This window comes from Rhizobium sp. 11_C7_N12_5 (assembly GCF_051811145.1).
Lineage (GTDB): Bacteria > Pseudomonadota > Alphaproteobacteria > Rhizobiales > Rhizobiaceae > Rhizobium > Rhizobium lusitanum.
On the sequence record NZ_JBPWPY010000001.1, the window covers coordinates 3398201 to 3455871 of the forward strand.

At 60.6% G+C, this 57671-nt stretch carries 52 protein-coding genes and 1 pseudogene (2 of these 53 running past the window's edge); 32 read left to right on the forward strand and 21 right to left on the reverse strand.

Annotated features, from left to right (window positions below):
- The 5 genes from AB8B29_RS16645 to modC form a co-directional block, all read left to right on the forward strand.
- Positions 1–803, forward strand: partial view of a glutamate-5-semialdehyde dehydrogenase gene (locus AB8B29_RS16645; RefSeq protein WP_113118912.1) — the 3' portion only. It extends 481 nt beyond the left edge of the window; 803 of the gene's 1284 nt are visible here — the last part of the coding sequence; its start codon lies off the left edge, out of view; its stop codon occupies positions 801–803.
- A gap of 37 nt (positions 804–840) precedes the next feature.
- Positions 841–1422 (forward strand): nicotinate-nucleotide adenylyltransferase, encoded by a 582-nt coding sequence (locus AB8B29_RS16650; RefSeq protein ID WP_234903911.1) that lies wholly within the window; start codon positions 841–843, stop codon positions 1420–1422.
- A gap of 558 nt (positions 1423–1980) precedes the next feature.
- On the forward strand, positions 1981–2778 hold the full coding sequence (modA, locus tag AB8B29_RS16655; RefSeq protein WP_113118871.1) for a molybdate ABC transporter substrate-binding protein: 798 nt from the start codon (positions 1981–1983) through the stop codon (positions 2776–2778).
- 87 nt (positions 2779–2865) lie between these two features.
- Entirely contained in the window at positions 2866–3567 is a 702-nt protein-coding gene (gene modB, locus AB8B29_RS16660) for a molybdate ABC transporter permease subunit (protein WP_037195715.1), read from the forward strand.
- Complete coding sequence (modC, locus tag AB8B29_RS16665; protein WP_113118870.1) at positions 3564–4637, forward strand: molybdenum ABC transporter ATP-binding protein; 1074 nt, start codon at positions 3564–3566, stop codon at positions 4635–4637. Before modB ends, modC begins: the two co-directional genes overlap by 4 nt.
- Before the next feature lie 7 nt (positions 4638–4644).
- Here modC and AB8B29_RS16670 read toward each other — a convergent pair whose 3' ends face one another.
- Complete coding sequence (locus AB8B29_RS16670; RefSeq protein ID WP_112440774.1) at positions 4645–5028, reverse strand: winged helix-turn-helix domain-containing protein; 384 nt, start codon at positions 5026–5028, stop codon at positions 4645–4647.
- A gap of 174 nt (positions 5029–5202) precedes the next feature.
- On the opposite strand from AB8B29_RS16670, the gene AB8B29_RS16675 reads away from it, so the two are divergent.
- From AB8B29_RS16675 to AB8B29_RS16705, 7 genes and pseudogenes are all read left to right on the forward strand, one after another.
- Positions 5203–5502: a DUF1330 domain-containing protein gene (locus AB8B29_RS16675; RefSeq protein WP_037195709.1), complete on the forward strand. Its 300-nt coding sequence runs from the start codon at positions 5203–5205 to the stop codon at positions 5500–5502.
- Between the two features lie 164 nt (positions 5503–5666).
- Positions 5667–6109: pseudogene (rsfS, locus tag AB8B29_RS16680) on the forward strand (ribosome silencing factor).
- A 116-nt stretch (positions 6110–6225) separates the two neighbouring features.
- Positions 6226–6708, forward strand: a complete 483-nt coding sequence (rlmH, locus tag AB8B29_RS16685) for a 23S rRNA (pseudouridine(1915)-N(3))-methyltransferase RlmH (RefSeq protein ID WP_037195705.1) — start codon at positions 6226–6228, stop codon at positions 6706–6708.
- 200 nt (positions 6709–6908) lie between these two features.
- A complete protein-coding gene (locus AB8B29_RS16690; protein WP_113118868.1) occupies positions 6909–8339 on the forward strand; it encodes a murein hydrolase activator EnvC family protein in 1431 nt (476 codons plus the stop codon).
- Positions 8329–9657, forward strand: coding sequence for a S41 family peptidase (locus AB8B29_RS16695; protein ID WP_037195701.1), 1329 nt, complete (start codon positions 8329–8331; stop codon positions 9655–9657). The genes AB8B29_RS16690 and AB8B29_RS16695 overlap by 11 nt, the downstream gene beginning before the upstream one ends.
- 226 nt (positions 9658–9883) lie before the next feature.
- Positions 9884–11059: a divergent polysaccharide deacetylase family protein gene (locus AB8B29_RS16700; RefSeq protein ID WP_037195699.1), complete on the forward strand. Its 1176-nt coding sequence runs from the start codon at positions 9884–9886 to the stop codon at positions 11057–11059.
- A gap of 15 nt (positions 11060–11074) precedes the next feature.
- Positions 11075–11614, forward strand: coding sequence for an RNA pyrophosphohydrolase (locus AB8B29_RS16705; RefSeq protein ID WP_092573076.1), 540 nt, complete (start codon positions 11075–11077; stop codon positions 11612–11614).
- 47 nt (positions 11615–11661) lie between these two features.
- Here AB8B29_RS16705 and bfr read toward each other — a convergent pair whose 3' ends face one another.
- A complete protein-coding gene (gene bfr / locus AB8B29_RS16710; RefSeq protein WP_037196153.1) occupies positions 11662–12147 on the reverse strand; it encodes a bacterioferritin in 486 nt (161 codons plus the stop codon).
- On the reverse strand, positions 12113–12385 hold the full coding sequence (locus AB8B29_RS16715) for a (2Fe-2S)-binding protein (RefSeq protein ID WP_312865278.1): 273 nt from the start codon (positions 12383–12385) through the stop codon (positions 12113–12115). Before AB8B29_RS16715 ends, bfr begins: the two co-directional genes overlap by 35 nt.
- Here AB8B29_RS16715 and AB8B29_RS16720 point away from each other — a divergent pair.
- The gene (locus AB8B29_RS16720) at positions 12272–12514 is read left to right on the forward strand and encodes a hypothetical protein (RefSeq protein WP_312865279.1); all 243 of its coding nucleotides are present in this window, start codon (positions 12272–12274) and stop codon (positions 12512–12514) included. The genes AB8B29_RS16715 and AB8B29_RS16720 overlap by 114 nt on opposite strands.
- 50 nt (positions 12515–12564) lie before the next feature.
- Here the strand turns inward: AB8B29_RS16720 and AB8B29_RS16725 are convergent, their stop codons facing one another.
- Genes AB8B29_RS16725 through AB8B29_RS16735 form a run of 3 tightly spaced genes read right to left on the reverse strand, consistent with a single transcriptional unit; the run spans position 12565 to position 18447 of the window.
- Complete coding sequence (locus AB8B29_RS16725; protein WP_113118867.1) at positions 12565–16035, reverse strand: error-prone DNA polymerase; 3471 nt, start codon at positions 16033–16035, stop codon at positions 12565–12567.
- Entirely contained in the window at positions 16032–17459 is a 1428-nt protein-coding gene (locus AB8B29_RS16730; protein WP_246704858.1) for a Y-family DNA polymerase, read from the reverse strand. The genes AB8B29_RS16725 and AB8B29_RS16730 overlap by 4 nt, the downstream gene beginning before the upstream one ends.
- A 40-nt stretch (positions 17460–17499) precedes the next feature.
- The gene (locus AB8B29_RS16735; protein WP_439006611.1) at positions 17500–18447 is read right to left on the reverse strand and encodes a hypothetical protein; all 948 of its coding nucleotides are present in this window, start codon (positions 18445–18447) and stop codon (positions 17500–17502) included.
- Positions 18448–18610: 163 nt separating this feature from the next.
- On the opposite strand from AB8B29_RS16735, the gene AB8B29_RS16740 reads away from it, so the two are divergent.
- Positions 18611–19048: a metallopeptidase family protein gene (locus tag AB8B29_RS16740; RefSeq protein ID WP_034510894.1), complete on the forward strand. Its 438-nt coding sequence runs from the start codon at positions 18611–18613 to the stop codon at positions 19046–19048.
- A gap of 53 nt (positions 19049–19101) precedes the next feature.
- On the opposite strand, the gene AB8B29_RS16745 is transcribed toward AB8B29_RS16740, so the two are convergent.
- Positions 19102–19308 (reverse strand): DUF1737 domain-containing protein, encoded by a 207-nt coding sequence (locus AB8B29_RS16745; protein WP_047559437.1) that lies wholly within the window; start codon positions 19306–19308, stop codon positions 19102–19104.
- 28 nt (positions 19309–19336) lie between these two features.
- Positions 19337–20257, reverse strand: coding sequence for an HpcH/HpaI aldolase/citrate lyase family protein (locus AB8B29_RS16750; protein WP_113118865.1), 921 nt, complete (start codon positions 20255–20257; stop codon positions 19337–19339).
- 111 nt (positions 20258–20368) lie between these two features.
- Here AB8B29_RS16750 and AB8B29_RS16755 point away from each other — a divergent pair, with 111 nt between their 5' ends.
- From AB8B29_RS16755 to AB8B29_RS16765, 3 genes are all read left to right on the forward strand, one after another.
- A complete protein-coding gene (locus AB8B29_RS16755; protein ID WP_037195680.1) occupies positions 20369–20599 on the forward strand; it encodes a hypothetical protein in 231 nt (76 codons plus the stop codon).
- 194 nt (positions 20600–20793) lie between these two features.
- Positions 20794–21402 (forward strand): 3-isopropylmalate dehydratase small subunit, encoded by a 609-nt coding sequence (gene leuD / locus AB8B29_RS16760; RefSeq protein ID WP_037195677.1) that lies wholly within the window; start codon positions 20794–20796, stop codon positions 21400–21402.
- 272 nt (positions 21403–21674) lie between these two features.
- Positions 21675–22493, forward strand: coding sequence for a sugar phosphate isomerase/epimerase family protein (locus AB8B29_RS16765; protein ID WP_037195675.1), 819 nt, complete (start codon positions 21675–21677; stop codon positions 22491–22493).
- 83 nt (positions 22494–22576) lie between these two features.
- Here the strand turns inward: AB8B29_RS16765 and AB8B29_RS16770 are convergent, their stop codons facing one another.
- Positions 22577–23179: a DUF4291 domain-containing protein gene (locus AB8B29_RS16770; protein WP_037195673.1), complete on the reverse strand. Its 603-nt coding sequence runs from the start codon at positions 23177–23179 to the stop codon at positions 22577–22579.
- Between the two features lie 169 nt (positions 23180–23348).
- Between AB8B29_RS16770 and leuB the strand changes: the two genes are divergently transcribed.
- From leuB to AB8B29_RS16805, 7 genes are all read left to right on the forward strand, one after another.
- Entirely contained in the window at positions 23349–24461 is a 1113-nt protein-coding gene (gene leuB, locus AB8B29_RS16775) for a 3-isopropylmalate dehydrogenase (RefSeq protein WP_037195672.1), read from the forward strand.
- A 174-nt stretch (positions 24462–24635) separates the two neighbouring features.
- Positions 24636–25391: a lipid A 1-phosphatase LpxE gene (gene lpxE / locus AB8B29_RS16780; RefSeq protein ID WP_037195671.1), complete on the forward strand. Its 756-nt coding sequence runs from the start codon at positions 24636–24638 to the stop codon at positions 25389–25391.
- 222 nt (positions 25392–25613) lie between these two features.
- Positions 25614–25904, forward strand: a complete 291-nt coding sequence (locus AB8B29_RS16785) for an ArsR/SmtB family transcription factor (protein ID WP_051963408.1) — start codon at positions 25614–25616, stop codon at positions 25902–25904.
- A gap of 151 nt (positions 25905–26055) precedes the next feature.
- Positions 26056–26805: an SDR family NAD(P)-dependent oxidoreductase gene (locus tag AB8B29_RS16790; protein ID WP_047559413.1), complete on the forward strand. Its 750-nt coding sequence runs from the start codon at positions 26056–26058 to the stop codon at positions 26803–26805.
- Positions 26806–27099: 294 nt separating this feature from the next.
- The gene (locus AB8B29_RS16795) at positions 27100–27609 is read left to right on the forward strand and encodes a Dps family protein (RefSeq protein ID WP_037196149.1); all 510 of its coding nucleotides are present in this window, start codon (positions 27100–27102) and stop codon (positions 27607–27609) included.
- Positions 27610–27980: 371 nt separating this feature from the next.
- The gene (locus AB8B29_RS16800) at positions 27981–29015 is read left to right on the forward strand and encodes an aspartate-semialdehyde dehydrogenase (protein WP_037195667.1); all 1035 of its coding nucleotides are present in this window, start codon (positions 27981–27983) and stop codon (positions 29013–29015) included.
- A 288-nt stretch (positions 29016–29303) separates the two neighbouring features.
- Entirely contained in the window at positions 29304–30125 is an 822-nt protein-coding gene (locus tag AB8B29_RS16805) for a lytic murein transglycosylase (protein WP_037195665.1), read from the forward strand.
- Positions 30126–30197: 72 nt separating this feature from the next.
- On the opposite strand, the gene AB8B29_RS16810 is transcribed toward AB8B29_RS16805, so the two are convergent.
- A complete protein-coding gene (locus AB8B29_RS16810) occupies positions 30198–30839 on the reverse strand; it encodes a carbonic anhydrase (protein ID WP_037195663.1) in 642 nt (213 codons plus the stop codon).
- A 73-nt stretch (positions 30840–30912) separates the two neighbouring features.
- The gene (pdxY, locus tag AB8B29_RS16815; protein WP_037195661.1) at positions 30913–31788 is read right to left on the reverse strand and encodes a pyridoxal kinase PdxY; all 876 of its coding nucleotides are present in this window, start codon (positions 31786–31788) and stop codon (positions 30913–30915) included.
- 292 nt (positions 31789–32080) lie between these two features.
- On the opposite strand from pdxY, the gene AB8B29_RS16820 reads away from it, so the two are divergent.
- Together AB8B29_RS16820 and AB8B29_RS16825 are read left to right on the forward strand one after the other, a co-directional pair.
- Entirely contained in the window at positions 32081–36871 is a 4791-nt protein-coding gene (locus AB8B29_RS16820; RefSeq protein WP_112440780.1) for an NAD-glutamate dehydrogenase, read from the forward strand.
- A gap of 50 nt (positions 36872–36921) precedes the next feature.
- Complete coding sequence (locus AB8B29_RS16825; RefSeq protein ID WP_051963406.1) at positions 36922–38310, forward strand: MFS transporter; 1389 nt, start codon at positions 36922–36924, stop codon at positions 38308–38310.
- A 197-nt stretch (positions 38311–38507) separates the two neighbouring features.
- Here the strand turns inward: AB8B29_RS16825 and purH are convergent, their stop codons facing one another.
- The 4 genes from purH to htpX all read right to left on the reverse strand — a co-directional run bounded on the left by purH (position 38508) and on the right by htpX (position 44480).
- Entirely contained in the window at positions 38508–40124 is a 1617-nt protein-coding gene (gene purH / locus AB8B29_RS16830; protein ID WP_037195655.1) for a bifunctional phosphoribosylaminoimidazolecarboxamide formyltransferase/IMP cyclohydrolase, read from the reverse strand.
- 167 nt (positions 40125–40291) lie between these two features.
- On the reverse strand, positions 40292–41938 hold the full coding sequence (locus AB8B29_RS16835; RefSeq protein ID WP_037195652.1) for a heparinase II/III family protein: 1647 nt from the start codon (positions 41936–41938) through the stop codon (positions 40292–40294).
- Between the two features lie 149 nt (positions 41939–42087).
- A complete protein-coding gene (locus AB8B29_RS16840) occupies positions 42088–43497 on the reverse strand; it encodes an RsmB/NOP family class I SAM-dependent RNA methyltransferase (protein ID WP_047637635.1) in 1410 nt (469 codons plus the stop codon).
- Positions 43494–44480 carry a zinc metalloprotease HtpX gene (htpX, locus tag AB8B29_RS16845; RefSeq protein ID WP_037195647.1) on the reverse strand — a complete coding sequence of 329 codons (987 nt, stop codon included), beginning with the start codon at positions 44478–44480 and terminating at the stop codon, positions 43494–43496. Before htpX ends, AB8B29_RS16840 begins: the two co-directional genes overlap by 4 nt.
- Positions 44481–44588: 108 nt before the next feature.
- Here htpX and AB8B29_RS16850 point away from each other — a divergent pair, with 108 nt between their 5' ends.
- A complete protein-coding gene (locus AB8B29_RS16850) occupies positions 44589–44816 on the forward strand; it encodes a DUF1674 domain-containing protein (RefSeq protein WP_037196138.1) in 228 nt (75 codons plus the stop codon).
- Between the two features lie 84 nt (positions 44817–44900).
- On the forward strand, positions 44901–45893 hold the full coding sequence (locus AB8B29_RS16855) for an alpha/beta hydrolase family protein (RefSeq protein ID WP_037196135.1): 993 nt from the start codon (positions 44901–44903) through the stop codon (positions 45891–45893).
- 80 nt (positions 45894–45973) lie between these two features.
- Here AB8B29_RS16855 and acs read toward each other — a convergent pair whose 3' ends face one another.
- Positions 45974–47932: an acetate--CoA ligase gene (gene acs / locus AB8B29_RS16860; protein ID WP_037195645.1), complete on the reverse strand. Its 1959-nt coding sequence runs from the start codon at positions 47930–47932 to the stop codon at positions 45974–45976.
- A gap of 223 nt (positions 47933–48155) precedes the next feature.
- Between acs and AB8B29_RS16865 the strand changes: the two genes are divergently transcribed.
- Positions 48156–48860: a DUF1013 domain-containing protein gene (locus AB8B29_RS16865; protein WP_037195643.1), complete on the forward strand. Its 705-nt coding sequence runs from the start codon at positions 48156–48158 to the stop codon at positions 48858–48860.
- 259 nt (positions 48861–49119) lie between these two features.
- On the opposite strand, the gene AB8B29_RS16870 is transcribed toward AB8B29_RS16865, so the two are convergent.
- A complete protein-coding gene (locus tag AB8B29_RS16870) occupies positions 49120–49779 on the reverse strand; it encodes a YggS family pyridoxal phosphate-dependent enzyme (RefSeq protein ID WP_037195641.1) in 660 nt (219 codons plus the stop codon).
- Between the two features lie 200 nt (positions 49780–49979).
- Here AB8B29_RS16870 and leuS point away from each other — a divergent pair, with 200 nt between their 5' ends.
- The 3 genes from leuS to holA are packed head-to-tail and all read left to right on the forward strand — an operon-like array spanning position 49980 to position 54172.
- Positions 49980–52610 carry a leucine--tRNA ligase gene (gene leuS, locus AB8B29_RS16875; protein ID WP_037195639.1) on the forward strand — a complete coding sequence of 877 codons (2631 nt, stop codon included), beginning with the start codon at positions 49980–49982 and terminating at the stop codon, positions 52608–52610.
- Entirely contained in the window at positions 52600–53121 is a 522-nt protein-coding gene (gene lptE, locus AB8B29_RS16880) for an LPS assembly lipoprotein LptE (protein ID WP_047559388.1), read from the forward strand. Before leuS ends, lptE begins: the two co-directional genes overlap by 11 nt.
- 13 nt (positions 53122–53134) lie before the next feature.
- A complete protein-coding gene (holA, locus tag AB8B29_RS16885; RefSeq protein WP_439006612.1) occupies positions 53135–54172 on the forward strand; it encodes a DNA polymerase III subunit delta in 1038 nt (345 codons plus the stop codon).
- A 122-nt stretch (positions 54173–54294) separates the two neighbouring features.
- On the opposite strand, the gene AB8B29_RS16890 is transcribed toward holA, so the two are convergent.
- The 4 genes in view from AB8B29_RS16890 to mnmG are tightly spaced (at most 31 nt apart) and all read right to left on the reverse strand, a layout consistent with a single transcriptional unit that may run on beyond the window.
- Complete coding sequence (locus AB8B29_RS16890; RefSeq protein ID WP_112440782.1) at positions 54295–55179, reverse strand: ParB/RepB/Spo0J family partition protein; 885 nt, start codon at positions 55177–55179, stop codon at positions 54295–54297.
- A 31-nt stretch (positions 55180–55210) separates the two neighbouring features.
- Complete coding sequence (locus AB8B29_RS16895; protein WP_037195627.1) at positions 55211–56008, reverse strand: ParA family protein; 798 nt, start codon at positions 56006–56008, stop codon at positions 55211–55213.
- A 22-nt stretch (positions 56009–56030) separates the two neighbouring features.
- Positions 56031–56648 (reverse strand): 16S rRNA (guanine(527)-N(7))-methyltransferase RsmG, encoded by a 618-nt coding sequence (rsmG, locus tag AB8B29_RS16900; protein ID WP_112440784.1) that lies wholly within the window; start codon positions 56646–56648, stop codon positions 56031–56033.
- Positions 56649–56673: 25 nt separating this feature from the next.
- Positions 56674–57671, reverse strand: partial view of a tRNA uridine-5-carboxymethylaminomethyl(34) synthesis enzyme MnmG gene (gene mnmG / locus AB8B29_RS16905; protein ID WP_112440786.1) — the 3' portion only. 883 nt of this gene lie beyond the right edge of the window; the window shows 998 of its 1881 coding nt (coding positions 884–1881); the start codon falls outside the window, past its right edge — the gene reads right to left on this strand; it ends in the stop codon at positions 56674–56676.

Sequence of the window (57671 nt, forward strand, 5' to 3'; positions counted from 1 at the left end):
CGCGCCGCTCGTCGCAGGCGATCCACGACTGCCTGGTCGAAGGGCTGAAGGTGGCGGGTCTGCCTGAACATGCCATCCAGCTCGTGCCCGTCAGCGACCGCGCCGCCGTTGGCGCCATGCTGCGTGGCCTCGAAGGCAATATCGACGTCATCGTGCCGCGCGGCGGCAAGAGCCTGGTCGCCCGCGTGCAGACCGAAGCGCGCGTGCCGGTCTTTGCCCATCTCGAAGGCCTTTGCCACATCTATATCGATGCTTCGGCAGATCTCGACATGGCGAAAGCGATCGTCGTCAACGCCAAGATGCGCCGCACCGGCATCTGCGGCGCGGCCGAAACGCTGCTGATCGATTCGAAGGTCGCATCCACGCATCTGAAGCCGCTGCTCGACGGGCTTGCCGAAGCAGGCTGCGAAATTCGCGGCTCCGCAGAGGTGCTGCAGCTCGTGCCAGGCCTGAAAGCGGCAACGGAAGAAGACTGGACGACGGAATATCTGGCCGCGATCATATCCGTCGCGCTCGTCGACGGCATTTCCGGCGCGATCGCCCATATCGGCAAATATTCGTCCAACCATACCGAAGCCGTCATTGCCGAGGATCCCGAGGTCGTCGAGCGCTTCTTCACCGAGATCGATTCGGCGATCCTCTTGCACAATGCCTCGACGCAGTTCGCCGATGGCGGCGAATTCGGCATGGGCGCGGAAATCGGCATCGCCACCGGCAAGATGCATGCTCGCGGACCGGTCGGCGTCGAACAGCTGACCTCCTTCAAATATCGCGTGCGCGGCACCGGACAGATACGGCCCTGACGTGCTGAGAGAAGAGATCGATCAACGCTATCTGCGCATGCCCCATGCCGAGCGCGGCATGGTGGTCGGTCTTTTCGGCGGCTCGTTCAACCCGCCGCACCGTGGCCACGCGCTTGTGGCCGAGATCGCCATTCGCCGGCTCGGCCTCGATCAGCTCTGGTGGATGGTGACGCCGGGCAACCCGCTGAAGAACCACAATCATCTTGCGCCGCTTGCCGAGCGGATCGCGCTCAGCGAAATGGTTGCCCGCGATCCGCGCATCAAGGTGACGGCATTCGAGCAGGCGCTCGGCATGAACTACACGGCCGATACCCTGGCTCACGTGAAAGCCCGCAACAGCCGGGTGCATTTCATCTGGATCATGGGCGCCGACAGCCTCAATACGTTCCATCGCTGGCAGAAATGGGAGGAGATCGCCCGCACCTTCCCGATCGCTGTCATCGATCGGCCGGGATCGACGCTGTCCTACCTTTCCGCGAAGATGGCCAAGACATTTCATTATGCCCGCGTCGACGAGGATGATGCCCGGGTGCTTTGGAAGAAGCGTGCACCGGCCTGGACTTTCATCCACGGACCGCGTTCGGCGCTCAGCTCGACAGCCCTGCGCGCGGCACAATAACCGACTGAATTTTCAGGAAAACTCCCAGAAATGAAAAGCCCGACGGGGGAGGAGGATCCGTCGGGCTTTAAACCTGATCAGCAACTGGGAGGAGGAGAGTTGCCGATCCATATCTAGCGGCATTGGGAGGAGGAGATCGCCGCTTCGATGGTTATGTTTTAGCAGATTTCACCGATAGATAAATGGCCGATTGCGCATTGCAGCAATGCATTCCACGCATATCTTTGAAAATTTCCTGCCCAAAAAACGCTTCTTTTGCGAATTGTCTGATTTTTTAACGTCACCCAGACTCCAGAAGCCGGAGCGGAAAAGCGCCAGAACCCACGGTTCGTAACGTTACGTCTTGTTTCGTGAGCGTTCGCCAAACCATTGGGCGAATCCAGTCATGCGTTTTTGACGTAGCATAATCCACTCATATGCGCCTTTGAAAAGAAAACCCATAAAATTCGTAGGGTTACATAGCAACAATGCGATGTATTTTTCGAGATATATCCCTAGCCAAGCTTCGCGCATCGTTATATCTCTCGAAATATGTCGATATCTTTGGGGAGAAATAAGATGGCAACCAGCCGACGCCGATGGATCAAGCTTGCAACCGCCGCACTATCAGCGGCATGGCTTGGCCTCTCGGTCATTCCGATGCCGGCTCTCGCCGCCGACAAGATCGTGGTTTTTGCTGCCGCCAGCATGAAAAACGCGCTCGACAATGCAGATGCCGCTTTCACCAAGGAAACGGGCAAGGAAGTCACCGTGTCCTACGCCGCGAGCGGGCCGCTGGCCAAGCAGCTTGAGAACGGCGCCCCCGCCGATGTCTTCATTTCCGCCGACACCAACTGGATGGACTATGTCGCGGGCAAGAAATTGATCAAGGATGACAGCCGCACCAACCTCCTCGGCAATAAGCTCGTTCTCGTCGCCGCCAAGGACAAGGCCAAGCCGGTCGAGATCAAGCATGGCCTGGATCTGGCCGACCTTCTCGGCGACGGTCGCCTGGCGATCGGCCAGCCGGAATCGGTGCCGGCCGGCAAATACGGCAAGGCAGCGCTTGAAAAGCTCGGCATCTGGGCTTCGGTGGAAAAGAAGGTCGCCGGCGCTGAAAGCGTACGCGCAGCCCTCGCGCTCGTTTCGCGCGGCGAAGCGCCCTACGGCATCGTCTATCAGACCGACGTCTCAGCCGATCCCGGCGTTGCCGTCGTCGGCACTTTTCCGGCAGATAGCCACCCGCCGATTGTCTATCCGATCGCAATCACCAGCAACAGCACCAATCCGGATGTGCAAGCCTATTTCGACTATCTGAAATCGGCTAAGGCTGTTCCATTCTTCGAGCATGAGGGCTTCACGATCCTGAAGCGGTGAGCATTCTCACCGCATATTGGGCATAGAAGTTCAACGATCCAGGCTCGCCGACCCATGGCGGGCCTAAGATGTTTTAAGGGGCGGGATTTGGACGCATTGGGTTTGAGCAGCGATGAATGGACAGCCATCGAGCTGAGCCTGCGCGTTTCCATTGTCGCCATGCTGGTCAGCCTGCCCTTCGGCATCGCCGCCGCGTATCTGCTCGCCCGCGGCAGGTTCTGGGGCAAATCGATCCTGAACGGCATCATCCATATGCCACTGATCCTGCCGCCAGTCGTGACCGGCTTCATCCTTCTCATCCTTTTTGGCCGCAAGGGGCCGATCGGCTCGCTGCTCGAGCAATATCTCGGCATTGTCTTTTCATTTCGCTGGACAGGCGCCGCACTCGCCTGCGGCGTCATGGGCTTTCCGCTGATGGTCAGAAGCATCCGCCTGTCGATCGAAGCCGTCGACCGCAAGCTGGAGGAGGCGGCCGGCACCTTGGGCGCCAACCCCCTATGGACGTTCCTGACAGTGACCCTGCCGCTGATCCTGCCCGGCATCATCGCCGGCATGATCCTGTCCTTCGCCAAGGCCATGGGCGAATTCGGCGCCACCATCACCTTCGTCTCCAATATTCCAGGCGAGACGCAGACCCTGTCTTCGGCCATCTATACCTTCACGCAGGTGCCGGGTGGCGATGCCGGCGCGATAAGGCTGACGATCGTCGCCATCGTCATTTCCATGGCCGCCCTGCTCGCCTCGGAATTCCTCGCCCATCTCGCCGGCAGAAGGGTGGATTTCGAATGACGCTCTCCGTCGACATCCGCCACCGGCTGGGCGCCTTCTCGCTTGAGGCCACGTTCACCTCCGACGGCGGCGTGACAGCCCTTTTTGGCCGTTCCGGCTCCGGCAAGACCTCGATCATCCGTATCATCGCCGGTCTCATCCGGCCCGATCATGGCCGCGTCAGCCTTGACGACAGCGTCCTTGCCGACACCGGCCGGCAGGTCTTCGTTCCGCGCCATCGCCGCCGCTTCGGCTATGTCTTTCAGGAGGCGCGCCTGTTCCCGCACCTGTCGGTGCGGCAGAACCTCAGTTACGGCCGCTGGTTCGCGCCCAGGAACGAGCGCAGCGAAAGCTTTGACGGTGTGGTCGATCTCCTCGGCATCGCCGCACTGCTCGACCGCAGGCCGGCCAAGCTTTCCGGCGGCGAGAAACAGCGCGTCGCCATCGGCCGCGCACTCCTGTCCTCGCCACGGCTGCTGTTGATGGACGAACCGCTGGCGGCACTCGACGAGGCGCGGAAAGCGGAAATCCTTCCCTATCTCGAACGGCTGCGCGACGAGACGAAGATCCCGATCATCTATGTCAGCCACTCCATCGCCGAGGTGGCGCGGCTGGCAAACCGCGTGGTCGTCATGCGTGACGGCAAGGTGGAGGCGATCGGCCCCGCCCTCGATATCTTCAGCCAGCTTTCCGGCCCGCTGGCGATCGACCGGCGTGACGCGGGCGTGCTGCTGGAAGGCCGCGTCGAGCATATGGAGGATCGGCATCAGCTGACCGTCGTCGCCCTGAAGGCGGCGAAACTCTTCGTGCCCGGCCAAGCTGCCGCCCTCGGCAAGACGGTGCGCGTCCATATCCCCGCTCGCGATGTCATGCTGGCAACAGCCAGGCCCGAAGGCCTCAGCGCGCTGAATATTCTCGAAGGCGAAGTGCGCGATATCAGCGCGGCGGCCGATGGAACCGTGGAGGTGAAGGTCGATTGCGGCGGCGATATCGTGCTCGCCCGCATCACGCAGTTCTCGGCCGAACGGCTGGGTCTGCGGGTCGGCCTGCCGGTCCATGCGGTCATCAAGACCGTGGCGCTCGAACAATAGGTCTTGATCAAGACTTTCCGGACGAAGCTTCCGCCGCGCTGCGATTGGCTTCGAGCCATTGCAGATCGGCGGCTATCGCCGCCCGCAAGGTCGTTTCCATGCCGCGAAAGCGCTGCAACAGTTCTTCGCCGAACGGGGTAAGGGCAGCGCCGCCACCCTTCTGGCCACCGCGCTGCGATTCGACGACCGGCTCCCGGAACATATGGTTCAATTCGCTGATGAGCAGCCAGGCACGACGATAGGACATGTCCATGGCGCGGCCGGCGGCCGAGATCGAGCCGGTGTCACGAATATGCTCGAGAAGTTCCATCTTGCCGCGCCCGAGCCGGTCCTGCCCAGAAAAACTGATGCGGAGAATAGGCTTCAACGATGGCTGCGGAGTGTCGGTCATGGCATCTGGGCGTTTTGGTCTGCCTTCGTGTATACGCGGCCTTCGCGCGCCTGTACATGGCGGTTAGAATGGACAAGCGACGGCACAGACCTATCTGATCTTCAGCCTCACGACGCATTGATGCCGACAATATCGGCAACGAGAAACTGCGTTTTGCATAGGGATTGGAAACAGATGTCAGCCTATATCATCTCCGATGTCACCGCCAAGGATGCCGACGCCTTCCAGATCTACCGGACCCGCGCCGCTGCCTCCATAGCCTGCTATGGAGGCCGTTATCTGGTGCGTGGCGGCCCGATCGAACAGTTGGAAGGAAACTGGGCGCCGCGAGCGATCATCGTCGTGGAGTTTCCGGACATCGAACGGGCCAGAACTTGGTATCGTTCTCCCGAATACGCGTTTGCTCTCGAAGTTCGTGATCGGGCTCTGAGCCGAAACCTCATTCTTCTCGACGGAATAAGCCAGGAAAGCTAGCGAGGACGCCGTCAGAGCGATCATTTGCCCATATATGGTGCGAATGCGCGGGATTTTGATACAAATCCTTGTCTTCGCAGCCGATAGATGGCCGCGTGCGTCTTGAAACCTTAATGCTTTGATGCCTATCTTTGTAGCGTGATCGACTCAGATCGCGTATGAGCATGTTCTGTTACTCAAGGAAGGAAGAGCACTGACAACAGTACACGCCAAGGGGAGAACGCTTGTCGTTATCCCGAAGAGCTCGGAACGTGGCGCCGATGCCGCTGCCCGCGCCCTGCAAGCCGTCCTCGCAAGCCTCGAGGACTCCAAGGCCGAAAATATCGTTACCATCGACATTGCTGGCAAATCCGCGCTTGGAGACCATATGGTCGTCGTCTCCGGTCGCTCGAGCCGCCATGTCCTGGCGATTGCCGACCATGTCATGACCGACCTCAAGGACGAGGGCTTCGGCAACGCCCGCGTCGAAGGTCTGGATGGCGGCGACTGGGTGTTGATCGACACCGGCGACATCATCATTCACGTCTTCCGTCCTGAGATTCGCGAGTTCTACAACATCGAGAAGATGTGGGCCGCGCCTGACCTCGACGAAGGCACGCTGCACTAGCCGATCCAAGGGCGCTGTTCCCGGCCCCGGTTGGCAGCTTCATATCGCCGGACATGACTGTCCGGCAAGAGTTTGGTTTCGTGCCGCCATCATGGCGGATAGGCTTGGGAGCGGGAATGCGGATAGGTCTTTTTGCCGTGGGACGGTTGAAAACCGGCCCTGAGAAGGATCTTGCGGCTCGCTATCTCGATCGTTTCGCCAAGGCCGGGCCGGCAATCGGCCTGGAGCTGATGCGCTTGACCGAGGTTGCCGAAAGCCGCGCCTCCAACGGCGAGACCCGCAAGCGCGAGGAGGCGGCTCTGCTGCAAAAGGCGCATCCGGAAGGCGGCGTCCTCATCCTGCTCGACGAACGCGGCAAGGCGCTTGATAGCGAAGCCTTCGCCGCCATGCTCGGAACGTTCCGCGATCAGGGCAAGCGCGACCTGACGATCGCCATTGGCGGCGCCGACGGGCTCGACCCGTCTCTCTACGACAAGGCCGACATGACCATATGCCTCGGCAAATTGACCTGGCCGCACCAACTCGTGCGCATCCTCATTGCCGAACAGCTCTATCGCGCGGTCACCATCCTTTCCGGCCATCCCTATCACCGGGTCTGACCTCCAATCGCGACAACGTGCCTCCTTCGAAAACAGTTTGGCTTTCGGTCATTTTGCGTTAACGAAACGCTCACACAGGCGTGTTTTGATTCCTGCTTCAAAAATGACGATGCTTCCTAGCTGATCGCGGCAAATCGGCTTATTTTCACGCGATCCGAAGGGACCAGGCCCGAACCGACTGGATGAGAAAAGCCCCGCCCATGCTTTCCCGGCTTCTGCTGCCATCTTTGGCCGCATGCCTTGGCGTGGGCGTCTATATGGCAGGCCCGATTTCTCTCATGGACATGGCCCTGGCGCAGGAGGCCGATGCCGGCACGGCACAAGCGCCCGACGAACATCCTTCGACGACAGCGCCGGCGCAACAGGCACCCGACCCGGCCGCTGAACTCGCCCGCAAGCGCGACGAAACCCGCGCCGAGCTGGAGACGCTGTCGAAGACGATCAACCTCTCCTCCGACAAGACGAAAGAGCTGGAAGACAGCATCGCATCCCTCGACAAGAGCACCGCCAGCCTGCGCCAGGCATTGATCGACAGCGCCGCCCGCCGCAAGGAAATGGACCGCAAGATCCAGCAGAGCGAGAAGACGTTGACGGATCTCGCGATCAAGGAGGACAAGATTCGCGGCTCCCTGCATGAGCGCCGCGCCCTGCTGGCTGAGGTTCTGGGGGCCCTGGAGCGCATGGGCCGCAATCCGCCGCCGGCACTCCTGGTCACACCGGATGATGCGCTCGCCTCGGTGCGCAGCGCCATTCTTCTGGGTGCAGTCGTGCCCGGAATGCGCAAGGAGACGGACAAGCTCATCGCCGACCTGACCGATCTCAGCAAATTGCATGCCGCCGCCGCCGCCGAAAAGACGAACCTCACCGCCACCATGACCAACAGTCTGGAGGAGGAGCGGCGCATGGACCTGCTGGTTGCCGAGAACGACAAGCACAGCAAGGAAAATGCCGCCCAGCTCGACGCCGAGCGCAAGCGTGCCGAGGAGCTTGCGGGCCAGGCGACCAGCCTCGAAGGGCTCGTCGCTTCGCTGGAAAGCCAGATCGGCTCGGTCCGGGACGCAGCGGCCGCCGCCCGGGCGGAGGAGGTCCGCAGGGGGCAATTGACCGACCAGCAGCGCGAGCAGGCAAAGGCTTTGGCCGAGAGCGGCGTGCCCGATAAAAACCGCATTGCGCCCGCATATCCCTTCTCCGATCTTAAACAGAAGTTGGAGTTGCCTGTGGCGGGCGATATTCTCCGCCAGTTCGGCGACGACGACGGCACGGGCCACACGGCGATGGGAGCAACCATTGCGACCGGCCCCGATGCGCTTGTCACAGCTCCCGCCGATGGCACGGTCGTTTACGCCGGCGCGTTTCGCAGCTACGGCCAGATGATCATTTTGGATACGGGCGACGGCTACCACATGGTGCTGTCGGGAATGGACGCGATCAAGACGCGTCCGGGCAGATTTGTCTTCGCCGGCGAGCCGCTCGCCGTGATGGGCCAAAAAAGAGTCGCGAGCGCGACTGCATTGGCGCTGGAAACGGATCGGCCAACGCTTTACATTGAATTCAGAAAAGATGGGAAGCCGGTCGATTCTCGACCCTGGTGGACCTCCAAAGACACTGGAAAGGCACGCAATGATACGTAGGGCTTCTCTTGTTCTCGTTGGCGCATTGATGGGTGCGACTGCGATGGGCGTTATCTACACGGCGGTCGTGCCGGCGGAAGCCGCTGGCGCGTCCACCTACAAGGAATTGTCGATTTTCGGCGATGTCTTTGAGCGTGTTCGTGCCCAGTACGTGACGCCGCCGCAGGAAGACAAGCTGATCGAATCCGCGATCAACGGCATGCTGTCCTCACTGGATCCGCATTCGAGCTACATGAATGCCAAGGATGCCGAAGACATGCGCACCCAGACCAAGGGTGAATTCGGCGGTCTCGGCATCGAAGTCACGATGGACAACGATCTCGTCAAGGTCATCACCCCGATCGACGACACGCCCGCCGCCAAGGCCGGCGTCCTCGCTGGCGACTACATCACCGCCATCGACGGCCAGTCCGTGCGCGGCCTGAAGCTGGAAGACGCCGTCGAGAAGATGCGCGGCCCGGTCAAGACGCCGATCAAGTTGACGCTCATGCGCAAGGGTGCCGACAAGCCGATCGAGCTCACTATCGTCCGTGACGTGATCGCTGTTGCCGCGATCAAGTCGCGCGAAGAAGGCGGCGATGTCGGCTATATCCGCATCATTTCCTTCACGGAAAAGACCACGCCCGACCTCGAATCCGCGATCGCCAAGATCAAGAAGGATATCCCCGCCGACAAGCTGAAGGGCTATGTCCTCGACCTGCGCCTCAACCCGGGCGGCCTGCTCGACCAGGCGATCAACGTCGCCGACGATGTGCTCGAGCGTGGCGAAATCGTGTCGACCCGCGGCCGCAATCCGGACGAGACCCGCCGCTTCAACGCCACCCCGGGCGACCTGACCGACGGTAAGCCGATCATCGTGCTCATCAACGGCGGTTCGGCTTCGGCTTCGGAAATCGTCGCCGGCGCCCTGCAGGATCTGCGTCGCGCCACGGTCCTCGGTACCCAGTCCTTCGGCAAGGGCTCCGTCCAGACGATCATCCCGCTGGGAGACGGCAACGGCGCGCTTCGCCTGACGACGGCGCTCTACTATACGCCGTCGGGCCGCTCGATCCAGGGCACCGGCATTACGCCCGACGTCAAGGTCGACCAGCCGCTGCCGGACGATCTGAAGGGTAAGCTGACAACCGAAGGCGAATCGAGCCTGCCGGGCCACATCAAGGGCCAGAGCGAAACCGACAAGGGTTCCGGCTCGTCGGCCTATGTGCCGCCGGATCCGAAGGACGATATCCAGCTGAACTACGCGCTCGACCTGCTGCGTGGCGCCAAGACGGATCCGTCCTTCCCGCCGAACCCGGAAAAGGCAGTTTCCTCCAAGTAAGGAAATGGCGCCGGGCTGGAAACAGACCCGGCGCTTTCATAAGGAGGGAGCGGAACTCGCGTATCGTTCCGCTCTCCCCGATCGAACGAGTATGGGCTCGTTCAAAAGCTGTTTCGTTCATGTTTTGACACTTTGAGCCTGAGGCGCGGTTTTCCGTTGCGTGACAACGCTGGAAAGCGGAATGCTCAGAGCCGGAACAATTTCCCGTTTGGGGCGGATACGGACTTTGGGAACGGATTTGCATGCACCGCTGGGACAGAATCGCGGCCCCGGCCGTCAGCGGAGACTGCCGCCCTTCGGGCGCATTCTTGGCGGCTTCTGTCTGATCGCCATCGCCGGCTTTTCCCTTTATTCGGCGCTGCTGCGCGACGATCTCAAGAAAACCCAGCCGATCGAGACCGCCAAGAAGGAAGAACCCGCGCCTGCTGTCGAAGAAAAGCCGGCGGCAACGGGCCTGACGCAGGTCGATCCGCAATCCGGCGCCAATACCACGCGCATCGTCACCGGCGACGGCTCCGTGGTCACGATGTTCAGCCCCAATAATCGCGATGGCAACGGCCCGGTATTGATCAACGCCAATCAGGTCGGCCAGGACCCCCGCATGGCGGCAACGCCGAACGACAGCCTGCTGGAGGATTCGCCCTTCGGCAAGTTGCCGATCACGGGGCCGAGCGGCTTGAGGCCGATGGATCAATATGCCAGGCCCTGGTCCGGCGCACGCGGCACGCGCGTCGCCATCGTCGTCAGCGGCCTCGGCCTCAGCCAGACCGGCACGCAGCGCGCCATCGAGAAACTGCCGGAAGAGATAACGCTCGCCTTTGCGGCCAGCGGCAACAGCCTGCAGCGCTGGATGCAGGATGCGCGGCGCGGCGGCCACGAGATCCTGATTCAGGTGCCTTTCGAACCCTTCGACTACCCGGGCAACAATCCGGGTCCCGACACCCTCCTGACATCGTTATCCGCCACGAAGAATATCGACAACCTGCACAAGGCGATGGGCGAGATCACCAATTATACCGGTGTGATGAACTATCTCGGCGGCCGGTTCCTTTCCAATACCAGCGCCATGGAGCCGGTACTGCGCGACATCGGCAAACGCGGTCTGCTTTTCCTCGACGACGGCTCTTCGGCGCAATCGAAATCCGGAATGCTCGCCAAGACGCTGGAGGTGCCGCATGCCTTTGCCGACGTACAGCTCGACGGAGAATTGCAGCAGGATGCGGTCATGAAGAAACTCGACGAGCTCGAGCGCATCGCCCGGCGCAACGGCTCGGCGATCGGCGTTGCCTCCGCCTTCGACGAGAGCGTCGACGCCATCAGCAAGTGGAGTGAGGAAGCCGCCATGCGCGGCATCGAAATCGTCGCGGTCTCGGCGCTTGCCGACGACCCCAAGCACCCCTGATCTTTGGAGAGAATGATGAGCAAGCCCCACGCGCCCGTGAAGGCCGAAGACCTGCCCTACCGCCCTTGCGTCGGCATCATGGTGCTCAATCGCGATGGCCTGGTCTGGGCCGGCCGGCGCATTCCGATCGGCAATTCCGAGTATGACGGCTCGCCGCAGCTCTGGCAGATGCCGCAGGGCGGCATCGATGCGGGCGAAGATCCGCTGGAGGCCGCCTATCGCGAGCTCTATGAGGAAACTGGGATGAAAACGGTGAGCCTGCTGGCCGAAGCGAAGGACTGGATCAACTACGATTTGCCTTCGCAGCTGATCGGCATCGGCCTGAAAGGGAAATTCCGCGGCCAGACCCAGCGCTGGTTCGCCTTCCGCTTCGACGGCGACGAAAGCGAAATCGCCATCAACCCACCGCCGGGCGGCCATGAACCGGAATTCGACGCCTGGGGATGGAAGCCCATGGCAACGCTGCCCGAGCTTATCGTCGCCTTCAAGCGATCGGTCTACGAACAGGTGGTCGCCGAATTCGAGCACCTGGCGGGTCTGCAGGCCGAAGACTGAACGGGGGGATCCGGCCGCTCAAAAAGCGGCCGGCTTCGTGATACCAGTTATTCTGCTGAGTCGGCAGAATCGGCGTTCAGCTGGCCGTACTTGGCTTCGCCGATCTTTCCAAGCAGCTCGAGCTGGGTTTCCAGGAAGTCGATATGGCCTTCCTCATCCATCAGCAGCTCTTCGAACAGCTTCATCGAGACGTAGTCGCCGGCGTCATGACAGATGTCGCGCGATTTCTTGTAGGCCGCGCGGGCGTCGTATTCGCCAGCGAGATCGGCCTCCAGCACTTCCTTGACATTCTGGCCGATACGCAGCGGTGCCAGCGTCTGCAGGTTCGGATGTCCCTCGAGGAAGATGATGCGGGCAACGAGGCGATCTGCGTGCTGCATCTCCTCTATGGATTCCGCACGCTCCTTCTTTGCCAGCTTGGTATAGCCCCAATCTTCGAGAAGTCGGTAATGGACCCAATACTGATTAACTGCGCCAAGCTCGAGGAACAGTGCCTCGTTAAGCCGCTCGATGACTTTTTTGTCGCCTTTCAATGTCCGCTCTCCTGCTGTCTTCATGAAATTTTTTCAAGCGGGACATGAAATCAAATATTTCTGCTTCCGTCGAGTGACGACGGGCATGATAGTCCTCGGTTGTCTGTATAATGATATCAACGACATTCGGGAAACATCCGCAGCAGCGACCGCGCTTCGACATGGCGTGATAAACCTTGGCGGGGACGATGAGCTGCCAACAGTCCTCATCCAGGAACTCGTTGATGACGTCCCGGATTTCCTTGTCGGTGATGTAATTACAGCTACAAACCAGCATTCTTCGCTCAGCCCGTCAAACATGACACTTGCTGTCTTGTTATCTGCTAAAGAAGACGCTCTTTGTCAAGAAAGAAACGATTCATTTTGATCGGCAGGCGACACCGGTGGCCTATGGGCCCCGGATGCAAACCCCTGCATTCAATGAAAGTTGCGGCCTCGCGGCATCACCTTCGCCGTTTCGACAATATCGGTGCGGCCTTCCGTCGCTGCCCCGGCCTCGCGCTCCAGCGGGTCGGGCGATACACGTCTTTTCTTTTGTCGGTGGTCCATGGTTGGCCGCAGCGCCTCATCCGCCCGGTCGCTGACGCCGAAGCGCCGTGCCTCGCGCTGCAGAATGCCGAGCGCCGCGGTCATATCCTCGATATAGTCGACCACCACATGGATGACACCGCTCTCGCTCTGCAGGCGGCCGCGAATCTTCACCAGCCGCGCACCCATGACGATGGCGCGGTATTTTTCAAACATTTTCGGCCAGACGATTGCATTGCCGACACCCGTCTCGTCCTCCAGCGTCATGAAGATCACCCCATTCGCCGAGCCCGGCCGCTGGCGTACCAGCACCAGACCCGCGATCGTCACCATCCTCCCATTCGCCACATTGGGCAGATCCCGGTTCTGCACGATGCCCATGTTGGCGAAGTCGGCACGCAGGAACGAAACCGGGTGCGCCTTCAGGGACAGCGACAGGTAGCGATAGTCCTCGATGACCTGCTCGCCGGGCAGCATCTCGGGCAGTGCGACCGCCGGCTCGAGCTGCAGGTCCGTATGGTCGCCAAGATCGAAGAGGGGAAGTGTTTCCGCAGCGCTGCCGGCATCGAGCGCCCGAACCGCCCATAGCGCCTCACGCCGGCTCAAGCCGATGGAACCGAAAGCATCGGCATCCGCCAGGCGCTCGATCTGCGACTTGGCAAGCCCGGAGCGCAGCCAGAGATCGCGCACGGACCGATAGCCATCGCCGCGACGCTCGACGAGCTGTTCCATCTCCTCATCCGACAGGCCCTTGACCTGCCGGAAGCCGAGGCGGACGGCACATTTCGTCTTGATGTGGCCGCGCATCGACGCATGGCGGGGCTCGACCGCGTCTTGATCGAAGCGCGCCTCCTCCAACAGGCAATCCCAACGGGAATGATTGACATCCACCGGCCGCACCTCGACGCCATGTTCGCGCGCATCGCGCACCAGCTGCGCCGGTGCATAAAAGCCCATAGGCTGGGCATTGAGGATCGCCGCGCAGAAGACATCGGGATAATAGGTCTTCAGCCAGGAAGAGGCGTAGACGAGCAAGGCAAACGAAGCCGCATGGCTTTCGGGGAAACCATATTCGCCGAAACCTTCAATCTGGCTAAAACAGCGTTCGGCAAAGTCTTGAGGGTAACCGTTCGCGACCATGCCCGAAACCAGGTCCTGCTTGAATTCGTCAACCTTTCCTGTCCGCTTGAACGTTGCCATGGACCGGCGCAAACGATCAGCTTTTGCCGCCGAAAATCCGGCTGCTGTAATGGCAATCTGCATCGCCTGTTCCTGAAATAGGGGAACACCTAACGTTCTTTCCAAAACCGCCTTCAATTCAGGCCGATGGTAATCGATCGGCCGATTCTGAAGAACGTCATCCCGTCGTTTGAGATAAGGATGCACCATATTGCCCTGGATAGGACCGGGCCGGACGATCGCTACCTCGATAACCAGATCATAGAATCTGCGGGGTTTGAGACGCGGCAACATGCTCATCTGCGCCCGGCTTTCGATCTGGAAGACGCCGATCGTGTCGGCACGGCAGATCATGTCATAGACCGGTACGCGGTCGGGATACTCGCCACTCCCGAGATCGGCGAGTTCCTTCTTAACGTCGTAATGCAGCAGCAGCAGGTCGAAAGCCTTGGCAAGGCAGGTCAGCATGCCGAGGGCCAGGACGTCGATCTTCAATATGTTGAGATTGTCGAGATCGTCCTTGTTCCACTCGATCATGTAGCGATCGTCCATCGCCGTGTGCATGATCGGCACGACCTCGTCCAGCCGATCCCTGGTGATGACGAAGCCGCCGACATGCTGAGTCAGGTGACGCGGAAACCCCATCAGCGTCGCGGCATAGGAAAGGACGTTCCGTGTCGTCTTGTCGGTGAGATTGAGACCGGCAAGCTTGGCCTCGCGTTCGGACAGTTCCTCCGTCGACCAGCCCCAGACACCGCTGGCAAGAGCTGACTGCACATCCTCCGACAAGCCGAAGGCCTTGGCCACTTCGCGACCGGCCGAGCGTGCCCGATAGCTGGTCACCGCCGCCGTCAGCCCGGCATGCTCCTTATGATAATGCCGGTAGATGAACTGAATAACCTCTTCGCGCTTCTCATGCTCGAAATCGACATCGATATCCGGCGGCTCCTCGCGCTCCGTCGAGATGAAACGCTCGAACAAAAGTGTCGTGATCTCCGGATTGACCTCGGTAATTCGAAGACAGTAGCAGACTGTGGAATTGGCGGCAGAGCCGCGCCCCTGGCACAAGATATTCTGACTGCGGGCATATTCCATGATGCGATGCACCGTCAGGAAATAAGGCTCATATTGCCGTTCGCGGATGAGCTTGAGCTCATGATCGATCTGTTTGGCGACCTTTTCAGAGATTCCATTGGGATAGCGCCATTTCGCACCCTCCCGCGTCAACCGCTCCAGCGTTTCATAAACCGCCTCGCCCGGAACACTTTCGTCGGGATAATTATGCTTCAGCTCATCGAGCGAAAAAGACAGCCGACTAAAGAATTTCTGCGTATTGGCCACGGCCTTCGGATAATCCCTGAAAAGGCGCGCCATCTCGGCAGCACCCTTCAGATAGCGCTCGGCATTGGCCGCGAGCCTGAAGCCCGCTTCCGCGATCGTCACATGCTCGCGGATCGAAACGACGATATCGGCAAGCGGCTTGCGTTCGGTTGCGTGATAGAGCGGCTGGTTGCTGGCGATCAGCCGCACCCCGTTGCGCAATGCAATGATGGAGAGCGTGGCAAAGACCAGCCGATCCCGCCCGTCATAGGCAGGCGACAGCACCATATGGAGCTTCCTGCCGAAGCGCATCCATAGCCGCGCCAGGCATTGCTCCAGCTTCTCCTGCCCTTCCGGCGTCTCCACGCTCTCAGCGTCGGGAACGAGCGCCAGCATCATCTCGTCACCCCATACCATCAGGTCGGCTTCTTCAAGCTTGCAGGAGCCTTTCTCAGCCTTGAGATTGCCGGCGCTCAACAGCCGGCAAAGGTGCGCCCAACCCTTGCGATTCTGCGGATAAGCAAGAATGTCGGGCGTATCGTCCGAAAAGACCAGGCGAGCGCCGGGCTGGAAAGCGACCGGCTTCAGGAGCGGCTTTTCCGGCTTCCCTTTGGCTCGAAGCTCCAGATTCTCCTTGATAGTTTCCTTGTATTTCATCTGGAGAAGCTTGGTATGCGCATGTGCCTTGACCACGCCGGCAACCGAATTGCGGTCGGCAATCCCAAATCCGGAAAGCTTCAGGCGGGCGGCCTGTACCACCATCTCCTCCGGATGCGAGGCTCCTTCGAGAAAGGAGAAGTTCGTTCTCACTCCGATCTCGAAGAAGGGCACAGGCTCGTGAAAGCTCGGACGCGCGTTCATGCGAAAACTCCGTGCATGTACCAGTCCGGCGCCGTCTCGCCTCGGCCATAGAGACCCTTGCGGAACAGCCAGAAACGATGGCCCTCCTCGTCCTCGACCTGGAAATAATCGCGGGCCGGCGTTTCCTCCTCCTCGATCCACCATTCCGCCGAAAGCCGCTCCGGCCCTTCGGCTCGGCTTACCCGATGCATGACGCGCCGCCAGCGGAATTGCCGGGGCGGCCCGTCAGGTACTTCGGCGGCAACGGTTTCGATCAGTTCCGGCATGCGAAACAACCGTAGCGGCCGTTCACCCCGGAAAAAGCCGTGGCCGGCATAGTCGCTGCCTGTCCGCCTATGGGCGGCGAGGATTTCCATGGCGGGCACCGGTCGGGCGGCCCGTTCGGGAATATGACTTTCCCTGAGCTCGAAACCCTGCAGGCAATCCGGTCCCAGCCGCGCCGCGACCCGGTCGGCGAAGGCAGCAAGCGACGTGCCCTGCCGGCCTTCTCCAACGAAATCACCCTGCATCGCATCGAAGGGTGCATGCTGCAGAACATTCAGGCGGACGATCTCGAAGCCGTATCCCACATCGAGATCGTCATGAATGGCGGTAAAACGCTCGGTGAACAGGCTGGCGATCCGGCTCGGCTCCCGCAGCGGCTGCGATGCCCCGGCGGCAATGCGGAATACCGCCCCATCCACCCTGAACAGCAAAAGCTCGAAGGAGCGGCCTCCGACACCGCGTGCCTCCAAACCCGGTTTCAGCGTTTCGGCAAGCTGGCGGGCGAGCTGCAGAATATCGGCTTCCGCCTGTACCGGCTCGGCAAGCCGGCGCTCGACAGACAATTGCGCGACCGGCCGGCGCGGCGAAATCGGCTCTTCGACCAGCCCAACGGCCTGATCGAGCCGCAACAGCAGCGATGCGCCGAAACGGCGGGCAAGCGGTGCGCGTGGTGCGGCCAGAAGATCGCCCACCTGCTTCAACCCCAGCTTCTGCAGCGCGGCGATCGTCTCCTCGCCAAGCCGCAGCGAAGCCACCGGCAACGGCGCCAACGCCTCCTCCATGGCTTCTGGGGGAACGATGCGGCTTTCCTCGAAACGGGCGACCGCCCAGGACAGGCCTGGCGCCGAGGAAATGGCGCCGCGCACGTCGAGCCCCAGCCGGGAAATCCGGATCAATATATCCTCGAGCAGCGCCTCCTCACCGCCGAAGAGATGAGCGCAGCCTGTAATATCGAGAAACAGCCCATCCTTGCCGTCGATCGCCACCAGCGGCGTATAGCGATCGCACCAATCGGCGATCGCTTCCAGCAGCTTGCGATCCGCCGAGGGTTCCTCCTCGACGACATCGAGGGTAGGGCAGATTGCCCTCGCCTCGGCCACGCCCTGGCCCGGCTTCAGCCCGATCATCTCCGCCCGCTCGTTGAGCGCGGTCAGCCGCATGGTATTGTTCAGCTTGCCGGCGCAGACCAGCGGCGGCGTTTCAAGCCGGCCTGTCGAACGCCAGGACAGGCCCCAGCGCTTGCGGGCGATCCGGTCGGTGGGCAGATGCGGAAAGGTCAGCGCCAGAATGCGCTGCGTGTTCGCCGGGAAGGGCAGGGTGCTGAGCATCGGGGACAAGGGCAAAGCGGCGGTCATGGGCATTCCACTCCAGGGTTATGGAAAGAGGCGCCGGGTTGCGGCTCTTTTCCAAGGTCAGACGAAAGGCCGGATGACCGATGCTGCCGCCAAGCACCGATCCGTCCGGCAGGGGCCGCGCCTGCGCCGGCGCGGGTTCGACAGAGAAGCGGAAGAGGGCGCTGCTTGCCTCCTCCTCGCCTCCTTGCCGCAACAGAAACAAGGGCCGCTCCGCCGCCTTGGCCCTCAGCGCCAACCGCCGGCTTTCGGTCAGCCCGAAGCGGGCGGGATTGCCGCGCACCTCCAGGATGACGACCGCAAAGGCGGCGCTGGCAAGTGCTGCCTCCGCCAGCCAGAGCGCATCTTCCAGCTTGCGTGGCGAAGCCTGCAGGAATGCCGTCGGCTCCAGTCCGAAATCTCCGATACCGATGGCATAGGGCAGGCCCGCCTCCATCGTGGCGACCGTATCGCCGATCCACAGAACCGGGGATACGGCAGCAGTGCCGGCAGCTTGCGCATGAAGCCGCGCGGCAAGAGCAAGGGCGAAGCCGCTGGCCGCCCCCGCATCGCGCAGGCCCAGCGAGCGGACCTCGGTCAGACCATCAAGGGGAACACCGCCCTGCATCGCCGCATCGAGGTCGTCGACGCCGGTCGCAAGCAATGGCTGGGCAACACCTGCAAAACCGGGTCTCCCCTTCTCCGCCAGCGTTTCGCGCGCCGCCGCGGCCAGCGCCGGTATAGGCCTGCCTTCAAGTCGGGCAATAGTTTCACGCAGGGCAAAAAACGTTTCCCGCGCCACGGCGGCTTCGGCCATGACGTTATCTCCAGATCATTTATGTTCCTGTTATGTTCTTATGGATTCCAGAGGTCGGAAAAAGAGTCAACACCAATTTATAAGAAAATATTCCTTTGCCTTAATCCGCACTCGTAAAAGCGACGCAAAGGCTCTATATGACCAGCGAAGGAAGGAAGCATTCATGGCTCGCATTGACCAGAGCGAGGATTGGCGGGACCGCCACGCGCCCTCAATCAGCACATTCGAATCTCTGGCCATGGAGGCTTACAGCCACTTGCCGGACGAATTTCGCTCGCTCACCGGCAACCTCATCATCCTCATCGAGGATTTTCCCGATGACGATGTGTTCGAGGACATGGCGCTGGAAACGCCCTTCGACCTGCTCGGCCTTTTCGAGGGTCGCGGCATATCCGAGCGCTTCACCGCCCAGACCGGCGAGATGCCCAACAAGATCCGCCTCTATCGTCGGCCGATCATCGATTACTGGGCGGAAAACGAGGAAACCCTCGGCGACATCATCACCCATGTCCTGATCCACGAGATCGGCCATCATTTCGGCCTGAGCGACGAGGACATGGAGCGCATCGAGGAAAGCGCGGAAGAAGCGACGGATCGATGACATCAGACCCCGACCGCAGGACGGTCAGGGGAAGGGCACGAGGTACCCGGTACTTACTGCTCGGAAAGCTTCATCTCAGGATCGTAATCCTTTCCCGCGACTTCCTTGACGACACCCTGGCCGCACTGCATCTGGCCGGTCGCCGCATTGAAGGCGTAGGTCGGCGAGCCCGACAGTTCCCAGCCTTTGTTCAGCGCCGCTGATACCTTGTGGCAAAAGGAAGCGTCGTCGGGCCCGGTGAGGAAGCGGTAGAGTTTCATCAAAGCGTCTTTCGTAGGATATCAGCCCTCACCCTGAGCGTGTCGAAGGGTGATGGCGTGCTGCGATCAGGCGAGCTTTATGAACCAGTCTCTCTGCCTGGACAAGATGCAGCCGCTCCACCATCCGCCCGCCGAGGTTCACGACATTGAGATCAGCAGCGTTCGGCGCGGCAAAGGCGCCGATGATGGCCTCAGCCTCGGCAATGGCTGTTGCATCCGGACCGAAATGCCGGTTGGCGGCTTCGATCTGGCTCGGATGGATCAGCATCTTGCCGAAAAAGCCCATGGCGGCGCCCTGGCCGCATTCGGCGTCGAACGCCTCCATATCCTTGAAATCGTTGAAAACGCTGTCAAGGGCCTCAAGCCCGTAGGCGCTCACGGCCAGCACCACCTGCATCAGCCAGGGAACGAGATAGGCGCGGCCCGGCTGCGGCAACACGCCGGTTTCCTTCCTGAGGTCGTTGAGACCGACGACGAAGCAATCGAGCCTGCTGCCCGACGTGCGCCCGGCCTCGGCGATCGAAGCCGCATTCAGGATGCCGCGTGGCGTCTCGATCATCGCCCAGATGCGCAGGCTCTCCGACGCATCCGCCTCGGCCAGCCTGTCGCTGACATCAATCACGTCCTGCGGCTCGTCCACCTTGGGCAACAGCACCGCATCCGGCTCGAGCGCCAGAACCAGGTCCAGATCGTCGGCACCGAAATTGGAGGAAAGCGCATTGATGCGAATGACCCGCTCCTTGCCTGATAGCGGCGAGGCGGCGAAGAATCTCCGTAAATTATCCCGCGCCTCGGCCTTCTTCTCCGGCGAGACGGAATCTTCGAGATCGAAGATGACGGCATCGCAATCGAGGCTATCAAGCTTTTCCAGAGCGCGCCGGTTGATGGCGGGAACGCTCAACACCGAGCGGCGCAGGCGGGCGGGACGAGAGAAGGATGATTGGCTCATAGTGTCGTTTTGCCGCGCTTTTAATCGGCAGGCAAGCCAACAAAAAGCCATGCTCCTCTTGCAGATGGAAAGGAAGAGGACCACATTGCCGTAAGTAGAGAGGTCTCGACCATGCAGAATATCCGTTCCCTGTTCATTGCTCTTGCCGGTATCACCGTGTTTGCAGCCATGGCGCTGTTTACCGTTTCGCTCACGCTTGCCGTCGGCGGTATCCTGACCGTGCTCATGGCAGCCCGTGCGATTTCGCTCCGCATGAAGCCTGCGCCGGTGCGCGCCAAGACGAACAGCCAGCGCGAAATGCGCATCTGGAACGACGGTCGCGGCACGATTATCGATCTCTGAGGTCGGACACAGGGCAGGGGCAGCCTATTGCCCACTGTCGAATGCGCTCGCACCAATCCCAGGCATGTTCCTGAAGGCGGATTGCGACCAAAGCGCCGGTTTTAGAGCATCTCCAAGATTCTCCTTCATTTCGGGCCGGATTTGCTCTATTGGCAGGATAATTCGTGCTTAGACGAAAATGAAGGCAGGACCCCATGGACAAGTTCGTGAAGTTGACCGGTGTTGCAGCACCGCTCCCGGTCGTCAATGTCGACACCGACATGATCATCCCGAAGGATTATTTGAAGACCATCAAGCGCACCGGTCTCGGTACGGGGTTGTTCGCTGAAGCCCGCTACAACGAAGATGGTTCGCCGAATCCGGATTTCGTGCTGAACAAGCCGGCCTATCAGAATGCGAAGATCCTCATCGCCGGCGACAATTTCGGCTGCGGCTCCTCGCGCGAGCACGCTCCTTGGGCGCTGCTCGATTTCGGTATCCGCTGCGTCATCTCGACCAGCTTCGCCGACATCTTCTACAACAACTGTTTCAAGAACGGCATCCTGCCGATCAAGGTCAGCCAGGAAGACCTCGACAAGCTGATGGACGACGCTTCGCGCGGCTCCAACGCCATTCTGACGGTCGATCTGGAAAACCTCGAAATCACCGGCCCGGACGGCGGCTCGCTCAAGTTCGAACTCGATGAATTCAAGCGCCACTGCCTGCTGAACGGCCTCGACGATATCGGCCTGACGCTGGAAAAGGCATCTGCGATCGACAAGTTCGAAAAGTCGAACGCCGCCGCTCATCCCTGGGCCGCCTGATCGATTTCATCATTGTTTTGCACTTCGAAGCCGGGCCTTGCAGCCCGGCTTTTTTCATGCGGAGGCCCCCTCTCCCCGCAAGCGGGGAGAGGGGGCTGTCCCGCAATTACACGCTCAAGAACCGGGGAACGCAAATCTCGGAAAACGGATCGGGCACCATCTTTTCCACCCGCTGTAATATGATCGACAAGAAGGGGGTCCATATAAGCCTGCCGAGGCCGTTGCGGCCTCTCCTCCCGTCCTAATTCCTCTCCACGCAATGGAGCCTCTCCATGACTTCCCTCCCTATTGTCGGCGCCGCCATGACGCTCTCCGACGTCGAAACTCATCGCAACTGGCTGCTCGAAAAGCCGCGCGATCTGGAACTGCAGAGCTTCGTCGAAGCCGAAGTCCTGAACGGCGATTGGCAGCCGCTGGCCGAGCGCGCCCGCAAGCTGCTTGACGGCCATGAAGGCCGCCTCGGCATCCACGGCCCGTTCTGGGGTTTCGTCATCGCCTCGCAGGATCCGGACATCCGCGCCGTCGTTTCCAAGCGGCTGCTGCAGGCACTCGACGTCTGCGCCAATATCGGCGCCACGCAGATGGTCATCCATAGCCCCTATACGTCCTGGTCCTACAACAACCTCGACAACAACAAGGGCGAGCGCGAGAAGATCATCGAATATACGCATCTGACGCTCAAGGATGCGGTGAAGCGCGCCGAAGACATCGGGCTGACCATGGTCATCGAAAACATCGAGGACAAGGATCCCCATATCCGCGTCGGCCTCGCCGACAGCTTCAATTCGCCCGCCGTCGCCGTTTCGATCGATACCGGCCATGCCCATTACGCCCATGGCTACACCGGCGCGCCGCCGGTCGACTACTATGTCCACGCCGCCGGCAACCGCCTGCAGCACGTCCACCTGCAGGATGCCGATGGCTATGCCGATCGCCACTGGAGCCTCGGCGAAGGCAATATTCACTGGCGTGCCGTCTTTGCCGCCCTTGCCAAGCTTAACAATAACCCGCGCCTGATCATCGAGATCAAGGACAAGTCGAAGATCCCGGCATCGGCTGCCTATCTGGCCTCGCTCGGCTTGGCTGAGTAAACGGAACAGATGACATCGGTCTCTGGTCTTGCGCCGGAGGCCGGCTAGCTATGCGTCACACATCGCCGCAGCGGTCAGGTCCATCAATCGACCACTGCGCCAATCGCCAAGGCAATTGAACGCGGCAGCGGATATGGCTGCTCTTGCGGCAGATGCGTGTCCAGATAGGTCTGATCTCCTGCGTCAACCGCCTTCTTGAGGCGCAAAGCCTGCTCAGTGACATCAGTGATCTTCTTGATCCACTCTTCGGCATATAACGGTACGGTATCGCCGCTGAGACCGATCTGAAGCGACCGATGGGGCAAAGGTCGGAAAAAGATGTCTCGCTCCGGATCCCACTGAATCCGAACCATACTGACCTGAAGCTTTTCCTTCCAAGCCGTCTCGCTGACATAAAGCTCCGGGTCGAAGTGGCTCAGGCATGCCATCGACAAGGCCCGCTCGAAACCGGCGCGATCGATATCGATGGCCAGCACCCGCTTTTGGTTCTCATCCTTGAGACCCCAGCCGCAGCGATACATCATCCAGAGAAAAGACGGTTTGATCCAGGTCATTCGCGAGAAACTGAACGGCGCTGCAAAAGTGCCCTGCCGAAGCGCTATATCGGCGATCTGATCGCCATAAGCCTGATAAACCCGGATTGTAGTGTCAGTAAAAATTGCTCGTATTTGTTTATGCATGGCCATTTATAGATAGAAAGCCCTGACCGAACAAGCCGACGTCGAAAGATGCGATGGGCGACAGATGGCACCCCAAACTCCCGAAAACCGTACCGTTTCGCGCCCTTCCTCGCTTGAAAAGCCGCATTTGCAGGTCTAAGAACCCGCAACCTATTTCTTTCGCGGAGGCTTTCCCATGACAGTGCGCAATCTCTTCCTCCTGCCGGGTGACGGCATCGGCCCAGAAGCCATGGGCGAAGTCCGCAAGATCATCGCCTATATGAACGAGGCGAAGGATGCCGGTTTCGTCATCGACGAAGGCCTTGTCGGCGGCAGCGCCTATGATGCGCACGGTGCGGCGATCTCCGATGCCGATATGGCAAAGGCAATGGCCGCCGATGCCGTTCTCTTCGGCGCCGTCGGCGGTCCGAAGTGGGATGCGGTGCCTTACGAAGTGCGCCCGGAAGCCGGCCTGCTGCGCCTGCGCAAGGATCTCCAGCTTTTCGCCAACCTGCGCCCGGCCATCTGCTATCCGGCGCTGGCATCGGCCTCGTCGCTGAAGCCGGAACTGGTCGAGGGTCTCGACATCCTGATCGTGCGCGAACTCACCGGCGGCGTCTATTTCGGCGAACCGAAGGAGATCATCGATCTCGGCAACGGCCAGAAGCGCGGCATCGACACCCAGGTCTACGACACCTATGAAATCGAGCGCATCGCCGGCGTCGCCTTCGAACTGGCACGCACCCGCAACAATCGCGTCTGCTCGATGGAAAAGCGCAACGTCATGAAATCAGGCGTGCTCTGGAATCAGGTCGTTACCGCCACGCACAAGGAAAAATATGCCGACGTCCAGCTCGAGCACATGCTCGCCGATGCCGGCGGCATGCAACTCGTTCGCCAGCCGAAGCAGTTCGACGTCATCGTCACCGACAACCTCTTCGGTGACATGTTGTCCGACGTCGCCGCCATGCTGACCGGCTCGCTCGGCATGCTGCCTTCGGCCTCGCTCGGCGCTCCCGACGCCAAGACCGGCAAGCGCAAAGCGCTTTACGAGCCGGTACATGGTTCGGCGCCCGATATCGCCGGCAAAGGCATCGCCAACCCGATCGCCATGATCGCCTCCTTCGCCATGTGCCTGCGCTACTCCTTCGGCCTCGTGGCTGATGCCGATGCGCTGGAAAAGGCGATCGCCAACGTGCTCGACAGCGGCATCCGCACCGGCGACATCATGTCGGCAGGCAGCCGCCAGGTCGGCACCGCCGAGATGGGCGACGCCATCCTCGCCGAATTCAAGGCCCTGTCCGCATAAATCGCCTGATATATTTCACGTGAAACACGAAACCCCGCTCTGCTTGTGCAGTGCGGGGTTTTTCGTCGAGCCTCCGGGCAGCGCAGCTATGGCCGGCCACCTTAAAAATACTGTTACAAGAGCCTGCTAGGCTTGATCGCTGACTTGGTGGAAGTTCGACGACGGACGGTGGACATGCAGGCGATCTTGACGTCTCTCGACAGACGTTGGCGGCGAAGCGACGCACGGCTTGCGCCATCCCATTGGAAGATCTGTCTTTTCCTGACGGCCAATATCGTCCTTCTCTCCGCACTGCTGTTCGACTGGCCCGTCGGCGCAACCCTCAAGAACCTGTCGCCATCCATTCGCTTCTTCGGTGGAATGCTGACCGATTTCGGCGATTCCGGCTGGATCATCCTCATCAGCGCCTTCCTGTTCTTCGAAGGCTGGGCCGGCAGCAGGTTGCTTCACTCGCAACGCTGTCGCTGCCAGGCGCTGCGTATCTGCCAGATCGGCGGCTATCTGCTGACCACCATCGTGCTTTCGGGTCTCCTCGCCAATCTGCTGAAGCGCGCCATCGGCCGCGCCCGCCCGATGCATTTCGCGGATTGGGGGCCGTTCGGCTTCTCGCCGTTCAACGGCCGTGCCAGCTTCGAGAGCTTCCCGTCGGGCCATGCGACCACCATCGGCGCGCTGTTCGTGGCATTTGCCTTCCTCTTCCCACGCTATCGCTATATCTTCGCCGCATGTGCCCTCTGGCTGGCGATCACACGCGTCATGATCGGCGCGCATTATCCAAGCGACGTCATGGCCGGCCTGGCGCTCGGTGGATGGTTCTCCTTCATGACAGCGATCGTCTATTCCCGCTACGGCCTGCTCTTCCGCATCAACAATGCCGGTTGGCCGACACCGAGATGGCCACTGCTGAAGACCAGCAAGCCTTTGATCTGAAATCGATCTGCGGCTATTGCGCCGCCTGCGGCATCTCCGTCGAAACACCGGATCGGTCTCCGCACAGAACAGGCGGAACAGGGCACTCCCTTTCGCCTGAGCGCGCCTTCATGCCTGGCCGCATCCCAAAGGTTGCCAAGGTCATCAGGCATTCATATATCTGGGAGGACAGCCGCCGCGCAAAGCGGTCAACCCGATTTCGTTTCCACTGTGATGAAAACCATGGATGCCGGTCCGATACGTTTGAGCGAAAGGCAGCTGGGATTGATTTCCCGGGCGCTGGCCGAGCCGCGCCGCGTGCAGATCCTGAAGGAAATCGGCAAGCGAACCGAGCCCATGGCCTGCAGCGTCCTCAACCAGTGCCACACCGTCAGCGCCGCGACGATTTCGCACCATCTCAAGGAACTTGAAAACGCCGGTCTCATCGAGATCCGGCGTGAAGGCAAGTTCGCAAACCTTGTGTTGCGACGCGACATCCTGGCCGCCTACATGGCGGAGCTTTCCAGAATCTGACAATTTCGTCTGCGGTCGTCGGCGCCTGCCCTTGTATCAGTTAGATGATTATCTAAATATCAAACGGACGATGCCGATCGGTTTTCGGGTCGCATACGCCCAATAGTTCGACAATTGTAAAATCGTCTAACAATTCTCTACAGGAGCTAATATGAGCAAGCTGACAGGCAAGGTCGCGATCGTGACCGGAGCATCCAAGGGCATCGGCGCAGGCATCGCAAAGGCGATGGGCGAGGAAGGCGCGGCCGTCGTGGTCAATTATGCCTCGAGCCGCGAAGGCGCCGACAAGGTGGTGGCAGAAATCACCGCCAAGGGCGGCAAGGCGCTCGCCGTCCACGGCGACGTATCAAAATCCGAAGACGTAAAGCGGCTCTTTGCAGAGGCTAAGCAGGCCTTTGGCGGCGTCGACATTCTCGTCAACAATGCCGGCGTCTACAAATTCGCGTCTCTGGAAGAGATCACCGAGGAGGAATTCCATCGTGAATTCAACATCAACGTCCTCGGCACGCTGCTGACGACGCAGGAAGCGGTGAAGTATTTTGGCCCGGAAGGCGGCAATGTCATCAACATCGCCTCGACCGCCGTCACCATGAACCTGCCGACCACCGCGGTCTATACGGCGACCAAGGCGGCCGTGACCTCGATCACCCAGATCCTTGCCAAGGAACTCGGCCCTCGCAACATCCGCGTCAACACCATCTCGCCCGGCGGCGTCGAGACCGAGGGCGTCATCGCGGCCGGCGTCATCGGCAGCGACTTCGAAAAGCAGATGGTTTCGCAGACGCCGCTCGGCCGCCTTGGCCAGCCGACCGACATCGCCCCGATCGCGGTCTTCCTTGCCTCGAAGGATTCGAGCTGGCTGACGGGGGAAACCCTCTATGCCGGCGGCGGCCTGAAATAGGCTTCACGGCGAAGCCGCTCTCCAGGAGGAGGGCGGCTTTATACGGCCGGCTGTGGCGCCGAGCCAATATGTTAGCGAACGATTGCAAAACGACCCCGTTTTCCTATTTACTGCAAATGTTCGGGTTTTCCGCACAGCATCGCAGTCGACCGTGCCGCGAAGCGACATCTCGTCCGCGAAACCTCAAAATAGATCCTGTCTGCAATGCGATCCCACGCAACAGCGAATGTCATCGAATTCCTTCAAGATCCGCCGGCGATCACTGTCGCGAACATCAAAACGGAGGACGACTTTATGAATACCGCTAACACCAAATCGAAACTGGGCACCCGCACCAATCTCAGTGAAGAAGCGACACGCGATATTTCCGCAGCGCTGAACGCGCTGCTGGCGGATGTCTTTGCCCTCTATCTGAAAACCAAGAATTTCCATTGGCATATGAGCGGCCCGCATTTTCGCGACTATCACTTGCTTCTGGACGAACAGGGCGATCAGATCTTCGCCATGACCGACCCGATGGCAGAGCGAGCCAGGAAGATCGGCGGAACGACGTTGCGGTCGATCGGCAATATTGCCAGGCTGCAGCGCATCCCCGACAACGACGCCGAATATGTCGATCCCCAGGACATGCTCGCCGAATTGGCGGATAACAACCTCAAGCTTGCTGCCGAAATCCGCGCGACCCATGACGTCTGCGACGAATATGGCGATATCGCCACCGCCAGCCTTCTTGAGAACTGGCTGGACGAGACGGAACGCCGCACCTGGTTCCTGTTCGAATCCACGCGCAACACCAACCGCTAACCGCGGCACTGCCCGCCTTCGGACATAATGACCGCGATGGATGCCATAATCTCGATTTCCTCGCTCCCGCTTCTGCGGAAACGAGGAAATCCTTGACTCCTGTGGAAAACCTCTTAGAACCGGCGACGGAAAAGGAAGACTTCCATGGTTCGCTTCGAGCAGATCGACGGCTTCAGTCACCTGGCGGAATATGCCGGGCTGGATGTCTATTTTCCGGTTTCTTCCAAAACCAAGGCCAAAACGACGACGAAAACCGTCTGACGTCTCTGGCCTGCCGCTCTCTCCCCGGCTCGGTCGGGGACAGGAACCGGTCGTCATGGCCGCAGTTCCCCCCTCGCCAAAGAGGAGAGAAGAGAAAGAGAGCTTGAGAAATGGGTTTCAAAGTTGCAGTAGCGGGCGCGACCGGGAATGTCGGCCGCGAAATGCTCAATATCCTGTCCGAACGCGGTTTTCCGGCCGATGAGGTCGTGGCGCTCGCGTCGGCCCGCTCGCAGGGAACCGAAGTTTCCTTCGGCGACCGGACGCTGAAGGTTTCCAACCTGGAGAACTACGATTTCTCCAACACCGACATTTGCCTTATGTCGGCCGGAGGCGATGTCTCGAAGAAGTACTCGCCGAAGATCGGCGCCCAGGGCTGCGTCGTCATCGACAACTCGTCCGCATGGCGCTACGACGCCGACGTGCCGCTGATCGTGCCGGAAGTGAACCCGGATGCCATCACGCAGTTCACCAAGCGCAACATCATCGCCAATCCGAACTGCTCGACCGCGCAGCTCGTCGTTGCGCTGAAGCCGCTGCATGATTTCGCCAAGATCAAGCGCGTCGTGGTCTCGACCTACCAGTCCGTTTCCGGCGCCGGCAAGGACGGCATGGACGAGCTGTTCAACCAGACCCGCGCCGTCTTCGTCGCCGACCCGATCGAGAACAAGAAGTTCACCAAGCGCATCGCCTTCAACGTCATTCCGCACATCGACGTCTTCATGGAAGACGGCTACACCAAGGAAGAATGGAAGGTGCTGGCCGAAACCAAGAAGATGCTCGATCCGAAAATCAAGGTCACCTGCACAGCTGTCCGGGTGCCGGTTTTCATCGGTCATTCTGAATCGGTCAATATCGAGTTCGAAAACGAGATATCAGCCGATCAGGCTCGCGATATCCTGCGCGAGGCGCCAGGTTGCCTCGTCATCGACAAGCACGAAAACGGTGGCTATATCACGCCTTACGAGTGCGCCGGTGAAGACGCGACCTATATTTCGCGCATCCGCGAGGATGCCACCGTCGAAAACGGCCTCAACATCTGGGTCGTTTCCGACAACCTGCGCAAGGGCGCGGCACTGAACGCCATTCAGATTGCCGAACTGCTCATCAACCGCGGCCTGATCAAGCCACGTAAGCAGGCTGCATAAGCATTCCTAAACCAATTTACGGTTTATAAATCTTCGCCAGCTAAGCAGGATTAAAATGGAAGCCTCGCCATTTCGGACCGAAAGGCGGGGCTTTTGCAAATGCCTTTGGCGGCGATGCTTCCCGTGAAGCGAAAACATCGGTCGCTAAAATGTGATAATGACAGGACGGTCGGATGCTGGCATGGTCCAGTGAAGACTAGACCGCGCACGAGCCCGGATTGGAGGGCTTATGCGCCATTCAAAAACGGTTACCGCGTTTGCGGCGCGGTAAGAATTCGGGGAAACTGAATGCGCATCACAAAGTCTGGAATGGCAACTCTCGTGGCGGGCGGGTTGTTGCTGGCGACGCCGATTGCCGCGAATGCGGCATCCTGTGGCAACACTTCCGCCGGCTTCGAGAACTGGGTGCAGGAATTCAAGCGGGAAGCGCAAGGACAGGGCGTCAGCCCGTCGGTCCTCGATCGGGCCTTCGCCAACGTCCATTACAATCAGCCCACCATCCGGGCCGATCGCGGCCAGAAGAGCTTCAAGCTTTCCTTCGAGGAATTCATGAAGAAGCGCGGCGGCCAGTCGATCATCAATCGCGGCAAGAGCATGAAGCAGGCCAATGCCGCGCTCTTCTCCAAGATCGAGAAGCGCTTCGGCGTGCCCCCAGGCCCGATTATCGCCATCTGGGGTATGGAAACCGGCTTCGGCGGCTTCATGGGCGATCAGCATACGCTCTCGGCCGTCTCGACCCTTGCCTATGATTGCCGCCGTTCCGCATTCTTCACCGAGCAGCTCTACTCTGCCCTCAAGCTTGTCGGCGAGGGCTACCTCAGCCCGTCGGCCCGTGGCGCTGCGCACGGCGAAATCGGTCAGACGCAGTTCATGCCGAAAAACGTCGTTGCCTTCGGCGTCGATGAAGATGGCGATGGCAGGGTCGACCTTGTGGGATCGCGCGCAGACGCGCTTGCTTCGACGGCGAACTTCCTGCGCGGTCATGGCTGGCAACCCGGCGCCGGCTACCAGCCTGGCGAACCGAACTTCTCAGCCATTGCCGGCTGGAACGACGCAAAGGTCTATCAGCAGGCAATCGCCTATATTGGTCAGCAGATCGACGGCAGATAAGCTGGATCAAAACGAAAAAAGCGCTGCGACCGGATGGTTCACAGCGCTTTTTATTTGAGCTAATTTTAGCTCCTAGACATCAGGCCGGATGAAATCCCGGGTTTCAGGGTCCATGACCCACAATTCCCCTGTGGAAATATCGAACCATGCGCCATGCAGGCTCAGCTTGCCTTCTTCTTCCCGCGCCTTGATCTCCGGAAAGCTGCGCAGATTGTCGAGCGAATTGCGGATCGAGATGCGCTCCAGCGCCGTCTGACGCTCCGCCGGCGTCATGATGTCGTTGCTCTGGATCTGTTCGGCGGCCGGCTTCAGCAGCCCCATCCACCTACCGATGAAATCACCGGGCGAAAGCGGCTCGGCGTTCGGATCCAGTGCCGCGCGAATACCGCCGCAACGGCCGTGACCCATCACGACGATATCGGAGACTTTGAGCGACAGAACCGCGAATTCGAGCGCCGACGAGGTCGAATGGAAATTACCATCAGGCTCATAGGGCGGCACCATGTTGGCGACGTTGCGGATGACGAAGAGTTCTCCCGGGCCGGCATCGAAGATGATCTCCGGTGCCGAGCGGGAGTCGCAACAGGCAATCACAAGCGTCGACGGGTTCTGGCCGAGATCGGCGAGCGTGCGATAGCGCTCGCGCTCATCGACGTAACGCCCACTCATGAAATTGCGATAGCCGTTCAAAAGGGTGTCGGGAAAGCTTTGCATGGATATTGAATTACAGCGCACATCGGCCGATGGCAACTATTGCGCTGCAAAAAGCGCCCGGCATTCCCGGCTGCTATTTTTTCCGCCGCTGCGCCGGATGCATGAGGTGCCGCAGCTGTACCATCGCCATCGGCGTCGATAGGCTGGCCGCATCCGCGGCGAGCGTCAACTCGTCGCTGCCGCGCTTGACGGCGCGCGCCAGCACTTCATAAACGCTGGCCGTGGCAAGCTGCAGCGCCCGTTCCTCGTCCATCCCGGACACAAGGCGGGACAAGAACAAGGCGGACAGCAGGTCGCCGAGCCCGTTCGGAGCATTCTCGATGCTGCGATGCTCTGCAAGCAAGGCGCTGCGGCCGCTAAGATAGAGATTTCCGATACCGCCAGCCATCATCGGCACCGCCGACGTCACCAGCATGCGCGACGGCCCGAGGGCGAGTGCGGCCTCCATGATGGCATTGTTGTCTTCGAGCGGCGCGCCGGCGAGCCAGGCAAGCTCGTAGCGGTTTGGCGTTGCCAGCGACGCCAGCGGGATCAGATGATCGCGGATCGCCTCCGCCGTCGCTTCGGGCACATAGAGCCCGCCGGCATCGCCGATGACCGGATCGCAGGCATAGAGGAGATCGGGGTTCTTCTCCCGCAAGGCCGCCACCAGCCGGGCAACGGAATGCACCTGCGCTGCATTGCCGAAATATCCCGACAGGACAGCCTTCACCTCAGGCAGCCACGGCGCGGCGATCAGATCGTCGATCGCACGGTCGAAATCCGCCTCGTTGAAGGTCAATCGCGTCGAACGACCGTGGCCCGGATGCCATGGCAGGACGATGGTCGGCAGCGCCCAGACCGGATGGCCGAGCGTTTCCAGCGCAAAGACCGCGGCACGATTGCCGACGGAACCTCTGACGACATGGCTGGAGATGACGATAACGGCGCCGGCCGATATTTGCGACATGATAATAACTTCCAGTTCAGGGCTTCAAACTGCAATGGCGCCGTTGATGATCCCTTTCGCGCCACTCTGTCAACCGCGCTTCACAAACTCATGAAAACCTCTGTTGAATAGCCGGGTTCGGCAATTTCACGTCAACGCCATCTGCTTTGGGGCGAGATCCACCTTTCGGCAAGATTTCTAAAAATTCGCGGCCAAATCGGTCGAAAAGCAATCTAATTTGCATTCATTTTGCCAGTTTTTTCGCTAAACCTTCTGCTACTGTGGTCAAATTTCGAAAATCGGGAGGAATTTCATGGCGTCCAGGACCAATCCGAAACGGGAAAAGCAGCTCGAAGCGGTACGCAAGATCGCGGCCACGACGGGCAAGGCGCATCTCGATCCCGAAATCCTGTTCGGCCGGGCAAGCAATGACGACATGGAGCATTACAGTCCGGAAATGCTGGCCCATGCTGCGGTGCACGCCGCGCGAGAGTTGGCAGCTTGGAACGGCACGTCTCCGCGCGTCAACATCGAACAGGTCGCCAATATCGAGCCTGATGGCGTCGCGGTGTCGATCCTCTCGATCACCGACCACAACATGCCCTTCCTCTACGAATCGATCATGGGCGAGGTGAGCAGCACCTACCGCGATCTCTACATGGCCGTGCACCCGATCCTGGTCATCGAGGAGGGCAAGCAGCCCAGTCTCTATTCCGCCGATCAGTTAAGCAATCCCGCCCATCGCGTCAGCCATATCCAGCTTCATCTGTCGCCATTGACGGCAGCGCAGGCAACGGATCTCATCAAGCGGCTGCAGGCCGCGCTCGATCAGACGCATCTCACCGTTTCCGACTGGAAGCCGATGCTGGCGCGCCTCGATATCGTCATTTCGGAACTCTCCACATATGAGGCCGCGGGACGCCGCAAGGGCGATCGCGACGAGGCTCTTGCCTTCCTTGCCTGGTTGCGCGACGGCAATTTCACCTTCCTCGGCATGCGCGAATATGTCTATTCCGGCAAGGGCGCCGACGCCAAGGTCGAGCGCGATCGCGGCGCCGGCCTCGGCATTCTTTCCAATCCGGATGTCCGCGTGCTGCGCCAGGGTAAGGACGCCGTCACCACGACGCCGGAAATCCTCGCCTTCCTCGACGGGCCGGATTTCCTGATCGTCACCAAGGCCAACGTCAAGTCGGTCGTCCATCGCCGCGCCTATATGGACTATGTCGGCGTCAAGCGCTTCGACAGCGACGGCAATGTCACCGGCGAGCTGCGTATCGTCGGCCTTTACACCTCGACGGCCTACACCAGCGCTGCCACCGAAGTGCCGCTGCTGCGCTCGAAGGTGCAGAAGGTCAAGGATCATTTCGGCTTCGACCCCACAAGCCATTCCGGCCGCATGCTGGAAAATACGCTGGAATCCTATCCTCGCGACGACCTCTTCCAGATCGATACGACGCTGCTCGCAAGCTTCGCCGAACAGATCAACGATCTGGCCGACCGGCCGCGCGTGCGGGCGCTGCCACGCATCGACCATTTCGATCGGTTCGTCTCCGTCATCGTCTATGTGCCGCGCGAAGAATATGATTCCGTCGTCCGTGAAAAGATCGGCAATTATCTGAAAACCGTCTATGACGGCCGCGTCTCTGCCTATTACCCGGCCTTCCCGGAAGGCGGCGTGGCGCGCGTGCATTTCATCATCGGCCGCAGCGCCGGCAAGACGCCGCATATTCCGCAAGCCAAGCTGGAAGAAGCGATCCGCGCCATAACCGCCCGCTGGGACGAGCGTTTCGTCATGCTCGCCGGCCCGAAAGCGCCGCGCATATCCGTCAGCCAGGCTTTCCAGGAAGCCTTCTCGCCGGAAGACGCCTTTGCTGATCTGCCCAATATTACGGCAACGGCCGGCGCCGAGCCGATCCGCATCGGCTTCTATGTCCGCAAGGACGAGGCAGGCGACATCCTTTCGCTGAAGATCTTCCACGGGCGAGGCAATCTGGCGCTGTCGCGCCGCGTGCCGCTGTTGGAAAATCTCGGTTTCAACGTCATCAGCGAGCGGACCTTCGATATCTATGTCACGGCCAAGGATGGCGGGGCGGGTCATGTCGTGCTTCATGACATGGAACTCGAGGCTCGTGGTGGCCTGACGATCGATCTCGCCCGCCATGGTGCCGCGCTGGAGGAAGCCTTCCTCGCCGCCTTCAGCGGCACGATCGACAATGACGCCTTCAACCGGCTGATCGTTTCGGCCGATCTCTCCGCTCGCGAAACCAATGTGCTGCGGGCTTACTCGCGCTACCTTCGCCAGGCCGGCATCGCCTATTCGCAGGACTATATCGCCGCGACGCTGGACAAGTATCCGCGCATTGCAGGATCGCTCTTCCGCCTGTTCCACGACACGCTCGATCCGAAGCTCAACGATAAGAGCCGTACGAAGAAGCTTGTCGAGCTGCACGCCGCCATCGAAACCGAGCTCGCCGACGTTCCAAGCCTCGATGACGACCGGATTCTCCGCCGCTACGTCAACGCCATCGATGCGACGCTGCGCACCAACTATTTCCAGAGGAGTGCCGACGGTACGCCGAAGGCGATGCTCGCCTTCAAGCTCGATCCGAAGCTTCTCGACGGCCTGCCCGAGCCGCGTCCCTTCCGCGAAATCTTCGTCTACGGCGTCGAGGTGGAAGGTGTGCATCTGCGCTTCGGCAAAGTGGCGCGTGGCGGCCTGCGCTGGTCCGATCGCGCCGAGGACTATCGCACCGAAGTGCTCGGCCTGGTGAAGGCGCAGCAGGTCAAGAACGCCGTCATCGTGCCCGTCGGCGCCAAGGGCGGCTTCTATCCGAAGAAACTCCCCGTCGGCGGCAGCCGCGACGAGATCTTCAATACCGGCCGCGAAGCCTACAAGACCTACATCCGCACGCTGCTGTCGATCACCGACAATATCTCCGGCGCCGATATCGTACCGCCGGCCGATACCGTGCGGCTCGATGGCGATGATCCTTATTTCGTCGTTGCCGCCGACAAGGGCACGGCCACTTTCTCCGACACTGCCAATGCACTGGCGCAGGAAGCCGGCTTCTGGCTGGACGACGCCTTCGCTTCCGGCGGCTCGGCCGGCTACGACCACAAGAAGATGGGCATCACCGCCCGCGGCGCCTGGGAAACCGTGAAGCGGCATTTCCGCGAGATGGATATCGATATCCAGACGACGCCCTTTAACGTCGTCGGCGTCGGCGACATGTCCGGCGACGTCTTCGGCAATGGCATGCTGCTCTCGCCGAAGATCCGCCTTCTGGCCGCCTTCGACCATCGCGACATCTTCATCGATCCCGATCCGGACATGGAAAGGACGCTTGCCGAACGTCAGCGCCTCTTCGACCTGCCGCGCTCCAGCTGGCAGGATTTCGACAAGTCGGTCCTGTCGAAGGGTGCGATGATCATTTCGCGCTTGGCAAAGTCGGTGACGCTGACGCCGGAAGCAGTCGCTGCCATCGGCATCGACAAATCGGTCGCCACGCCCTTCGAGATCATGACGGCGATCCTTAGGGCTCCCGTCGACCTGCTTTGGTTCGGCGGCATCGGCACCTATGTCAAGGCGCCGTCGGAAACGGATTCGGATGTCGGCGACCGTGCCAACGATCCGATCCGCATCACCGCCGAAGAGGTTCGCGCCAGGGTGATCGGCGAGGGCGCCAATCTCGGCGTCACCCAGAAGGGTCGCATCGCCTATGGCCTCAAGGGCGGACGCTGCAACTCCGACGCCATCGACAATTCGGCCGGCGTCAACACCTCGGACGTCGAGGTCAACATCAAGATCGCGCTCGCCAATGCCATGCATGACGGCCGCCTGACGCGTGCCAAACGCGATATCCTGCTGGCATCGATGACCGACGAAGTCGGGACTCTGGTATTGCGGAACAACTATCTGCAATCCCTGGCGATCTCGCTGACGGAGCGCAAGGGCACCGGCAACGGCCTGGAACTCAGCCGCTTTATGAGCGTGCTGGAAACGGCCAAGCAGCTCAACCGCAAGGTCGAGACGCTGCCCGACGATCAGACCTTCGCCGAGCGTTATGCCAACGGGCGTCCGCTGACGCGCGCTGAAATCGGCGTGCTGCTCTCCTATGCCAAGATCGTCCTCTTCGACGCGCTTATTGCCAGCAATCTGCCTGACGATCCCTATTTCGCCGCGACCCTCAGCCGCTATTTCCCAGCCAAGATGCAGCGTTCGAACGCCACCGATATCGACAGCCACCGGCTGCGCCGCGAGATCATCGCGACGGCGCTCGCCAACGAGGCGATCAATCGCGGCGGTCCGGGCTTTGCTGTGAGCATGATGGACGCGACGGCGGCATCGGCAGCCGAAGTCGTCAAAGCGGCCGTGGTCGCCCGCGACGGCTTCGATCTCGATCGCCTCTGGAACGAGACGGACGCGCTTGACGGCAAGGTTGGTGGCCAGATGCAGAACCGCGTCTATGGCGAGATCACCGAGGTCTATACGGTGCTCACCCGCCTGCTTCTGAAAACCGGCGCAGCCAAGGGCGACATCGAGGAGACGGTTAGCCGGCTTCAAGCAGCGCTGAAAAAGCTGCGGCCGGTCTTCCTCAGCCATATCCCGGCCGATTTCGCAGCCGAGATTGCCGCCCGCGAGGCGGAATACCAGGCTGCCGGCCTGCCGGAAAAGCTGGCTTCGGAAATCGCCACGATTTATGCGCTCGTCCTCGTTCCGGAGATCATGCAGATCGCCGAGCGCACCGGTGACACGCTGAACCGCGCCGCCGAAAGCTACTTCACCGTGTCGCAGACCTTCCGCGTCGGCCGCCTGCTGCTTGCCGGCAGCCGGATCGTCACGGGCGATCACTATGAAAGCCTTGCCCTGGCCCGCAGCCTCGACCAGATCGCCGGCGCCCGTCGCGATATCGTCATCTCGGCCCTGGCAAACCATCCGAAGGACAAACAGCCGATCCAGGCGTGGCATGCGGAAGATCGCATCCGCATCAACCGCATCGCCGAAGAGCTTGGCAGCCTGAGCGAAAGCGGTGATCCCAACCTCGCGCGAATCACCGTTGCCGCAGGCCTGCTGAGCGATCTTGCGAACGGCCGGGCAAGGTGACACAGTCCGCCCCGACCCCGGCAGGCGGGTGAGGGAATCAGGGGCTGGATTTGGTGACGACCGGGATTGGCGACGACGTGCCGGCAAAAGTGCCGGCACGCGGCATTTGGGGCTGGATGTTCTTCGACTGGGCGGCACAGCCGTTCTTCACCGTCGTCACCACCTTCATCTTCGGCCCCTATTTCGTCGCGCGGCTGACGGCCGATCCGGTCTCGGCGCAGACGACATGGAGCAATATGGCGACGATCTCCTCGGTGATCATCGCCCTCCTGTCGCCGGTCCTCGGTTCGATCGCCGATCAATCGGGCGCGCGCAAACCCTGGATCGCCTTCTTCGCCGTCATCAAGATCGCCAGCCTCTTCTGTCTCTGGGGTGCAGCACCGGGCTCGCCGGTGATCTATCCCGTCATCTTCATGATCCTCGCCTCGATCTCGGCCGAATTCTCGATCGTCTTCAACGATTCGATGATGCCGAGGCTGGTCGGCAAGGACGATATCGGCAAGCTGTCGAATGCCGCCTGGGGTCTCGGCTATCTCGGCGGCATGATCGTGCTGATCACCGTCGTCGCCCTGCTCGCCGGCAATCCGCAAACCGGCAAGACCATCTTCGGCCTGATGCCGCTCTTCGGCCTCGACGCAACGCTCGGCGAGGATGCGCGCGTCACCGGTCCGATTTCCGCCGTGTGGTACTTCCTCTTCATCCTGCCGATGTTCTTCTTCACGCCCGATGCCGCACGCGGCCTGCCGCTTCGAACCGCAGTTCGCTCGGGCCTGCGGGAGCTCAGAACGACGCTCGGCGAGTTGAAGCGCCGGCGCGGCATCAGCCTCTTCCTCGTCGCGCGCATGGTCTATCAGGATGGCGTCAACGGCCTGCTGATCCTCGGCGGCACCTTTGCGGCCGGCATGTTCGGCTGGGCGACGATCGAGATCGGCATCTACGGTATCATCCTCAACGTCATCGCCATTTTCGGCTGCTTTGCGGCCAGCTATGTGGACCGCTGGCTGGGCTCGAAAACGACTGTCGTCATCAGCCTGACGCTGCTGCTCGTCGCGACCTTCGGCATCATCTCGACCGGGCCTGGCTTCACGCTCTTCGGTCTCGTTCCGCTCTCGACCGTCAGCACCGGCAGCCTGTTCGGCACGGCGGCGGAAAAGGCCTATATCGGCTATGGCCTGCTCATCGGCATCGCCTTCGGCCCGGTGCAGGCCTCGTCACGCTCCTATCTGGCGCGCAGCGTCAGCCTTGCCGAGGCCGGCCGCTATTTCGGCATCTACGCACTCTCAGGCCGCGCCACCAGCTTCATGGCGACGCTGTTCTTCTCTCTGGTGACCTATTGGAGCGGCTCGGCGCGGCTCGGCATGGCGACGCTGGTCATCTTCCTCGCCGGCGGCCTGCTGCTTCTGCTGCCGACGCCCTATCCGGCTGACAAGGCGAAATAGGGATATTCCCATTTCGCTGAGGGATATGCTCATACCCTTCTCCCCAGCGGGGAGAAGGTGCCCGAAGGGCGGATGAGGGGGTCCCCCGGCGTATTCGGAACCAGCCTATATCGTTGCGAACAATATATAACTTCCGGCAACGCCCCTCACCCCGCGCTGCGCGCGACCCTCTCCCCGCTGGGGCGAGGGTAAAGCCATCAATGGCGGAAATGGCGGATGCCGGTGAAGACCATCGCGACATTATGCTCATTGGCGGCGTCAATGACTTCCTGATCGCGCATCGAGCCGCCCGGCTGGATGACGGCGGTGGCGCCGGCGGCAATCGCCGACAGCAGGCCGTCGGCAAATGGCAGGAAGGCTTCGGAGGCCACGGCGGAACCGCGCGTCAGCGGTTCGGCTAGCCCCATCGCCTTGGCCGCTTCTTCCGCCTTGATCGCGGCAATGCGGGCGGAGTCGACGCGGCTCATCTGTCCCGCGCCGATACCGGCCGTCTGGCCGTCCTTGGCGTAAACGACGGCATTCGACTTCACGTGCTTGGCCACACGGAAGGCGAATTTCATGTCCTCAAGCTCCTGCGCCGTCGGCGCGCGCTTGGTGACCACCTTCAGCTCCATGTCCTCGACCAAGGCATTGTCGCGGTTCTGGACCAGGAGGCCGCCGGAGACGGTCTTGGCGGTCAGGCCGGCTGCGCGCGGATCGGGCAGAGCGCCGACCGACAGCAGGCGGAGGTTGGGCTTGCGGGCGATGATCGCCTTGGCTTCCTCGCTGACCGCCGGTGCGATGATGACTTCAGTGAAGAGCTTGACGATCTCTTCCGCCGTTTCCGCATCGAGCAGGCTGTTCAGCGCGATGATGCCGCCGAAGGCCGAAACGGAATCACAGGCGAGAGCCCGCTTATAGGCTTCGACCAGGCTCGGGCCGGTGGCGACGCCGCAGGGATTGGCATGCTTGATGATCGCGCAGGCCGGACCTTTTTCCGGCAGGAACTCGGCCACAAGTTCGTAGGCGGCATCGGTGTCGTTGATATTGTTGTAGGAAAGCTGCTTGCCCTGGAGCAGCGTTGCCGTGGAAACGCCGGGACGGTTTTCGCCGGTGACGTAGAAGGCCGCCTTCTGATGCGGGTTTTCGCCATAGCGCATCTCCTCGCGCAGCACGCCGCCGATGACGCGGTGGCGCGGCGTGGCGATATCGAGCGCTTCGGCAAACCAGTTGGAGATCATCGCGTCATAGGCGGCAGTGCGGGCAAAAGCCTTGGCGGCCATGCGCTTGCGGAAATCGTAGGTGGTCTGGCCGGCATCGGCGGAAAGCTGCGCCAGCAGCTCGGCATAATCCGCCGGATCGGTCAGCGTCGTCACATAGGCGTGGTTCTTGGCGGAGGCGCGGATCATCGCCGGGCCGCCGATGTCGATATTCTCCACCGTCGTCGGATAGTCGCCGCCAGCCTTGCGCACGTCCTCGAAGGGATAAAGATTGATGACGGCAAGGTCGATGCCTTCGATGCCGTGCTCCTTCATCGCAGCCTGGTGCTCGGCATCGTCACGGATGGCGAGCAGGCCGCCATGCACCTTCGGATGCAGCGTCTTGACGCGGCCGTCCATGATCTCCGGGAACTCCGTGACCTCCGAGACATCGGTGACGGCAAGGCCTGCCGCAGCAATCGCCTTGTGCGTGCCACCGGTCGACAGCAGCCGCACGCCCTGTTCGCTGAGCGCGCGGGCCAGCTCGACGATGCCGGTCTTGTCGAAGACGGACAGAAGCGCGGTCTTCACCTTCACTTTGTCAGGGGCAGGGATTTTCTTGGAAACGACGGCCATGGGCTTTCTCCGGTCTGAAGCAATTCCAGGAAAAGGGCGCAGCAGTTTTCCGTCCGGAATTGCGAGATAACAAAAACAGAGCGAAAACGCTCTGGCATGAGGAGATGTCCGGCGGAAAGGGCGCGGGACGATAATGCCGCCCCGTTAGCATAGCTGGCGCGGTTAGCCTATGGCCGATGGGATAAAAACCAGCGGATTTCCGGCTTTTCGGTGATCTGGAAAACGATCTCGAGCTGATCGGAGGAGCGCATACCGGAAGGGTCGGCGAAAAAGATATCCTCCGCCACCAGCACCTCGTTACCCGGCGAGGAGAAGACCCAGGTCTCGCCGTCAGGCGCGATCAGCAGCGCGCTATCCGTCTCGGTCTGCAAAAGGCTGATCGAGGGATGGATATGGAAGCGGGCCGACGCGATACCTTCGCCTTTCGGCGCCTGTTTCCTGCCTTCCGGCACGAGGAAGCGGTCGCGTCCCGCGAGAATCGTGCCGCTAGCATTGAGGCTCAGCTCGCGCTCGTGAACATAGCCGAAGGTAGAGAGATAGCCGTCATGCGCAGCCCGGACATAATCGCGCCCATCTTCCGTCTCCGCGCGCTCGACGATGACCTTCTTCACGCCGCCGACCATGATCGGCCCCAGCGATTTCGACTTGGAGAACAGGCTCGACGAGGTATCGTTGAGGGTGACGGTCGAATGCGCAGCGGTCGCCCGCGCGGCCTGTGCGTAGCGCTCGCCGGCGAATTCCGGCGAACCGGAATTGATGATGAAGCGGCTCTTGCCCGACGACATTTCGAAGGAGAGGCAGCCCGCATGCGCCGTGCGGCTGAGATCGACCGATGCGGGAGCGCCGACATCGACGATGACGACGGCCTGGCCGGCTGCCAGCCGATGATATTTCGTGTGCGGCAGCGCCTTGAACGCCTGACCGGCCGTCTCGTCATAGCGCAGGACCGACATCAGTTCGTTGGCAAGCGTCGACGTCGCTCCGTTGAAGAGCGCCAGATCGCCGTCCTGATGGCGAAAGAAGCGAAGCGCCGGATACATGCGATCTATGCCGGGAATGAGGCGGATCGGCACGTCATGGCCGAGATTGACATAGGTCTGGCGCAACGGCAGCAAATCGAGCAGCAGCTCCAGCGACACCCGCGGATTGCGGGAGATATGGCCGCCATCGGGCAGGATCTGCCGGTCGATCTCGCGATCGAGCGCCTGACCGGCGCGCTTCAGCGCAAGGGCGCTATGGGGCATGGCAACAGAGGACATGGCCAGCGCGATGCGCACACGAAACCGCGTCGTGCCGTCCCTTGCCGTCGACGCCATTCGGCGCAGATAGCGCACGTGGAAGACGAGCATGCGCATGAAGCGGCGGTAGAAGCCGCTATCCGTCCCATGCAGGAGCACAGGCGAATGCGACAACAGGGCGATCAGCCGCTGCGCCGCGATGTCAGGCGACCAGGCAAGGCCATGCAGCCGGCGGCCGTGAACGGCGATCCAATCGCTCAGAATCGAACGCGCTAAGGCCGAAGCCTGGTCGCTCTTCTCTGCCCGCAAATGCCGCAGCCAGCGGAAATTGTGCAGACGCGCGGCGAAGGCCCGCGACGGCAGCTCCAGGGAAAAGGGCGATGCGCCCTGCAGTTCCAGAACCCGGCCGGCGAGCAGGATGCGGCCGTTCAGAAGTTCTTCGACAAAAAACGGATCGACGCTGCGCAGGTCGGTCGGCGCCACGATCAGGCGTTCCGGCACACGCATGGTGTGGCGGGTGAGACGCAATCGCGTCAACGCCGCGCGGCGCGACATCCGCCGCCATGCTTCCCGCATGTATGAACTCACAAAACCCTGCCGCAGACCTGCATATTCGCTTCTGCTTACTCTCGTTACCCGTAGTTAAAAAGAGGTTACACATATACCAATTAAGGACATGTTACCGGATTCTTAACTGATGCGCGAAAGATGCGATAAGAGTGCGACTAACGCGTGCGTCGCAGCATGGCGGCGAAAAATCCGTCGAGGCCGGAGGCAAAGCCGCCGGTCAGCGGCAGCATGTCCGGCGTGGTGCGGAAAGCGCCGAGAGGTGAGATCGCTGCTTCGAGGCCGGGCCAGTCGCCGGGCGTGATTGGAACGCGCTCGACACTATCAGTATCAGCGAGAAGACGGGTGACCAGATCCTCGCCTTCTTCGGGATCGAGCGAACAATTGGAGAAGACCACTAGGCCGCCGGGCTTGACCAGCGTCAGGGCATGGCGAAGCAGGCGCTCCTGCAAGGCGGCAAGCTTGGCGATATCCTCCGGGCCCTTGGTCCAGAGCACGTCGGGATGACGGCGGGTGGTTCCCGTCGAGGAGCAGGGGGCATCGAGAAGGGCAGCATCGAAAAGCGCGTCGGGCTGATATTTGCTCATATCGGCAACGACGGTCTCCGCTTCCAGCCCGAGACGCGCGAGATTGGCCGACAGCCTCTTCAACCGATTGGCAGATTGGTCGAGAGCCGTGACCTTGCCGCCGGCAAGGATCAACTGCGCCGTCTTGCCGCCGGGCGCGGCACAGAGATCGACGATCCGCTTGCCGGCGAGCGAGCCGAACAATTTCGCCGGAATACTGGCGGCGGCATCCTGCACCCACCATTCGCCCTCCTCGAAGCCCTCAAGCGAGGGAATGGACCCTTCGAAAGCGGCGAGCCGCACGCCGCCGGTCGGCAGCACCACGCCATTGAGGCGTTTTGCCCAGCCTTCGGCATCGGATTTCACCGTAAGATCGATCGCCGCCGGCTCAAGCTGCGTGTCCGAAATTTTGAGTGCAGCCTGCGCCCCGTAGGCAGATTCCAGGCGGGAGAGAAACCAGGCCGGCATCGCCGGCACGCTTGCGACCTGTTCTAGAATGACCTGCTTCTCCCGCCCGATGCGCCGGAGAATGGCGTTGACCAGCTTGGCAAAGCGGCGATTGCGGGGATCGCGATTGGCCTGCTCGACAGCAAGATCGACGGCGGAATGATCCGGCACATCGAGATAGAGCATCTGCGCAGCACCGACCACCAGCACGTGATGCAGGGCGCGAGCGCCTTCCGGCAGCGGCGCATCGAGCAGAGACGATATCGCCGCTTCGATGCGCGGCAAATGCCGCAGCGCGCTGTTCAGGATGGCGCGCACTAGCGCCCGATCGCTATCGCCGAGCGCCTTGTAGGCAGGATTGCCGCCCTCCGCATCCAGCATGCCGTCGAGCGGTGTCTTGCGGTCGATGACGGCAGCCAGAATCTTCGTTGCGGCAGCGCGCGCGGCAAAGCCGGGCTTTGCAGGCGCCGAATCATGCTGGCGAGCCTCAGCCGGCCCCTTGCCCGATCCTCTTCCGTCCTTGTTTAAAGCTTTGTTTTTCTTGTCAGAACTCAAGACCAGGGTCCCTTCGGCGGTTGCGAACCACCGCGACCCGTATTCGGTACGGAGCGCGATTTGCGTTCCGGATTAGCAGTCAAGACCGGTCCCGTCGAGCCAAAGCCGGACGGCGCCCTGGGCGAAGGGCCGCCGCCGCCACCATAGCGCGCCATTTCATGCAATGCGGCGATGCGGTTTTCCGTGTTCGGATGCGTCGAGAACAGATTGTCCATGCGCTCGCCCGACAGCGGATTGATGATGAACATATGCGCCGTCGCCGGATGGCCTTCGGCCGCTTCGTTCGGGATATGCTCCGCCCCACGGGCGATCTTGCCAAGCGCCGAGGCCAGCGACAGTGGATTGCCGCAGATTTCGGCGCCACGGCGATCGGCCGAATATTCGCGTGTGCGGCTGATCGCCATCTGCACCAGCATTGCCGCCAGAGGGGCGACGATCATCGCCAACAGGACGCCGATCATGCCGAGCGGATTGTTGTTGTCGCGGCGGCCGCCGAAGAAGAAGGCGACGTTGCCAAGCATGGAAATGGCGCCGGCAAGCGTCGCCGTGATCGTCATGGTTAGCGTGTCGCGGTTCTGCACATGCGCAAGCTCATGCGCCATCACGCCGGCTACTTCGTCCGGCGTCAGCGCATGCAGCAGGCCGGTCGAGGCGGCAACGGCGGCGTTTTCCGGGTTGCGGCCGGTGGCGAAGGCATTCGGCTGCGGACTGTCGTAAAGATAGACCTTCGGCATCGGCAGGCCGGCATTGCGGGCGAGATCCTGGATGATCCGGTAGAATTCCGGGGCGCTGCGCTCATCCACTTCCTGCGCATTATAGGTGGAAAGCACCATCCGGTCGGAATTCCAGTAGGAAAAGAAGTTCATGCCGGCGGCAACGACAAATGCGATCAGCATGCCCGATTGACCGCCGATCAGATAGCCGACGCCCATGAACAGGGCGGTCATGAAGGCAAGCAGCATGGCGGTACGCATGAGATTCATCGAGGGGTCTCCAACACATCTGTCGTCCAAACCTTTTTCTTTGCGGCCGGACGCACTATGATTTGGCTATTCATCCGCCTATTTCAACGGTTCCGGACCGATCGCCTCATGCAGACAGCAGATAACGACAATAAATTAGACACCGAAGCCGGTGAAATCACCCGCAAGCCGCTCTCGCCCGCCGCCAGGCGCGCGCTGGCAGAAGCGGAAGAGCGCCGCAAGGGGCAGGAAGCTCAGGCGCAGGCCGAACTCCCCCCCGAAATCGGCGGCCGCGGCGGCGCCGACCCCGCCCGCTTCGGCGATTGGGAGATCAATGGGCGGGCAATTGATTTTTGAGACACATTGCTCATCACCATGATGAGAAGGAGCCACTACGCCCAATAGCCGATACCGCTATCGTGGGGAAACAGAGGGGAAATGATGCCTGTAGGTTTCTCCCAGGGACTGTCCTTCGATCAGAGCCGAACAAATTGGGATGGTACAGGCCCCCGGCCACTCGCTTGGTCTGTTTGGTACCCGGCCAACGATGAAGCGATAGAGACGCCACCATTGGCGCCATCATGGTTTAAGCAGGAAGCCGTCGCGTACGATGCGCCGATCAAGCTGACGTCCGATCCGCTGCCGGTCGTCATGTTGTCCCACGGCTCGGGCGGCGTCGCGGGCGGCTTGAGCTGGCTTGGGCATCGTCTGGCGCAATCCGGCTTTGTTGCCCTGGCGATAAACCATCATGGTCACACGGGCTCCGAGCCCTATAGGCCCGAAGGCTTCCTGTGTCTCTGGGAACGGGCCAGCGATTTAAGCGCATTGTTCGACGCCGATGATTGGAAAGAGGTTCTGGGAGCGACATTCGGGAACCGCGCCCACGTCGCCGGCTTCTCCGCCGGTGCTTATACGACGCTGCTGCTCTTGGGAGCACGCGTGGCATACTCCCAGTTTGAACCTGATAATCCTCGAAAGAGCCCAGTGCGAGGCCCAAGGGAATTCCCTGATTTGGCCAAGCATATCCCTTCACTTCTACATGACAGAATTTTTCTGGAGTCGTGGAATCGGCGAAGGGAAAACTTCAAGGACGAAAGATTTGTGAACGGGCTGGCGATTGCGCCTGGCCGCTCGGTTCTCGGCTTTGCCGAGGACAGCCTCGAACAAATAAATGCGCCGGTTCAAATTATAGGAGGCGATGCGGATACCATCGCTCCCGCGAACGAATGCTGCGTTTGGCTTCACGAAAAGATCCGACCCAGTTCCCTTGAGATCCTCCAGGGAGGAGTAGGTCATTACACCTTTTTACCAGAACCCACGCCGCAAGGCATAAAGACGTCGCCGGAGATATTTTATGACTCCGGTTTGCAGCGAAGAAGCGTACACGATCATGTCGCTCGCTCCGCGATTACCTTTTTCAGAGCTTCCGGATGAGCCTTGAAAATTAGACGAGGATTTAGCCTCGTCTAATCCTGAGGCATTCTCCCTACCAGCCGAAGCAGCGCGGGGTTCACCTAAGCCGCATCGGCCTTGTTCTGTCTATTGGCGATCAAATCATCAACGACAGCCGGATCGGCCAGTGTCGACGTATCCCCAAGCGCGCCGAAATCGTCCTCGGCAATCTTGCGCAGGATGCGGCGCATGATCTTGCCGGAGCGGGTTTTCGGCAGGCCGGGGGTGAACTGGATCTTGTCCGGCGAGGCGATGGGGCCGATTTCGGTGCGAACGTGCTTCACCAGCTCCTGCCGCAGCGCGTCCGAACCTTCCTGGCCGACCATCAGCGTCACGTAACAGTAGATGCCCTGGCCCTTGATCGAATGCGGATAGCCGACGACAGCCGCCTCCGAAACATGCTTGTGCGATACCAGTGCCGATTCGACCTCGGCCGTGCCGAGGCGATGGCCTGAGACGTTGAGCACGTCATCGACGCGGCCGGTGATCCAGTAATAGCCGTCCTCGTCGCGCCGGCAGCCGTCACCCGTGAAGTACTTGCCCTTGTAAGTCGAAAAATAGGTCTGGATGAAGCGCTCGTGGTCACCATAAACAGTGCGCATCTGGCCGGGCCAGCTGTCGGCGATGACGAGATTGCCGTCGGCCGCACCTTCCAGCACATTGCCTTCGCTATCGACCAGCTCCGGCTGGACGCCGAAAAAGGGCAGGGTGGCCGAACCGGGCTTCAGGTCCGTCGCGCCCGGAAGCGGCGTGATCATATGGCCGCCGGTTTCCGTCTGCCACCAGGTATCGACGATCGGGCTGCGGCTGTCGCCGACCACCTTGTAGTACCATTCCCATGCTTCCGGATTGATGGGCTCACCCACCGTGCCGAGCAGGCGCAGGCTTGAGCGCGACGAACGCTTGACGAAATGATCGCCGGCACCCATCAGCGAGCGGATCGCCGTCGGTGCGGTGTAGAAGATATTGACCTTGTGCTTGTCGATGACATCCCAGAAGCGGCCCTGGTCGGGATAATTCGGCACGCCTTCGAACATCAGCGAGGTCGCCCCGTTGGCGAGCGGCCCGTAGACGATATAGGAGTGGCCGGTCACCCAGCCGACATCGGCCGTGCACCAGTAGATATCGCCGGGGTGATAGTCGAACGTATATTCATGCGTCATCGCCGCATAGACGAGATAGCCGCCCGTCGTGTGCAGCACGCCCTTCGGCTTGCCGGTGGAACCCGACGTATAGAGAATAAAGAGCGGATCTTCCGCCTTCATCTTCGCAGGCGGACAATCCGCCTTCACCTTGGCGATAGCCTCGTGATACCAGAGATCGCGGTCGGCCTCCCAGGCGACCTTGCCGCCGGTGCGGCGCACGACCAGGACATTCTTGACCGCAACTTTCTGCTTGGCCGCGATCTGGATCGCCTTATCGGTGTTTTCCTTGAGCGGGATGGATTTGCCGCCGCGAACGCCTTCGTCGCAGGTAATGACAAAGGTCGATTCGCAATCGACGATACGACCGCCCAGCGCCTCGGGCGAAAAGCCGCCGAAGACGACCGAATGCACCGCGCCGATGCGGGCGCAGGCGAGCATGGCGTAAGCCGCTTCCGGGATCATCGGCATATAGATGGTGACGCGATCGCCCTTCTTGACGCCGTGCTTCTTCAAGACGTTCGCCAGTCGGCAGACCTGCTCGTAGAGCTCGTTATAGGTGATCTTCTTGTCGATATAGGGATTGTCGCCTTCCCAGATGAAAGCGACGCGGTCCCCGTGCTTCTTCAGGTGCCGGTCGATGCAATTGTAGGAGACGTTGGTCACGCCGTCCTCGAACCATTTGATCGAGACCTTGCCGGTAAACGACGTATTCTTGACCTTGGTATAAGGCTTGAACCAGTCGAGGCGCTTGCCATGCTTTCCCCAGAATTTGTCGGGATCCTCGACGCTCTGCTGATACCATTTCTGGTATTTCGCCTTATCGATCAAAGCACGCGCCTTGACCGGTTTCGTCACCGGGTGAATCTTTTCCGACATAGTCTCCTCCTCGAATTCCGGCACCCCCTGTCGCAATTATGGGTGCTCTTTCCGCCCAATCAATAGCAGGTCAAACTACGACAGCAATTGGACAAAGTGCATTTCATACTCAAAGAATTGCAATTCCGCGACACTACCGTTATATAGGGCAATATTTCCCGGACAATGTGGTGTTACACCCCGGACCGCGACACCGGCGCGGACTGACAGAAGGACTATATCTATGGCTCAACAATTGCTCATGCCGAAGGCAACTGCCATCTGGCTTGTCGACAATACAGCCTTGTCATTCGACCAGATCGCGCAGTTCTGCAAGCTGCATCCGCTCGAAGTGAAAGCCATTGCCGACGGCGAAGCCGCACAGGGCATCAAGGGTCAGGACCCGATCTCGACCGGCCAGCTTTCGCGCGAGGAAATCGCCCGCGCCGAAGCCAATCCGAACCACAAGCTGAAGCTCTCCGAGCCGAAGGTTCGCGTGCCCGAATCGAAGCGCCGCGGCCCGCGTTACACGCCCGTTTCCAAGCGCCAGGACCGCCCGAATGCCATTCTCTGGCTGGTGCGCAACCATCCGGAACTGAAGGATGCGCAGATTTCCCGCCTCGTCGGCACCACCAAGTCGACCATCGAGCAGATCCGCGAGCGCACCCACTGGAATTCGGCCAACCTGGCACCGATGGATCCGGTGACGCTCGGCCTCTGCAGCCAGATCGACCTCGACATGGAAGTCGAAAAGGCCTCCAAGGGCCGTCCGCTGCCGACCGCCGCCGAACTCGGCGCGACGCTGCAGCCCGCCCAGGAAACTGAAAAGCTCGGCTTCAGCTATGAGCGTGACGAGCCTAAGGAAAAGGAAATCGACGCCGACGCCGTCTTCGCCAAGCTGAAATCGCTGAAGTCGACCACCCGCGACGACGACGACGATCAGTTCTGAGATCCGGCATTATCGGTTGCAAATACGAAGGCCCCGTCGAAATCCGGGGCTTTTTGTTGCTGAGCAGCCGCGGGCCATACTCGATAGAACCAAGTTCTATACAACGACCGTGCGCAGAAGGTTAGCGCCTCATGGTGAGGTGCGTAGGCTCCTGAGCTTGTCGAAGGGGCCGTAGCCTCGAACCACGAGGGCGAATGGTGGACGACCACACGCATCTCTGCCCGACCCATGACGGCGTTGCCTTTGTTTTCGATTGGATCTACCGCGCCCCGAAAATCGCTGAGCCGACGCGAACGCTTGTCGCGCCAAAGGCGACGGCAATTTCATAGTCGCTTGACATGCCCATGGAGAGCTTTTCCACGCCTGCTTTTTTGGCAAGCTTTGCGAGCAAGGCAAAATGCGGCCCCGGATTCTCGTCCGCCGGCGGAATGCACATCAGGCCTTCGATCGAAAGTCCGAGCTCCTTGCGGCAGAGATCGACAAAGGCGGCGGTATCATCAGGTGCGATCCCAGCCTTTTGCGGCTCCAGACCGGTATTCACCTGCACATAGAGCCTGACGGTCTTGCCTTGCCGTTTCATTTCATCGGCGATCGCACGGGCGATCTTTTCCCGATCGATCGTTTCGATGACATCGAACAGCGCCACGGCATCGACGGCCTTGTTCGATTGCAGCGGCCCGATCAGGTGCAGCTCGATCCCAGGCGTCTCGGCCTTCAGCTCTGGCCATTTGCCCTGGCTTTCCTGCACGCGGTTCTCGCCGAACACGCGCTGACCGGCCGAAATTGCCGGCCGGATCGCAGCGGCATCGAACGTTTTGGAAACGGCAACGAGCTGCACGGCACCATCAGGCCGACCGGCCTGACGCTCCGCCGCCGCGATGTGGGAACGAACTTCGTTCAGGCGCTCTTGAAGTTCCATCTTTTCGCCTCGATATTCACGCTTGCTTCTCAGACTTTGCAGTAATGAGGCGAGCGGCCTTTGCCAAGGGCGATTGCGCCGGAATCCAGCTTTGCTTTGCAAGATAAGGCACTTGCCGCGCCTGCTAAACTTGACGCTTGGGTGGTTTCGTGGTGAAGGTCACGCCTTAATCCCCATGATTTTCCGGAATACAAAATCAGATGACGACCGAACGTTATAATCCGCGCGACGCCGAGCCTCGCTGGCAGCAGAAATGGAACGAGGACGAGGTCTTCGTGACCGACAACGCCGATCCGCGGGAGAAATACTACGTTCTAGAGATGTTTCCCTATCCGTCGGGCCGCATCCACATGGGTCATGTGCGCAACTACGCCATGGGCGATGTTGTTGCCCGCTACAAGCGGGCGCGCGGCTATAACGTGCTGCACCCCATGGGCTGGGATGCCTTCGGCATGCCGGCGGAAAACGCCGCCCGCGACAACAAGGTGCATCCGAAGGAATGGACCTACCAGAACATCGCCTCGATGCGCACACAGCTGAAAGCCATGGGCCTGTCGCTGGACTGGAGCCGCGAATTCGCCACCTGCGACGTCGACTACTATCATCGCCAGCAGATGCTCTTCATCGACATGATGGAGAAGGGTCTGGTCTATCGCAAGAAATCCAAGGTCAATTGGGACCCGGTCGACAACACCGTTCTTGCCAATGAGCAGGTCATCGACGGGCGCGGCTGGCGCTCCGGCGCCCTGGTCGAGCAGCGCGAGCTGACGCAGTGGTTTTTCAAGATCACCGAATTCAGCCAGGAGCTGCTTGATGCCCTGGACACGCTCGACCATTGGCCCGAAAAAGTACGGTTGATGCAGAAGAACTGGATCGGCCGCTCCGAAGGCCTGTCCATCCGCTGGGAGATCGTGCCGGAAACCGCGCCCAATGCCGATCGCGAGATCACGGTCTACACGACGCGTCCCGACACGCTGTTTGGCGCGTCCTTCCTGGCGATATCGGCAGATCATCCGCTGGCCAAGGAAGCCGCTGCGAAGGACCCGGCCATCGAAGCCTTCTGCGAGGAGTGCCGCCGCGCCGGCACCTCGCTGGCAGCACTCGAAACCGCCGAGAAGAAGGGCATGGACACCGGCATCCGCGTCCGTCATCCCTTCGACCCCTCCTGGGAATTGCCGGTCTATATCGCCAATTTCGTGCTGATGGATTATGGCACGGGCGCCATCTTCGGCTGCCCGTCGGGCGACCAGCGCGATCTGGATTTCGCCCGCAAATACGATCTGCCCGTTGTGCCTGTTGTCATGCCCGCTGATGGCGATGCTGCGAGCTTTACCGTCGGCGACGTCGCCTATGACGGCGACGGCGTGATGATCAATTCGCGCTTCCTTGACGGCATGAGCACCGAGGAAGCCTTCCAGACGGTGGCGACGAAGCTCTCTGAGACGAGCCTCGGCAACACGCCGCAGGCGGAACGCAAGGTGAATTTCCGCCTGCGCGACTGGGGCATCTCCCGTCAGCGTTACTGGGGCTGCCCGATCCCGGTCATCCATTGCGATGATTGCGGCGTGCTGCCGGTGCCGAAGAAGGATCTGCCGGTCAAGCTGCCTGACGACGTGACTTTCGACCAGCCCGGCAATCCGCTCGACCGGCACGCCAGCTGGCGGCACGTCGCCTGCCCGCAATGCGGCAAGGATGCCCGTCGGGAAACCGATACGATGGATACCTTCGTCGATTCGAGCTGGTATTTCGTCCGCTTCACCGCACCTTGGGAAAACCAGCCGACCGACCAGTCAGCAGCCAACCGCTGGCTGCCGGTCGATCAATATATTGGCGGCATCGAGCATGCGATCCTGCATCTGCTCTATTCGCGCTTCTTCACCCGCGCCATGCGCGAAACCGGCCATCTTGACGTCAAAGAGCCCTTCAAGGGCCTGTTCACGCAGGGCATGGTGGTGCACGAAACCTACAGCCGCGGCCAAGGCCTGACGCGCGAATGGGTATCGCCGGCCGATATCAGCATCGAGGAAGTGGACGGGCAGCGCCGGGCAACGCTGCTGTCGACCGGCGAGAACATCGCCATCGGCTCCATCGAGAAGATGTCGAAGTCTAAGAAGAACGTCGTCGATCCCGATGACATCATCGCGTCCTACGGTGCCGATACCGCGCGCTTCTTCGTGCTTTCCGATTCGCCTCCCGATCGCGACGTCATCTGGTCCGAAGCGGGCGTCGAAGGCGCCCACCGTTTCACGCAGCGCATGTGGCGCCTGGTCTCCGAAGCGGCCGAGGCTCTGAAGTCCGTCGAGCCGACTCCGGCTAAGGAGGGCGAGGCGCTTGCGGTTTCACAGATCGCGCACCGCACGCTGAAGTCCGTTCAGGGCGATTACGACAAGCTCGCCTTCAACAAGGCCGTGGCGCGCATCTACGAATTCGTCAACGCGCTGGCTGCGCCGCTGGGCAAGGTTGCGGCTGGCCAGGCCGACGCCGCCTACTGCTCCGCCGTTCGTGAAGCCGTCGAGATCCTGATTGCGCTGGTTGCGCCGATTACGCCGCATCTGGCCGAGGAATGCTCGGCAGCACTCGGCAATAGCCACATGATCGCGACCAGCCCCTGGCCGACTTATGACGAGGTGCTCGTCGTCGAAAACGAGATCATCTATCCCGTTCAGATCAACGGCAAGAAACGCGCTGAATTGACAATCGCGCGCGATGCAGATCAGAATGCCGTCCAGCAGGCCGTGCTTGGCCTGGATGCCGTCAAAAGCGCGTTGAATGATCAGGCGCCAAAGAAGATCATCGTCGTTCCACAGAGGATCGTAAACATTGTCGTCTGATACTCTTTTCAAGTTCGCCCGCATTGCCGGCGTAGCATCTCTGATGGCCGCTGCCGGCCTTCTGTCCTCCTGCCAGGTCAAGCCGCTCTATGCCGTCAGCACCGGCGTGACGCAGAAGCTGTCCGAGGTCTCTTTCTCAGACGCCACTTCGCGCGTCGGCCAGCAAGTCCGCAACCAGCTGATCTTCATCGCCGGGCGCGGCGCCGGCGAGACCAAGACACCGAAATACACCGTCGATCTGGGCGTCAGCTCGGGCACGGGCGGCGTTATCTACCTGCCGTCCTCCGATACGTCGGGAGCTGGCCGTACGACCGTCACCGCATCCTTCACGCTGAAGGATGCCAGCAACGGCAAGGTACTGAAGTCCGGCAGCCGTTCGGTCACGTCGCTGGTGGATTTCCCGTCGCAGGAATTCGCCAAGCAGCGTGCGATCCGCGATTCGGAAGATCGCGCTGCCCGCGAGGTCGCCGAAATGGTGGCTGCCGACATCGCTGCCGCGCTCAGCCGCTGATCAAGGGCGCGGCATGGCGGAAATCAAGTCTCACGAATTTGACGGATTCCTCCAAAATGCCGCGCGGAACTACCGGATTTTCGTCGTTTATGGCCCGGATCGCGGCCTGGTTTCCGAACGCGCGGCCCAAATCGCGGCCAAGACCGGCGTCGATCTGAAAGATCCTTTCTCCGTTATCAAGCTCGATGTTACCGACCTGCAGAGCGATGCAGGCCGCTTGCTCGACGAAGTCAATGCCATCGGCCTCTTCGGTGGCGAGAAGCTCGTCTGGATTCGCGGCGCCGCCAACGAAAAAGGCCTCATCGATTCGTTGCAGATTATCGCTGATAACCCGCCGGATGCGAGTTTTGTCATTATCGAGGCAGGCGATCTCAAGAAGGGGTCGGGGTTGCGCAAGGTAGCCGAACCGTCTCGCGCGGTCGCGACAATTCCCTGCTACGCAGACGACATTCGCGCGCTCAACGGTCTCATCGATACTGAGCTGGCAAATGAAAATCTCCGCATCACGCCCGCGGCCCGCCAGGTGCTGTTGGAGCTTCTCGGCGGCGATCGTATTGCCTCGCGCAACGAAGTCCGCAAGCTGGCGCTCTATTGCCGCGGGCAGGGTATGATCGAGGAAGGGCATGTTACCGATATCATCGGCGATGCCAGCGCGATCTCCACGGACGACGCCGTCGACGCCATTCTGAAGGGCGATTCGGAAGCGTTCCTGCATGCCATGCAGAAGATCGCCACCTCGAAAACGCCGATGTTTCTCGTGCTACAGGGCTGCCTGAGGCAATTTCAATTGCTCGATACGATGCGGGCCGAAATGGACGAAAAGCGACTGGCGCCAGCGCAGGTCATGCAGACACTTGGGCGCCACCAGCATTTTCGCCGCAAGCCGATTATCGAGCAGGCACTCAAGAGCTGGACAGCGCCAGCCATTGCCCGCGAGATGAACAGGCTGCAATCCGCCATCCTGCAGACGCGCCAGCGCGCCAGCCTGGAGGATACGATCGCCACCCAGACCCTGCTGGCAACAACGCTGCAATCCGCCCGCAAGGGCTGATGTTTCACGGGAAACATTTTTCCGCGCACATCAGCGCTTCATGGGATCGCTTATGCGGGCTAACCTATTGTTTTTATGCAATTCAAGACGAAAAACCGTTGCGGACTTTTCCCGCAACCGCTCTAGCGCCGTTCCAGCAGCCGGCAAATCTCTTCCAGTTGCTCGAGGGTCTTGTAGGATATCTTTACCTGACCGCCATTGCCGCGATGGTTGATCGCGACATCCAGCCCGAGCGCATCGGACAGGGTACGCTCGAGCGCCAGCGTATCGGAATCCTTCTCGTCCTTGCGGGTTCCGGCGGGACGGGGATCGTTCTGGGCCTTGATGTCATTCTGCGCCAGACGCTCGGCATCTCGGACCGACATGCCCTTGGAAACGATCGTGCGGGCAAGGGTCGCGGGGTCGGAGGTCGACACCAGCGCGCGCGCATGACCAGCGGAAAGGCTACCGGCAGCGAGCATATCGCGCACTTGATCGGGAAGCTTCAGAAGACGCAGGGAATTGGCGACATGGCTGCGGCTTTTGCCGATGATCTCGCCGAGATCATTCTGGGTATATCCGTGCTCGGCAATCAGCTGCTCATAGCCCAGCGCTTCTTCGAGCGGATTGAGATCCGCACGCTGAACGTTTTCGACGATGGCAATTTCCAGCGCGGTCTTGTCGTCAACATCACGAACAATGACCGGGATCTCGACCAGACCGGCCAGCTGTGCCGCCCGCCAACGTCTTTCGCCGGCTATTATTTCATAACGATCGGTCGAAACGGGGCGAACGACGACCGGCTGCACAATCCCGTGCTGGCGAATGGAGCTGGCGAGATCATGCAGCTCGGTTTCGTCGAAATAACGACGGGGATTTCGCGGGTTGGGGGCGATGAATTCGATCGGCACCATACGATCTGGATTGACCGGCGGTCTTCCAACATCCACCGGCGTCGGCTGGTCCATCTCTCCGATAAGAGCCGCCAATCCGCGCCCAAGACGCCGTTTCGAAAGATCATCATTCATCGCCGATACTCACCCTGGAACAAATATTATATCAGGCTGCAGCCTTACGCTGCCTCTCCCTTTGAATCACTTCCGAAGCCAACTGCAAATAAGCTTGGCTGCCCGCGCATTTCAGGTCGTAGAGAATTGCCGGCTTGCCATAAGAAGGGGCCTCGGACACGCGAACGTTGCGCGGAATCAACGTATGGTAGACCTTTTCACCCAAATGCGTGCGAACGTCGTTCACGACCTGCTGCGCGAGATTGTTGCGGGAATCGAACATTGTCAAGACGATACCCTGAATGTCGAGCGATGGATTGACGGTACGCCGAACCTGATCCACCGTCTCAAGCAATTGACTAAGGCCTTCAAGAGCGAAGAACTCGCACTGCAGCGGTACCAACACCGAGTGTGCGGCTGCCATGGCATTCATGGTTAACAAATTAAAAGAGGGCGGGCAATCGACCAATATATAAGAGAAGGCGAGGGCGTCCGAACCGGACAACGCACGTCGAAGCCGAAAGACACGATCCGGCTGTTGCGCAATTTCCATCTCGACGCCAAGCAAGTCCATTGTCGACGGCACGATAAAGAGATTCGGTACAGCAGTCTCCAGGACGGTTTCCAGGATCGTATGCGTACCGGTCAAAATGTCATAGGATGAAAGCTTCCGATTTCGTCGCTCGATGCCCAGGCCGGTGCTGGCATTGCCTTGCGGATCGAGATCAACGATCAACACGCGCTCGCCGATCGCGGCGAGGGCCGTAGCCAGATTGATCGCGGTCGTCGTCTTGCCAACGCCGCCCTTCTGATTTGCGATGGTAATAATCCGATTTCGCTCGCCGATCATCTGCCGCACATCCAATTTATGGTTAAATCAGGCGCCGAAGGCGGCTTAACTCCAGAATAACAGAATCCCGCTCAACGACACTCTGGTGTTTTAACAGATCGAATCCCCAACGACCACGGGCTTTCTGAAGCTCGCGCTCGTAATCCCGGCCTTTGTGGAGCAAGAGACGTATATTTTCGTTGCGCTCCACCCACGGGGCGGCGTAGTCCAGCAACATGTCCAGCTCCGCAAGCGCCCGCGCAGAGATCACATCGCAGTTCTGAATAGTCGCTGGAGCCTCTTCGATTCGGACGGCATGAACTGCGCCGCGAGCGCCGCATTCGCGCAGGCAAACTCTTAGAAAGGCCGCTTTTTTCTGGCTGCTTTCGACCAGATCCACATGGCCTTCACCCTGCTCGGCCAGCAGAATCGCGGTAATGACGCCCGGAAACCCGCCACCGCTGCCCAGGTCGACCCAGTGAGCAGGCTTTGGATGAAGTTGGAAGATCTGCGCGCTATCGGCAATATGTCGCCGCCAGAGGTCATCGACAGTCGACGGCGCAACCAGATTGATCGTCTTAGCCCACTTTTGAAAGAGTTCCGCAAAATGCTGCAGACGTTCCTGTGTTTCACGTGAAACACGTACACCGTTTAATTCCATAATTGGACTCTCAAACCTTGCAAGTTCAGGAAACGAGCTTCCGCTCGTCAACACTGCCCAGCTTTCTCAAATGAGCCAGCAACAACGAAATTGCCGCCGGCGTCATCCCGTCGATGCGCGAGGCCTGGGCGATGTTCTTCGGTCGTGCCAGGCTCAGCTTCTGCTTCAGCTCATTAGATAAGCCGGACAGAACGGCGAAATCGAACTCCGCAGGGATAAGGCGTTCTTCCTCACGCCGCGTCTGAACGATATCAGCGGTCTGCCGGTCCATGTAGACGGCGTAAGCGGCCTCGATTTCCAGGGCCTCGACAACACCTCGCTCAATCGAACGTAGTTGCGGCCAAAGCTTGGACAGCGATTCGATGGATTGACCGGGATAAGAAAGAAGCTCGTAAGCTGAGCGCCGCTGGCCGTCCTTGTTCAGATGCAGCCCCGTCTTCTCGGCCTCACTCGGCGTCACATTCAATTGCTTCAACTGGTTACGAGCCTGCCCCAGCTTTTCCAGATAGGTGTTGAACCGCACGCCACGCGCAGCGGTCACACATCCGATCGATAGGCCAACCGGCGTCAGGCGCACGTCAGCATTGTCCGCCCGCAGCGACAGACGGTATTCCGCGCGCGACGTGAACATGCGATAGGGCTCGGCGACACCGCGCGATGTAAGATCATCGATCATCACACCGATATAGGATTCGGTGCGGCTGAGCTCGATTGCTTGACCACCAGAGGCAAAACGCGCGGCATTCAGGCCCGCAACCAGGCCCTGCGCGCCGGCTTCCTCATATCCAGTTGTGCCGTTAATCTGGCCGGCGAGGAAAAGACCGGGAATCTTTTCCACTTCCAGGGACAGTTTCAGCTCGCGAGGATCGACGTGATCATACTCGATGGCGTAGCCGCATTGTAGAATCCGAACTCGTTCCAGACCCGGAATGGTTCTGATGAAGCTTTCCTGTACATCCTCGGGGAGCGACGTCGATATACCGTTGGGATAGATCGTCGTGTCATCCAGCCCTTCGGGCTCAA

Excerpts from the sequence above, each read along its gene's own strand:
- AB8B29_RS16650 (WP_234903911.1), top strand. The coding sequence starts at position 841 with ATGCCCCATGCCGAGCGCGGCATGGTGGTCGGTCTTTTCGGCGGCTCG.
- modA (WP_113118871.1), top strand. The coding sequence starts at position 1,981 with ATGGCAACCAGCCGACGCCGATGGATCAAGCTTGCAACCGCCGCACTA.
- modC (WP_113118870.1), top strand. The coding sequence starts at position 3,564 with ATGACGCTCTCCGTCGACATCCGCCACCGGCTGGGCGCCTTCTCGCTT.
- AB8B29_RS16670 (WP_112440774.1), bottom strand. The coding sequence starts at position 5,028 with ATGACCGACACTCCGCAGCCATCGTTGAAGCCTATTCTCCGCATCAGT.
- AB8B29_RS16675 (WP_037195709.1), top strand. The coding sequence starts at position 5,203 with ATGTCAGCCTATATCATCTCCGATGTCACCGCCAAGGATGCCGACGCC.
- rlmH (WP_037195705.1), top strand. The coding sequence starts at position 6,226 with ATGCGGATAGGTCTTTTTGCCGTGGGACGGTTGAAAACCGGCCCTGAG.
- AB8B29_RS16690 (WP_113118868.1), top strand. The coding sequence starts at position 6,909 with ATGCTTTCCCGGCTTCTGCTGCCATCTTTGGCCGCATGCCTTGGCGTG.
- AB8B29_RS16695 (WP_037195701.1), top strand. The coding sequence starts at position 8,329 with ATGATACGTAGGGCTTCTCTTGTTCTCGTTGGCGCATTGATGGGTGCG.
- AB8B29_RS16705 (WP_092573076.1), top strand. The coding sequence starts at position 11,075 with ATGAGCAAGCCCCACGCGCCCGTGAAGGCCGAAGACCTGCCCTACCGC.
- AB8B29_RS16725 (WP_113118867.1), bottom strand. The coding sequence starts at position 16,035 with ATGAACGCGCGTCCGAGCTTTCACGAGCCTGTGCCCTTCTTCGAGATC.
- AB8B29_RS16730 (WP_246704858.1), bottom strand. The coding sequence starts at position 17,459 with ATGCGGCTGACCGCGCTCAACGAGCGGGCGGAGATGATCGGGCTGAAG.
- AB8B29_RS16735 (WP_439006611.1), bottom strand. The coding sequence starts at position 18,447 with ATGGCCGAAGCCGCCGTGGCGCGGGAAACGTTTTTTGCCCTGCGTGAA.
- AB8B29_RS16740 (WP_034510894.1), top strand. The coding sequence starts at position 18,611 with ATGGCTCGCATTGACCAGAGCGAGGATTGGCGGGACCGCCACGCGCCC.
- AB8B29_RS16745 (WP_047559437.1), bottom strand. The coding sequence starts at position 19,308 with ATGAAACTCTACCGCTTCCTCACCGGGCCCGACGACGCTTCCTTTTGC.
- AB8B29_RS16750 (WP_113118865.1), bottom strand. The coding sequence starts at position 20,257 with ATGAGCCAATCATCCTTCTCTCGTCCCGCCCGCCTGCGCCGCTCGGTG.
- AB8B29_RS16755 (WP_037195680.1), top strand. The coding sequence starts at position 20,369 with ATGCAGAATATCCGTTCCCTGTTCATTGCTCTTGCCGGTATCACCGTG.
- leuD (WP_037195677.1), top strand. The coding sequence starts at position 20,794 with ATGGACAAGTTCGTGAAGTTGACCGGTGTTGCAGCACCGCTCCCGGTC.
- AB8B29_RS16765 (WP_037195675.1), top strand. The coding sequence starts at position 21,675 with ATGACTTCCCTCCCTATTGTCGGCGCCGCCATGACGCTCTCCGACGTC.
- AB8B29_RS16770 (WP_037195673.1), bottom strand. The coding sequence starts at position 23,179 with ATGGCCATGCATAAACAAATACGAGCAATTTTTACTGACACTACAATC.
- leuB (WP_037195672.1), top strand. The coding sequence starts at position 23,349 with ATGACAGTGCGCAATCTCTTCCTCCTGCCGGGTGACGGCATCGGCCCA.
- lpxE (WP_037195671.1), top strand. The coding sequence starts at position 24,636 with ATGCAGGCGATCTTGACGTCTCTCGACAGACGTTGGCGGCGAAGCGAC.
- AB8B29_RS16785 (WP_051963408.1), top strand. The coding sequence starts at position 25,614 with ATGGATGCCGGTCCGATACGTTTGAGCGAAAGGCAGCTGGGATTGATT.
- AB8B29_RS16790 (WP_047559413.1), top strand. The coding sequence starts at position 26,056 with ATGAGCAAGCTGACAGGCAAGGTCGCGATCGTGACCGGAGCATCCAAG.
- AB8B29_RS16795 (WP_037196149.1), top strand. The coding sequence starts at position 27,100 with ATGAATACCGCTAACACCAAATCGAAACTGGGCACCCGCACCAATCTC.
- AB8B29_RS16800 (WP_037195667.1), top strand. The coding sequence starts at position 27,981 with ATGGGTTTCAAAGTTGCAGTAGCGGGCGCGACCGGGAATGTCGGCCGC.
- AB8B29_RS16805 (WP_037195665.1), top strand. The coding sequence starts at position 29,304 with ATGCGCATCACAAAGTCTGGAATGGCAACTCTCGTGGCGGGCGGGTTG.
- AB8B29_RS16810 (WP_037195663.1), bottom strand. The coding sequence starts at position 30,839 with ATGCAAAGCTTTCCCGACACCCTTTTGAACGGCTATCGCAATTTCATG.
- pdxY (WP_037195661.1), bottom strand. The coding sequence starts at position 31,788 with ATGTCGCAAATATCGGCCGGCGCCGTTATCGTCATCTCCAGCCATGTC.
- AB8B29_RS16820 (WP_112440780.1), top strand. The coding sequence starts at position 32,081 with ATGGCGTCCAGGACCAATCCGAAACGGGAAAAGCAGCTCGAAGCGGTA.
- purH (WP_037195655.1), bottom strand. The coding sequence starts at position 40,124 with ATGGCCGTCGTTTCCAAGAAAATCCCTGCCCCTGACAAAGTGAAGGTG.
- AB8B29_RS16835 (WP_037195652.1), bottom strand. The coding sequence starts at position 41,938 with ATGCGGGAAGCATGGCGGCGGATGTCGCGCCGCGCGGCGTTGACGCGA.
- htpX (WP_037195647.1), bottom strand. The coding sequence starts at position 44,480 with ATGAATCTCATGCGTACCGCCATGCTGCTTGCCTTCATGACCGCCCTG.
- AB8B29_RS16850 (WP_037196138.1), top strand. The coding sequence starts at position 44,589 with ATGCAGACAGCAGATAACGACAATAAATTAGACACCGAAGCCGGTGAA.
- AB8B29_RS16855 (WP_037196135.1), top strand. The coding sequence starts at position 44,901 with ATGCCTGTAGGTTTCTCCCAGGGACTGTCCTTCGATCAGAGCCGAACA.
- acs (WP_037195645.1), bottom strand. The coding sequence starts at position 47,932 with ATGTCGGAAAAGATTCACCCGGTGACGAAACCGGTCAAGGCGCGTGCT.
- AB8B29_RS16865 (WP_037195643.1), top strand. The coding sequence starts at position 48,156 with ATGGCTCAACAATTGCTCATGCCGAAGGCAACTGCCATCTGGCTTGTC.
- AB8B29_RS16870 (WP_037195641.1), bottom strand. The coding sequence starts at position 49,779 with ATGGAACTTCAAGAGCGCCTGAACGAAGTTCGTTCCCACATCGCGGCG.
- leuS (WP_037195639.1), top strand. The coding sequence starts at position 49,980 with ATGACGACCGAACGTTATAATCCGCGCGACGCCGAGCCTCGCTGGCAG.
- holA (WP_439006612.1), top strand. The coding sequence starts at position 53,135 with ATGGCGGAAATCAAGTCTCACGAATTTGACGGATTCCTCCAAAATGCC.
- AB8B29_RS16890 (WP_112440782.1), bottom strand. The coding sequence starts at position 55,179 with ATGAATGATGATCTTTCGAAACGGCGTCTTGGGCGCGGATTGGCGGCT.
- AB8B29_RS16895 (WP_037195627.1), bottom strand. The coding sequence starts at position 56,008 with ATGATCGGCGAGCGAAATCGGATTATTACCATCGCAAATCAGAAGGGC.
- rsmG (WP_112440784.1), bottom strand. The coding sequence starts at position 56,648 with ATGGAATTAAACGGTGTACGTGTTTCACGTGAAACACAGGAACGTCTG.